This window comes from Paenibacillus piscarius (assembly GCF_022234545.1).
In the GTDB taxonomy this organism is placed as follows: Bacteria; Bacillota; Bacilli; order Paenibacillales; family Paenibacillaceae; genus Paenibacillus_AQ; species Paenibacillus_AQ piscarius.
In genome coordinates, this window is record NZ_JAIEUI010000003.1 from 1 (window position 1) to 57,671 (window position 57,671).

Genomic DNA, 57,671 nt, shown 5'->3' on the forward strand with positions numbered 1-57,671 from the left:
GGCCAAACGCATCAGACTGTAAATCTGCTCACGTACGTGTTCGGTGGTTCGAATCCATCAGCCTCCATTCCTTTTTATGAGCCATTAGCTCAGTTGGTAGAGCACCTGACTTTTAATCAGGGTGTCGAAGGTTCGAGTCCTTCATGGCTCATCTGAAAGCAAACACAAGTCATCACCTTGCGGTGATGGCTTTTTTTGTATGATAAGAATTTAGGGGTTATTTTGTTATCATTGTCACTCAGGGTTCGGATGAGCTGTGCCGCATCTTGCGGCAAAATATGATAAAATAAGCGAAAAAGCAAAAGTGGTGGAGAATGGTGACGATGGATAGTGAGGTTTTGCGTCAAAAGCTGGAGCAACTCACCGGTAAGCGAACCGGAATCAAGCAGCTCGGAAGACAGCACTCAGCTTCACTTTTTAGCATGGGTATAGATCAAGATCAGGAGCAGCCGGTCATTCACGAAGGGTATCTATGGATTCCTTTGTATGATAATGACAGCCGCGTAACGGCAATGTGGGTCGAAACGGAAGGGCTGTCGCCGCTTGAATTGCAGCTGGTGAATTACGCCGGACGGAACTTCGCGGTAGCGCTTAAGGCTACCGGGCTGAAGGAAGAAGGGGAGATGGAGGCGCGCCAGCTAAGCGGGTGGCTGAACTCCCAACTGGAGCAGGAGAAGGATGATGCAGAAATTCCCGACGAGGTCTCTCTGAAGGGCCGTCTCTTCGGCGAGATGATCCCGTTCATGCTGGTCAGTGAGAATGTCCATAATCCGCAGATGACGTATCGTTCATTAATGAAGCTGCTGCGCAGTTATTTCGAGAACGATGTACTGCTGGTTCCTTTGCAGGATAAGGAATGGTTAATTTTAGCCCGTAAGGAACTGCTTACAGGCGGAGATGATAAAGAGGATGAGGAAGAAAGTGCAGAGGATCTGTTGGCCCAGACGGCGATGGGACTGCATGAACTGATTGCCAGCGAGTGGGTTGGGGTCTTCCACCTGGCTGTATCCCCGGCCATTATTCCGGTGAAAGAGCTGACTGGTGCGGTAGCGCTGCTGCGGGAGACGATCGTGCTCGGCCGGATTTTCCAGGTGGGTGATTATATTCATCTGCCGTGGGAGCTGCACATGGAGCGGCTGGTGAACAGTATCCCTGACGAGCGGCGCAGACAGCTTCTGGGCCAGATCGGTGATTATTCGTCGGTGCTGGCGGATAAGGAAATGCTGATGACGCTGGAGACTTTTTTTGAAATGGACTGCAATGTCAGTGAGACGGCCAAGAAGCTGTATATTCACCGCAACACGCTGCTGTACAGGCTGGACAAGATCAAACAGGAGACAGGCGCCGACGTACGGAGCTTCGGAGATGCCGCGATTGTGAAGCTTGCTATGTTATTGTATAAAGTGACGAAAAGAAAATAGGTTTTTTGTGAACCATGCAAATAGCCATCTGTCCGGCTCTGGGGTAAGATAGGTATACAAGAAAGCGTTTGATTTTCTAATCCAATAATAGACTCGAGGGGGAAATACAATGGCAGGCGTACGTTTAGAGCATATTTTCAAAAAATACCCGGGTTCCGATAAAGCAACAGTAATTGATATCAATCTTGATATTAAAGATAAGGAATTCCTCGTATTGGTTGGTCCTTCCGGTTGCGGTAAATCCACAACCCTGCGTATGATCGCTGGTCTGGAAGAAATCTCTGAAGGCAAAATGTACATTGGTGACCGTGTAGTTAATGACGTGGCTCCGAAAGACCGCGATATTGCGATGGTATTCCAATCCTACGCCTTGTACCCGCACATGAGTGTATATCAGAACATGGCCTTCGGTCTGAAGCTGCGCAAAGTGAAGAAAGAAGAAATCGACAAGAAAGTACGCGAAGCAGCGAAAATCCTGGATATCGAGCACTTGCTGGACCGTAAGCCTAAGGCTCTGTCCGGTGGTCAACGTCAACGTGTCGCTCTAGGCCGTGCGATTGTCCGTGACCCACAAGTCTTCCTGATGGATGAGCCGCTCTCCAACTTGGATGCTAAACTCCGTGGTCAGATGCGCGCAGAAATCACTAAGCTGGTAAAACGCCTTGAAACCACTTGTATCTACGTAACGCATGACCAGACAGAAGCTATGACGATGGGTGACCGTATCGTAGTTATGTACGATGGTATCATCCAGCAGGCTGCTTCCCCTGAAGAGCTGTACAATGAGCCAACGAACCTGTTCGTAGCCGGATTTATCGGTTCCCCTACAATGAACTTTATCAACGGTACCCTGTCCGAAGTGAACGGCGCTGTCCGTTTCCGTGCTGAGAACCTTGATGTTGAAGTTCCAGGCGGCAAAGCAACTCTGCTGCGCAACAAAGGATACATTGGCAAGGATGTAATCATGGGCGTTCGTCCGGAAGATATCCATGAAGAGCCGGTATTCCTGGAAGCTTCCCCTAACACAATCTTCACTTCGATGGTTGATGTTACAGAAAACCTTGGTCATGAAATGCTCCTCTACTTGAGCGGCCTTGGCGCTAACACTGTCATTGCCCGTGTAGACGGACGCTCGACTACCCGCGAAGGCAGCAAGCCTAAGCTGGCGATCGATATGAACAAGATCCACATCTTCGACAAAGAATCCGAACTGAACGTACTGCTGGGATAAGATCCTGGCATGGTTAATAGAGTCTATAATGAACAAAGCCGCCTGAGAGGGCGGCTTTTTCATGTAGAGGACGGGAAGAGGGAAGAGAGCGGCCACGGGGTTTAAGATTGCATTCACCGGCATTATCCATTAAGATAGCAGGAGAATTACCTGTTGCTGGAATGGCCGGTTTGTGGACCAGCACGCGGGGAGCGGCGCTTGACCGCAGGTGACGAAAGGACGGAAGATATGGCTAAGAAGGTAAAGGTATCGGAGTTGGTACAGCATTTTCAGTTAGAGGTCGTATCCGGGCATGAGGGACTGAAGAGACCGGTCACGGTGGACGATCTGAACCGTCCGGGTCTGGAAATGGCCGGTTATTTCGAATATTATCCTGAAGAACGTGTGCAGCTGCTGGGCAAAACCGAGCTGGCATTCTTCTCCATGCTCTCTGAAGAAGAGCGTAAGGAGCGGATTCGCGGCATCTGCAATGATAATACGCCATGTATTGTAATTACAAGAGGGCTGGAGGTTCCCCAGGAGCTGGTCGACATCAGCAATGAGAAGGGGCTTCCGGTGCTGCGCAGCTCGATGGCGACGACGATTTTCTCCAGCAGACTCACGAGCTTCCTGGAAGGCAGATTGGCACCGACGGCAACCATTCACGGTGTTCTGTGTGATGTCTATGGCGTAGGGATGCTGATTACAGGCAGCAGCGGTATCGGTAAAAGTGAAACGGCGCTGGAGCTGGTGAAGCGCGGGCACCGTCTGATTGCCGATGATGCGGTGGAGATCCGCCAGACCTCGGACAATCAGCTGCATGGTACGGCCCCGGAGCTGATCCGTCACCTGCTCGAAATCCGCGGTGTCGGGATTATTAATGTCATGACCCTCTTCGGCGCAGGCGCGATCCGTAACCATAAGCGGATTACCCTGGTCGTTAGACTGGAGGCCTGGCAGCAGGACAAGCAGTATGACCGCTTGGGACTGGATGAGGAGACCACACGGATTATCGATACCGATGTGCCGCTGGTCACCATTCCGGTGCGTCCGGGACGTAACCTTGCGGTTATCATCGAAGTGGCTGCAATGAATTACCGTCTGAAGCAAATGGGCTTCAATGCGGCGCTGCAGTTCACGAATAAACTTACAGCCACTATCTCTGAAGACATGGATGATCTGGATTAGGAGGGTGAGAGCATGTTCTATTCATTAGCGATTGATCCGATTGTTTTCTCAATTGGATCCTTGCCTGTTCACTGGTATGGCCTGATCCTGGGTCTTGGCGCACTGGCCGGGCTATTCCTGTGTATTCAAGAAGGCAAACGGTACGGCATTTCGCAGGAGTTCTTCATGGATATGCTGCTGCTGGGCGTGCCCTCGGCTATCATTGCCGCGCGGATTTATTTTGTAGCGTTCAAGTGGGAGGATTATAAGGACAACCTGTGGGACGTCTTCAAGGTCTGGAACGGCGGTATCGCCATCTATGGCGCGTTGATTGGAGCCGTCATCTGCGGAGTGATCTATTTCCGCTATAAAGGCTATTCGGCTTGGCGGCTCATTGATATTTGTGCACCCGGACTGTTGGCTGGTCAAATGATCGGACGCTGGGGGAACTTCGTGAATCAGGAAGCCTACGGCGGTGTGGTGGAGGAATCGTTCCTGCGCGACAAGCTGCATCTGCCGGATTTCATCGTCAATCAAATGTACATAGGGGATGCCTTCCGTCATCCGGCCTTCCTGTATGAATCACTCTGGAGCCTGCTGGGCATTGTGCTGCTGTTCGTACTGCGGCGTCAGAAGTTTGTGCGTGCCGGTGAAATTTTTATGTCCTATCTTATATGGTACTCCATCGGCCGCTTCTTTATTGAAGCGTTGCGGACGGACAGCCTGGCCTTCAACGGCAGCAGCGGGGCGGCTTCATTCATTAATGCGCTGTGGAGCCCGATGAAGTGGATGGGCTTCGAGCAGGGGTATCTGGACCCGGCTTACGGCAATATTCGTGTCTCGCAATTGCTGTCGCTGCTGATCATTGTTGCGGCGATTGTCCTGATCATTATCCGGCGCGTTAGCGTCCGGCCGCTGCCTTATTATTCTGATCCGATTGTCAGCACCAAAGAAGCACCAGCGGATGCTGTAGTTCCAGAGAGTGCAGCGGGTACGCCCCAGAAGGCACCTCAACAGGAAGAGCCGCTTCCCGAGCCACTGGAAGATAAGGAAACTAAGGAGTAATAGACACTAATGATGGAATGCGTATTATTTGATCTGGACGGAACGATTGTGAATACCAATGAGCTGATCATCAACTCATTCATGCATGCACTGAAGGAGAATAATCTGCCATCTCTGACCCGGGAGCAGATTATTCCACTGATGGGAACAACACTCCAGCAGCAGCTAAGCGCGTTCTCCGGTCTGGAAGCGAAGGATATAAGCCTGCTGGAGCGGTCTTACCGTTCGTACAACAATGCACATCATGATGAGCTGGTCCAAGCTTTTCCCCATGTGAGTGAGACGATGGAGGAGCTGCAGCGCCGGGGAATCAAGCTTGGGGTGGTGACCACCAAGATCCGGCCTAACACACTGAAGTCGCTGGAGCAGTTCGGTCTGCTGAAGTATATGGATACGATTGTGACAGTCAATGATGTAACTCATCCGAAGCCGCATCCGGAGCCGGTGCTTATGGCTGTAGCGAATCTGGGCGTTGATCCGGCAAGAACACTGATGGTGGGCGACAGTGCAGTTGATATTCAGTCTGCCCAGGCGGCAGGAGTACGTGTAGCAGGAGTAGCCTGGTCGCTGAAGGGTGAGGATGTGCTGCGCACCTATGAGCCGGATTACATCATCCATGATATGAAGGACTTGTACACTATTGTGGAACAGGAGACCATGCAGCCGTGAGAAAAATAACCCGTTATCCGGTGGAGGGGCCTAATTCGCTCTGGCATATATACCGTACAGTGAGCCCATGGAAGGGTGTGCGCAATTTCATTTTCATCCAGGTTGCCCGCTATTGTCCGATCCTGCCACTGAAGAACTGGATCTACCGCCGGATACTCGGGATGAAGGTTGGCAAGCATACGGCATTTGGGCTGATGGCGATGGTGGATGTCTTTTTCCCGGAGAGAATTACGATTGGAGAGAATTCCATCATCGGGTACAACACCACGATTCTGGCCCATGAGTACCTCATCAAAGAGTACCGGCTGGGGGATGTGGTCATCGGTGATCATGTCTTAATCGGGGCAAATACGACCATCCTGCCGGGGGTCACCATTGGGGATGGGGCGGTGGTCGCGGCGGGTTCGGTGGTGCATAAGAATGTGGCTGCCGGGGCCTTCGTCGGGGGCAATCCGCTGCGTGAGCTGCGCCCGGCTTCAACGGAGTCACCTGTCATCGAATAATATTATGGTATACAGACGGGAATGGAACCCTGCAGTTTCAGATTGCGTGCATCTGCGCAGGAGCTGCGGGGTTTCTTGCATGGAACGGGCAGATCGAAGCAACCTTTGAGGGTAAGACGAGTATATATTGGCGTAATACTATAGTGCACTAGGTGGGCTAATCAGGAGGAATGTTCATGGTTCAAAAGGAAAGAATTCCCCAGCTCGATATCTTTCGGGCTATTGCTATTTTTGCGGTCATCGCTATTCATGCCACTTCACGGACACTCGCAGAGACACTGGATACGTCAATGTTCGCCCCGTTTCTGTTCATTAACAAGTTCAGCCAGTTCGCGGTTCCCTCGTTTATCTTCCTGAGCGGGTTCGTGCTGTTCTACAATTATATCGACCGCCCCCTGGGAGGGAAGGTGCTGGCGAAATTCTACACCCGCAGGCTGATCTATATTATTGTGCCTTATCTGGTCTTCTCGGTGCTGTACTTTGCCCTGAAAATGACCGCCGGACATACCTGGGGCCTGCCTCTGCAGGAGCTTGCAGCGAAATTCGGCAAATACCTGTGGACGGGTACGGCGTATACACATTTGTATTACATCATCATTATAATTCAGTTCTATGTGCTGTTCCCGCTGATGCTGTGGTGTCTGCAGAAGCTGCGGAAGCTCGCGGCATGGGCACCGGCGGCCGGGCTTGCGCTCCAGTGGGGCTTCGTGCTGCTGAACAAGTACATGGTGAACCACGGGTACTGGAAGCTGTCCAAGGGCAGTCTGGCGATTACGTATTTCTCATATTTTCTGCTGGGTGCGGCCATTGCGGTCTATTACAGCTCTCTGAAAAAATGGCTCATCCCTTCCCGCGAAGGCTGGCGCTCCGGTAAAGGGACCGGCTGGATCGTGCTGTGGCTGTTATGGGCAGCGGCAGGGATTGGGCATGTAATGCTGTGGTACAACAATTATACGAAGAAAACGGTCATCAACAGCCTGTGGTATGAAGGCTTCGCGAATGTCCATGCACTGCTCTCCTGTCTGGTGCTGTTCCAGTTGTCCTTCCTGCTGTATGGTGCGGGCCGCAGCCTGCTGACCCGGCTGCTGCTATCGGCGGGTGCGTGTTCCTTCGGTATCTATCTGCTGCATCCGCTGCTTCTGTTCATGTACCGGAAGCTGCCGTTCCACGGCGGATCATTGGCTTATACGGCGGCGATCGCAGGCGGCTGGCTGGTAGCCCTGCTGGGCTCGTGGGTCGTGGTCGCTCTCGCCTTCCGTTACGTGAAGCCGGCCTGGATGGTGTTCGGCTCGGCTCCGCAGAGGCCGGCCTCCGCTGCAAAGGCAACAGGATCGTCCGGGAAGTAATAAAAGCGCCAGCTGGCTGCATACACTATGCGGCTGGCTGGCGCTTTCTTGAGGTATGGTGGCGCTGAGGGCGGTTTAAACCGTCTGTTCTCCGGCTTGTTCGCGCTGGAATTCGGCGATGGCCTGATATTGATCCTCCAGGCTGCGGAAGACGGAGATGAAGATCGGGAGCAGCTGCTTGTAGGCTTTGGCATGGGCGGTGACCGGCTCATGGCGGTGCGTGGAGCCGATCATTGGGAATACAGCATCGAAGGAGCTGATCCGGCCCAAGGCGTATAAGCCAAGCACAACAGCGCCAAGACAGGAGCTCTCGAAGCTCTCAGGGACCACGACCTCCTGGTCGAAGATGTCGGCCATCATCTGCCGCCACAGCTCAGAGCGGGCGAATCCGCCGGTTGCCAGAATGCGGACCGGCTGGCCGATGCATTCCTCCATGGCGAGCAGTACAGTATACATATTGAAGATGACGCCTTCCAGCACAGCGCGGATCATATGCTCCTTGCGGTGGTTCATGCTCAGGCCGAAGAAGGAGCCGCGGGCATCGGGGTTCCACAGCGGAGCGCGCTCTCCGGTCAGGTAAGGATGGAACAATAGCCCATTGCTGCCCGGCGGCACCTGTGCGGCGATCCGGGTCAATACTTCATAAGGATCTATGCCCAGGCGCTTCGCCGTCTCCACCTCGGAGGCGGCGAACTCATCCCGCACCCAGCGGAAGAGCATCCCGCCATTGTTCACCGGGCCGCCGATGACCCAGAGCTTGTCCGTGAGCGCATAGCAGAAGATCCGTCCTTTGGGATCGGTCAGCGGGCGGTCCACTACGGTGCGGAGGGCTCCGCTGGTGCCGATCGTTGCAGCGATGACGCCCGGCTCTATCGCGCCCACCCCCAGGTTGGACAGCACACCGTCACTGGCCCCCACCACGAACGGGGTCGCAGGCAGCAGCCCCAGCTCCGCGGCAAGTCCAGGCAGCAGCCCGCGCAGGATCTCGGTGGTCGGTACAGGCCGGGACAGGTGCTCGCGTGTGACACCGGCAATCTGCAGGGCTTCCTCATCCCAGTCCAGCTGCTCCAGATTGAACATGCCTGTGGCAGAGGCGATGGAATAGTCGATAACATAGTCGCCGAACAGCTTGAAGAAGACATACTCCTTAATGGAGATGAACTTATGAGTCTGCTTGAACAGTTCAGGATGGTCTTCGCCAAGCCACATCAGCTTGGTAATCGGGGACATGGGATGGATCGGGGTCCCTGTGCGCATATACAGCCCGTGCCCGTTCAGTTCGTCCTTCAGCCGCTTGGTACAGCGGCTGCTCCGGTTGTCCGCCCAGGTAATGCAGGCGGTCAGCGGAGCTCCTGAGGCATCGACAGCGATAACACTGTGCATGGCTGAGCTGAAGGAGACCAGCAGGACCTGTTCGGGGGAGACACGGCTGTCCTGCATCACCTGGGTAATGGTATGGATCACGGCCTGCAGAATCTGCTCCGGGTCCTGCTCGGCGACAGAGGGGGAGGGCTGGTGCAGCGGATAGCCCTGGTTACTCTGGGCCAGGATGGTTCCGCGCTCCTCAAAGAGAACAGCCTTGGTGCTGGTGGTGCCGATATCAACGCCTATCATATAGGAGGTACTCAAGCTGTCAGTCCTTCTTTCTGTTATGAAATAGCTCCCGGGGATACTTCATGCCGGAAATCAAGTACAATCAGATTAACTACATTATATGCGCCGGCCCTGCCGGTGGCAAAAGGAACTGCTGCAAAAGAGAGCGCAGGACATGGAAGTCTGGTCTCCGGCGCGGTATGATTGTAGTGTATTGTTGACGCCGCTTAATAGTCCGTGATACGATATTGCCACTACTTTACTTTGCTACCACTTTACCATATTGAAGCGTTTTGGAGAACCCTTCCTAGATAATCTGATGAGGTGAACATTGAAGATGGCCAAACCCAAGGGATTTGAAAAGCCTGCCGGCGTGAGGGATTATCTCCCGCGTGCGGTGACAAAGCTGCGCAAGATCGAGAAGGATGTGCTCTACTGCATGAGCCGCTGGGGCTACCGGCAGATGATCACGCCTACGCTAGAATATTACGATACGGTTGGTGTGGCCAGCTCCACATCGGACCAGAAGCTGTATAAATTGCTTAACAACCGGGGCCAGGCGCTGGTGCTGCGCTCGGAGATGACGGCACCTGTAGCTCGCGTGGTCTCGTCTCTGCTCAAGGATGAGCCCCTGCCGCTGCGCCTGTCCTATCATGCCAATGTCTTCCGGGCGATTGAGGAGGAGGCGGGCCGGGAGGCCGAATTTTTCCAGACCGGCGTGGAGCTGGTCGGGGATGATTCACCGGAGGCTGATGCTGAAGTGGTGGCGCTGGCGATTGCCTCGCTGCAGGCGGCAGGCGTGAAGTCCTTCAAGATTGCCATGGGGCATGTCGGCTTCCTGGACGGACTGTTCCAGGAGGCGGTCGCCGGTCTGCCGGAGGCTCAGGAGGAGCTGAAGAGCCATCTGCTCAGCCGCGATTATGTCGCCTTCCGCGACACGCTGCGGCGCCTGGATCTGTCTGAAGCCCAGAAGCAGGAGCTGGACGGGCTGCTGCGGCTGCGGGGCGGCAAGGAGATCTGCGGCCAGGCGCTGGAGCTGAGCAGCCATCCGCTGGCGCGCGCTTCCATAGAGCATCTATGCAAGGTGTGGGAGGTGCTGGTGGCGTATGGCGTCTCCGAGCATGTGCTGATTGATCTGACGATGATCGGTGATTTCTCTTATTACACCGGCATGACCTTCGAGGGATACGCTGCGGAGCTGGGCTTCCCGGTATGCAGCGGCGGCCGGTATGACAATCTGCTTCAGCAGTTCGGACGTGCGGTTCCCTCAACCGGCTTCTCGCTGAAGACGAACCGGATTCTCGATGGCGTCCCGGGGCTGGCCGAGGAAGAGGAGCTGCCGGTTCTGGTGCAGTATGATGCCCTCCGGCGCCAGGAGGGGCTGGCTGAAGCGGCGCGGCTGCGGAGCGAAGGCCATGCAGTGGTGACCCGGCTGGCTGCAGGGCCGGAGGAGCTGAAGATAGTGAAGCGGGTGGATCAGGACACGGTGGAGGCTGAGGGTGAGCGGTTCGGGGAGATCTACACCTTCGTGTCATTTGTCAGCGAGCATGGGTGAGTGCAGCTGCGGGCTGTGATCTTGATACGGAATGCCTGACAAGGAATGGGATTGAGCTGTAGTGTTACTATAGGAGCGAAACACGAAACGGAGGCGGAATCGTTGGCACAGATTCTTAAGGTGGCCATGCCGAAAGGCCGGATATACAATAAAGCGGCAGAGCTGTTCCGCAAGGCGGGACTGCCGATTCCCCCGGACGGGGAAGAGTCGCGCAAGCTGGTGATTGCCCTGCCGGAGGCGGGTATGGAATTCATTCTGGCCAAGCCTGTGGATGTGCCTACCTATGTGGAGTACGGGGTAGCGGATATCGGCATTGTCGGCAAGGATGTACTATTGGAAGAGAACCGCGACGTCTACGAGCTGCTTGATCTGGGCATCGCCCGCTGCCGGATGTCCATCATCGGACTGCCGAACTGGCAGCCGGGCATTCAGCAGCGGGTCGCCACCAAATACCCGAATGTGGCTTCGCGGTACTTCCGCGAGCAGGGCCAGCAGGTTGAGGTGGTCAAGCTGAACGGCTCGATCGAGCTGGCGCCGCTGATCGGCCTGGCCGACCGGATTGTGGATATGGTGGAGACCGGCCAGACGCTGAAGGATAACGGACTGGTGGAGATGCAGAGCATCTTCGAGATTACCAGCCGGCTGGTGGCGAACCGGGTCAGCTATCGGATGAAGAACGGGGAGATTCAGCAGCTGTGTGACCGCCTGCAGGGCGTGATAACAGGTCCCGGGCTGCAGTTGAAATAGAGCTTGAATAGAGGCAGAAGGGGGAACAGCGGTGAAGATTCAATCCAGCAAGGATTTCAAGCTGCAGCGTGAAGTGGAGTATGGCACGCCGGAGCAGAACCAGGCGGTCCGTGAGATCGTGGCAGGGATTAAGCAGGAAGGCGATGCGGCACTGCTCCGCTATACGGAGCGCTTCGACGGGGTAGCCTTGACGCCCGCACAGCTGCGGGTGACGCCGGAGGAGCTGGAGGATGCCTACAGCCGGGTCGAGGAATCCTTCGTGACGGCCATCCGGGCGGCGGCCGGGAATATCCGGGCCTTCCATGCCCGGCAGAAGCGCAATTCATGGATGGATCTGCAGCCGGACGGCACGATCCTCGGCCAGATTATCCGCCCGCTGAAGCGGGTGGGCGTGTATGTTCCCGGCGGCAAGGCAGCGTACCCGTCCTCGGTGCTGATGAACGTGATTCCGGCCCAGATCGCCGGGGTGCCGGAGATCGTGATGGTGACACCGCCTTCGACGGGCGGCCGGGAAGGCATCGATCCTTATATTCTCGTGGCCGCCGCTGAAGCGGGCGTACACGAGATCTACCGCATCGGCGGCGCGCAGGCGGTCGCCGCCCTGGCCTTCGGCACGGAGTCGATCGTGCCGGTGGACAAGATCTGCGGGCCAGGGAACATCTTCGTGGCCCTGGCCAAGCGCGAGGTCTACGGCGCTGTCGATATCGACAGCATCGCCGGACCGAGCGAAATCGTCGTGCTCGCCGACGATACCGCCGAGGCCGCCTACATCGCGGCCGACCTGCTCTCGCAGGCCGAGCACGACGAGATGGCGTCGGCGATCCTCGTGACGCCGTCGCAGCGTCTCGCGGAGGCGGTGGCTGCCGAGGTGGAGCGGCAGCTGCAGGCATTGCCGCGCGAGCCCATCGCGCGGGCCTCGGTGGAGAACTACGGCGCGATCATCGTCGTAGACTCACTGGCGGAGGGCATCTCCGTGGTGAACCGGCTGGCGCCGGAGCATCTGGAGATTGTGGCCGTGGACCCGATGGGGCTGGCCGGGGCGATTGAGAACGCCGGGGCGATCTTCCTGGGCCCGTACAGCTCGGAGCCGGTCGGCGACTACTTCGCCGGACCGAACCACATTATCCCGACGAACGGAACCGCGCGGTTCTCTTCGCCGGTGGATGTAGATGACTTCATCAAGAAGTCCAGCCTCATCTATTACAGCAAGGAAGCGCTGCTGCGGGACGGGGCGGCTATTATGGAGCTGGCCCGGCGCGAGGGGCTGGAAGGCCATGCGCGGGCGATTGAGCTGCGGCTGATGAACGAAGCGAAAGGTGGAGACGCAAATGGACAACACTAATAACGAACAGGCACTGCGCAAGGCAGGCTTAAGCCGGACAACGAACGAAACGGACATCAAGCTGAGCTTTGCCGTGGACGGCAGCGGGGTATCCGAGCTGGAGACCGATGTGCCGTTCCTGAATCATATGCTGGACCTGTTCACGAAGCATGGACAGTTCGACCTCACCGTGCAGGCGCGCGGTGATATTGATATTGACGACCACCATACGGTAGAGGACATCGGCATTTGTCTCGGGCAGGCGCTGCGGGAAGCGCTGGGCGATAAAAAAGGCATCAAGCGCTACGCCAGCGTCTTCGTCCCGATGGATGAGGCGCTCGCCCAGGTCGTGATTGATATCAGCAACCGCCCGCATTTTGAATACCGGGCAGAGTATCCTTCGCAGCAGGTGGGCAGCTTCTCGACAGAGCTGGTGCATGAATTCCTGTGGAAGTTCGCATTGGAGGCCAGAATAACGCTGCATGTCATCGTGCATTACGGGGCGAATACCCACCATATGATTGAAGCGGTCTTCAAGGCGCTGGGCCGGGCGCTGGATGAAGCAACCCAGGTTGATCCCCGCGTGAAGGGTGTGCCTTCGACGAAGGGAGTGCTGTAGCATGGCCGTAGCAATCGTCGATTACGGCATGGGCAACCTGCACAGCGTCAGCAAGGCGGTGGAGCGGCTGGGCTATACGAGTCTGGTCACCGCCGATGCCGCTGAGATCCTGGCGGCAGACAGCGTCATTCTGCCGGGGGTCGGCGCATTCGGCGATGCGATGGAGCATCTGCGGGCGAGCGGAATGGACACCGTTGTCCGGGCCGCAGCAGCAGCGGGGCAGCCGCTGCTGGGCATCTGCCTCGGCATGCAGCTGCTGTTCGACAGCAGCGAGGAGCATGGCGAGCATCAGGGGCTGGGGCTACTGCCGGGCTCGGTGGTGCGCTTCGCACCCCGGGACGGCTATAAGGTGCCGCATATGGGCTGGAACAGGCTGAGCTTCCGCCAGCCGGAGAGTCCGCTTGTGGCCGGGCTGACCGAAGGCCACGTCTACTTCGTTCACTCCTATCACGCCCTTCCTGCGGCGGACAGCGATCTGATTGCTGTGACGGATTACGGACATCCGGTAACGGCTATTGTAGGGCGGGGCAATGTCTACGGGATGCAGTTCCACCCGGAGAAGAGCGGGGAGCTGGGCATCAGGCTGCTGGATCATTTCCTGCACATCAAGGCACAGCAGGCCTAAGCCTGCCTGGAATTCACTATATTGCAATGAAAGCGGGGAAGCTTCATGTCTTCATTTATTATCTATCCGGCGATTGACATCCGGGACGGTAAGTGTGTCCGTCTGCAGCAGGGCGATTACGCCCAGGAGACCATCTATAACGACAGTCCGGTGCAGGTAGCCAAGGCATGGGAGGAGCAGGGCGGACAATTTATCCACCTGGTCGATCTGGACGGAGCCAAAGCGGGCCAGCCTATCAATGATGAGATCATTGGCACCATTGCCCGGCAGGCGAATGTTCCGGTGCAGGTCGGCGGCGGCCTCCGCACACTGGCTGATGTGGAGAAGCTGCTGGGCCTTGGGGTCAGCCGGGTAATTATCGGCACGGCGGCTATTAATGATCGCGCCTTTACCGAGACAGTGCTGGCCAAATACGGCGACAAGGTTGCCATCGGCATTGATGCACGGAACGGCTATGTAGCGACCCATGGATGGCTGAACACCTCGGAGGTCCGGGCAGAAGACCTGGCGCGTGAGCTGGCTGCCAAGGGTGCAGAGACCTTCATCTATACGGATATCTCCCGTGACGGGATGATGCAGGGTCCCAACGTAGAGGGGATTCTGTCGATGGCCAAGGCCAGCGGCAAGAGCGTCATCGCCTCCGGCGGGGTAACCAGCCTGGATGATCTGCTGCGTCTGAACGTACATAGCGGCAGCGGAATCGGCGGAGCCATTGTCGGCAAGGCGCTGTATACCGGCAACATTGCGCTGCCCGAAGCTTTGCTGGCGCTGCGTACATCCTCTGCCTCGCAGTAATTAACAATACGATAGCCTGGGCAATACAAGGAGGGGTCTTAGGATGTTAGCGAAACGGATTATCCCCTGTCTGGATGTGAAGGACGGGCGGGTGGTGAAGGGCGTTAATTTTGTGAACCTGCGCGATGCCGGAGATCCGGTGGAGCTGGCGGCGCTGTACGACCGTGAAGGAGCGGATGAGCTGGTCTTCCTGGATATCTCCGCATCTGTAGAGGGCAGAGCTACCATGATTGAGGTGGTCCGCCAGACCGCTGGGGAGATCGCTATTCCCTTCACGGTAGGCGGGGGTATCTCAACCCCGGACGATATGAAGCGGATTCTGCGCGCCGGAGCGGACAAAATCGGCATCAACACAGCGGCGGTCAATAACCCCCAGCTGATTCTGGAGGGTGCGCGGCGCTTCGGCTCCCAGTGCATTGTGCTCGCGATGGACGCTAAATATAATGAAGCCTGGGGCGAATGGGAAGTGTATACCCATGGCGGGCGCAAGCCGACCGGTATACGGGCCCTTAACTGGGCCAAGGAGGCTGAGGCGCTGGGGGCGGGCGAGATTCTGCTGACCAGCATGGATGCCGACGGCACCAAGGACGGCTTTGATCTGAAGCTGACAGCGGCGGTTAGTGATCTGCTGAGCATCCCTGTTATTGCGTCCGGCGGGGCCGGAAGAATTGAGCATTTCTATGATGTATTTACCGAGGGCCGGGCGGATGCCGGACTTGCGGCAACGATTTTTCACTATAAAGAGATTGCCATTCATGACCTGAAGGCTGATCTGAAGCAAAGAGGGGTAGAGATCCGATGAGCGAGGACAACAAGGAGATAGCACAGCGCCGGCAGGAAGCCGTGGCGGGCATCCGCTGGAATGAAGCGGGCCTGCTGCCTGCGGTGATTCAGGATGCGCGGACCCTGGAGGTCTTAATGTTCGCCTACATGAATCCTGAGTCGCTGGAGCGCTCGCTGGCAAGCGGCCAGACCTGGTTCTGGAGCCGTTCGCGCGGCGAGCTGTGGCATAAGGGCGGAACGTCGGGCAATACGCAGGCGATTACCTCGATCCACTATGACTGCGACAGCGATACGCTGCTGGTGAAGGTGGTGCCGGAGGGACCGGCCTGCCATACCGGTGAGAACAGCTGCTTCTACCGCGAGATTCCGCTGGATGCACCGGCGGCTGTAACGGAAGCTTCTGGCGTTGACACCGGCCGCTTCGCGGTGCTGGGTGAGCTGGAGCGAGTAATTGCCGAGCGCGAGGTGAACCGCCCTGAGGGGGCGTACACCACTTATCTGTTCGATAAGGGCGTAGACAAGATTCTGAAGAAGGTCGGGGAGGAAGCCTCCGAGACGATTATTGCCGCCAAAAATAAAGATAACGCCGAGCTGCGCCTGGAGGTCAGCGATCTGATCTACCACCTGCTCGTGCTGCTGCAGGAGCGCAAGCTTCCGCTGGATGAGATTCTGGATGAGCTGAGCGCCCGTCATGAACGGCCCCGCCGCGATTAGGAGGGATGAAGCCGGTATGCATATCGATTATCATACCCATCATGAGCGCTGCGGTCATGCCGTAGGGAAGCTTGAAGAGTACGTACAGCGTGGTATAGCCCTGGGGCTTACGCAGCTTGGGCTGTCAGATCATCTGCCGCTGATTCATGTCGATCCCGAGCACTATTATCCCGAGATGGCGATGCCGCTGGCGGAGCTTCCGCGTTATGTCGAGGAATGCCTTACGCTGAAGGAGCGTTACCGGGGGACGATTGAGCTGCGGGTGGGGCTGGAAGCGGATTATATCGAGGGCTATGAGGAGCAGATCCGCGAGCTTTTGGCGCCATATCCCTGGGATTATCTGATTGGATCGGTGCATTTCCTGGGCGAATGGGATATTACGGACCACCGGCAGACCCACGGCTGGGAAGGCCAGGATGTCATGCAGGTCTACCGCCGTTATTATGAGGCTGTGCAGAAGTCGGCGTTATCGGGATTATATGATATTATAGGGCATATGGATGTCATCAAACGGTTCGGCTACGGGCCTAAGACTGCGGAGGAGCAGGCAGAGGCCAGAGCGCTTGAGCTGGAGACGCTGAAGGTGATTGCAGGCAGCGGAATCGCGATGGAGCTGAATGCCTCAGGGCTGTTCAAGCCCTGCGCTGAGATGTTCCCGGCGGACCATGTGCTTGCTGAGGCGTATGCGCTGGGCATCCCGCTTACCCTGGGCTCTGACGCGCATGATCCGCTGAAGCTCGGGGACGGCTTGCCGGAAGCCCGGAAGCTGCTCTGGCAGACCGGCTTCCGTGAGCTGACTGTCTTCGAGGGACGCCGCCGCAGCTTCGTGCCGTTTGAAGTCTAAAATCGAATCCCAGGAGGGTATTATGCATCATCAATTGCGGATTTTTTCCGGTTCGTCGAATCCGAAGCTGGCCGCTGACATCGCGGAGCGCCTTGGCGCACCGCTGGGCCTGGTCAAACTGACACGTTTCAAAAGCGGCGAGATTTATGTGCATTATGAAGAGAGCATCCGGAACTGCGACGTATTTTTGGTGCAATCCCTGGCTCATCCGATTAACGAGCTGTTTGTCGAGCTGCTGGTGATGATTGATGCCGCCAAACGCGCCTCAGCCAGAACAGTGAATATTATCGTTCCTTATTACGGATATGCCCGACAGGAGCGCAAATCAGCACCCCGTGAGCCTATCTCCGCCAAAATGGTAGCCGATGTCCTGACGACAGCAGGTGCGACCCGGGTGATCACTATTGATCTCCATGCTGCCGCGATTCAAGGGTTCTTCAATATTCCGGTGGATCATCTGACGGCGCTTGATCTGATCAGCGGCTACCTGAAGGTGAAGGGGCTGAGCGATCTGGTGGTGGTCTCGCCGGATGCGGGACGCGCCTCCATGGCCGAGAAGCTGGCCAGCCGGCTTGATTCCCCGTTCGCTATTATGATCAAGAAGCGTCCGGCCCACAACGAATCGGTGATTACGCATGTCATCGGCGATGTGGAGGGCAGAACGCCGATCATTATCGAGGATCTGATCGATACCGGCACCACGATTGTGAATGTGGTCGAGGGACTGAAGGAGCGGGGCGCCCGGAACAGCATCGTCTGTGCGACGCACGGGCTGTTCTCCGGGGATGCGCTGACGCGCATGGACCATCCTAATATCGATGAGATTGTCATCACGGATTCCATCGCCCTGCCGGATGAGCATTCCAGCAGATTCGCCGTGCTCTCGGTCGCTCCCATGCTGGCCGAGGCCACGAGAATTATCATCGAGGGCGGTTCCATAGACAAGCTGTTCAGAGACGCGGGGATATAAATCCTGCGTCTCTTTTTTCGCTCACAGACGCTGCCGGACCGCCGGAGAATCCCTGTGTAATTCTGTCCTTGAGAAGCGCAGCTGCGAGGCTGCGGCGTTTCAAGCTTTTACCTCTGCTTAAGCCTTCTCTGAGATTGAGAATCTCCCTGCCACATGTGGTATACTGTGTGAAGACAGACAGCCGGAACCGTAAATGGAAACGAACAGGCAAGGCTGGGAAGCTGATTAAGGGAGGTGTCTTGCTTCCATGATGGAGAGAACTTCAGAGCATACCGCAGAGGACCCTAAGGTCATTCCGGTGACTCTGGATGCGAATTTCTTCTTTGAACGAGCCGTGCGGTCGCTGGACCGCTTTCAATATGACAAGGCATTAAAGAATTTTCGCAAAGCTGTTGAATATGAGCCGGAGAATCCGGTGAATCATTGCAATATGGCGGGTATATTATCGGAGATGGGCAATTACACAGAGTCGAATAAGATTCTGGCCCACGTTCTGGAGGAAATCGACCCGGCCATGACCGAATGCCATTTCTATATGGCTAATAACTTCGCAAATATGGAAAGCTTTGAAGAGGCGGAGCGCGCGCTGGTCACTTATCTGGAGGAGGATGCCAGCGGCGAGTTCATCGCTGAATCGGAGGAGCTGATGGAGCTGCTGCAATATGAGCTGAACCGTCCCGCTCCGCTGGTGCGGATCCGCAGCCGTGAAGGGGTCGTAGAGCATGACAAGGCCCGCAGTCTGCTGGAGGAGGGCAAGTTCCCGCAGGCGGTGGAGCTGCTGGAGGAGATTACGGCGGGTACCCCGGACTTCCTGGCGGCACACAATAACCTGGCCTTGGCCTATTTCTATATGGGCCGGTTCGCCAAGTCGCAGGAATGTCTGAACGAGGTGTTGAAGCAGGACCCGGGCAACCTGCATGCGCTCTGCAACATGGCCATCTTCCTGCAGTATGCGGGCGAGAAGGAGCAGCTTGAGCCGCTGCTGGCGATGCTGGAGGCGACCGTGCCGTTCCATCAGGAGCATGTGTTCAAAATGGCGACAACGATGGGTATCCTGGGACGGCATACCGCTGCCTACAGCCATTTCCGCCGCCTGTTGAAGGATGAGGAGGTCTCCGGGGATGCCGGGCTCTACCATTACTGTGCGGCGGCGGCTAGCAACAGCGGCCGGTACAGTGAGGCGCTGCGCTGCTGGCGGCAGGCTGCCAAGCTGGACCCGGGTTCGGCTGTACCGGCGTTCTTCCTGGCGCAGCTTCAGCAGGCGCAGGAGGAAGGCCGGCCGCTGCCTGCGGTCAGCTACAATTATCAGCTCCCCTTCCAGGAGCAGCTGAAGCAGTGGAAGGGCCAGGACGGCCGGTTCACGGAAGAAGTGCGGAATAATCCGCTGCTGCGCGCCTCGTTCTTCTGGGCGCTGCGTTACGGGGACGTCTCCACGAAGCTTCAGGTGACGGAAGCTCTCCGCTGGATTGAGGACGAGGAACTGTCCGGGGCGCTGCGCGGCGTGCTGGAGGAGGAGCCGCAGCAGGCGGACCGCCTGCAGGAAGCGGCCTTGTTCAGCCTGCAGCGGCTGATCGGAGGGCACCGTGAGGATGCGGGAGTCCCCCATGAGGACCAGGAGCCCGCTGGCGGTAAGCTGCCGGGAACGGGTGGCTTGTCGCCATCCACTACAGGAGTGTAAACTGTGCATGATACTAACCCACTACAAGGAGGCCAATGCAAATGTACAAGACGATTGTAATCGGAACAGGCCCGGCCGGGCTGACGGCCGCGATTTATCTGGCGCGCGCGAACCTGAGCCCGCTGGTCATTGAAGGCTTGCAGCCGGGCGGACAGCTGACAACGACGACAGAAGTGGAGAACTTTCCAGGCTTCCCTGAAGGCATTCTGGGACCGGATCTGATGGACAATATGCGCAAGCAGGCGGAACGCTTCGGCGCTGAATTCAAGAACGGCTGGGTGGAATCGGTTGATTTCTCACAGCGTCCGTTCAAGGTGACGGTTGACGGAATGGGTGTGCTGGAAGCGGAATCGGTGATTATTTCAACCGGTGCATCCGCGAGATACCTGGGCATTCCGGGCGAGCAGGAGAATGTGGGACGCGGGGTCAGCACGTGTGCGACCTGTGACGGCTTCTTTTTCCGCGGCAAAAAGATTGTCGTGGTCGGCGGCGGCGACTCCGCCATGGAGGAAGCCAGCTTCCTGACCCGCTTCGCCTCCAGCGTCACACTGGTTCACCGCCGTCCGGAGCTGCGCGCCTCCAAGATCATGCAGGACCGCGCACGCGACAACAGCAAGGTATCCTGGGCGCTTAACCGTACCCCGGTGGAGATTGCTGTTGGCGATACCGGCGTTAAAGGGATCACGGTGCTGAACAACGAGACCGGCCAGACCGAGCTGCTGGAGGCTGACGGCGTGTTCGTGGCGATCGGGCACACCCCGAATACCGCCTTCCTGGGCGGGCAGATTAACACCGATGCCAATGGGTACATCATTGTGAAGCCGGGTACCACCGAGACGAACATTCCCGGCGTCTTCGCCTGCGGCGATGTGCAGGATACCCGTTACCGCCAGGCGATATCGGCAGCCGGAACCGGCTGTATGGCAGCGATGGATGCCGAGAAGTATCTGGAAGGCAGCATGGTGCATGACTGGAGCGAAACGCTGGACAAATAGCTCTTGAATAATTACAGGTTTACATTATTTACTGTAACATGTAGAATACACTCAATTAGATAAGATATCCGCTAGGGGAGCCTGAATAGGCTGAGACGGGGAAATTGCATTCCCGGACCCTTGAACCTGATCTGGATCATACCAGCGTAGGAAAGTGGAGCCGGACCTGTTTGAGTTACAGTCTTATTAGGCTGTTTCTTTGGATAAGCCGCTCCAGTTGGAGCGGCTTTTTGACGTGCAGGGATCCATGGATTCTTCGGCTCAAGCTGCTGTATGACCTCTTATCTGATGAGCTCATAAGCCAAGAGGAGGAGACTTAATGTCAGCACAAGTGAAGAATGAAGCGGTGGATCTCTCGCAGTTCCCCGCAAGCCGTAAGGTGTATGTAGAGGGCTCGCGTCCGGATATTCAGGTTCCGATGCGGGAGATTAGCCTTAGCCGGACCGAGGGCGTAGCCGGGGATCAGGAGAATGAACCGCTGCGTGTCTACGATACCAGCGGCATCTATACCGATGCGGCGCAAGCGGCTGATATCCGCAAAGGGCTGCCGCCGCACCGTCTGAACTGGATACAGGAACGCGGCGATACCGAGGAATACAAGGGGAGAGAGGTGCGGCCTGAGGATAACGGCATCCGCGTGAGTAAGCCGCGTGCAGAAGCTTATCCGGGGTTGCAGCGAAAATCCCTCCAGGCGCAGGCTGGGCGCAATGTAACCCAACTGCATTATGCACGGCAAGGAATCATAACACCGGAAATGGAATTTATCGCAATCCGCGAGAATACCAGGCCGGAATTCGTCAGGGATGAGGTGGCCGCAGGCCGTGCCATTATTCCGGCCAATATTAATCACCCGGAGAGCGAGCCGATGATTATTGGCCGTAACTTCCTGGTGAAGATCAATGCGAACATCGGCAATTCGGCGGTCTCCTCTTCCATTGAGGAGGAAGTAGAGAAGATGCGGTGGGCCACCCGCTGGGGCGCTGATACGATTATGGATCTCTCTACCGGTGCCAACATCCATACCACCCGGGAATGGATCATCCGTAATTCGCCTGTGCCGGTTGGCACAGTGCCCTTGTACCAGGCGCTGGAGAAGGTGAACGGCATCGCCGAAGATCTAACCTGGGAGCTGTACCGCGATACGCTGATCGAGCAGGCGGAGCAGGGGGTGGATTACTTCACCATCCATGCCGGGGTGCTGCGGCGTTATATCCCGCTGACCTCGCGGAGAATGACCGGTATTGTGTCGCGGGGCGGCTCTATTATGGCCGCCTGGTGTCTGGCCCATCAGCAGGAGAACTTTCTTAACACCCACTTTGAAGATATCTGTGAAATTATGAAGACATATGATGTAGCCTTCTCACTAGGGGATGGACTGCGGCCCGGCTCGATTGCAGATGCCAATGACGAAGCCCAGTTCGCCGAACTGGAGACGCTGGGAGAGCTGACGCTGCAGGCCTGGAAGCATGATATTCAGGTGATGGTAGAAGGCCCCGGGCATGTGCCGATGCACAAGATTAAGGAGAATATGGACAAGCAGCTGGAGATTTGCCGGGAAGCCCCCTTCTATACGCTCGGCCCGCTGACCACAGATATTGCCCCAGGTTATGATCATATCACTTCGGCTATCGGGGCGGCGATGATCGGCTCGCTTGGGACGTCGATGCTGTGTTATGTTACGCCCAAGGAGCATCTGGGCTTGCCGGACAGAAATGATGTGCGTGAAGGCGTCATTACCTATAAAATCGCTGCCCATGCCGCTGATCTGGCCAAGGGTCATCCGGGTGCGCAGGACCGGGACGATGCGCTGTCCAAGGCACGGTTCGAGTTCCGCTGGCGGGATCAGTTCCATCTCTCCCTCGATCCGGAAAGGGCGCTCGCCTATCATGACGAGACCCTTCCCGCAGAGGGGGCGAAGCAGGCGCATTTCTGCTCCATGTGCGGTCCTAAATTTTGCAGTATGCGGATCTCGCATGATCTGCGTAACAGCTATAATCTAAGCAAACCGCTGTCATTCTAATAAAATCGTGGCTGTCTCTTGCTGTTCATAGCGGGGGGCAGCTTTTTTTAAAATATAAGAATGTATATGTTTCACACTGTACATTATCCTTCTATTTCTCGCCGAAACGGTACCGTCCTTTAAAAGGACGGCAAAGCCGTTTCCACTTGATTGAGAATTTGTATGTTTTGGGGTCCCCGCAAAGTATCTGAGTCATCATCGAAGCTACAGCTTCACTTTGTGGGGTTATTTTGTGACTGCAATCACAATGTACCTCCATATCCTATGCTAAGCTGTGATTGAGAAGAATTCTCACTTGTGAGGTGTGCAGAACAATGAGCAAAATGTTAAAGCTGGATGAGCCGGTTTTCGAGCTGGTGAACAAGTACCCCGAGGCCCAAGACATTATGGTGGAGCTGGGCTTCCGTGATATTACCAAGCCCGGGATGCTTCAGACCGCAGGACGGTTCATGACGCTGTCCAAGGGCATGAAGCTGAAGCGTATAGAGCTGGAGACCGTTCGGCTGGCCTTTGAGCGCCACGGCTTCGAGATTATAGAATAGAAGGAGAGAAGAACATGAGCGAGCTGATTAATAACCGCGAGGTCGATGTGCCGGAACAGACACGCCGCCAGGCGATGCTGAGAGAGATCATCAAGGAGCTTCATGCAGGCAAAAGTGTGGAAGAGGTCAAGGCGCGTTTTGAAGAGGCGGTAGGTGATGTGACGGTCGCGGAAATCTCCGCCATGGAACACTCTCTGATGACAGAAGAAGGGATTCCGGTAGAGGAGGTACAGCGCCTCTGCTCCGTGCATACCGCCATCTTCAAAGGCTCGATTGAACAGATTCACCGTTCCGCGAAGCCCGAGGAGCAGCCCGGACATCCCGTGCATACCTTCAAGCTGGAGAACCGGGAGATCGAACGGCTGGTCAACTTCCGGCTCGCGCTGCACAAGGATAAGTTCAAGAAGAACGCCAGCGATGAGATCATCTACAAGCTGCTGGAGGACTTAAGTCTGCTGCTGGATCTCGATAAGCACTACAGCCGTAAGGAGAATCTGCTGTTCCCTTACCTGGAGAAGTACGGTATCTACGGTCCTACCAAGGTGATGTGGGGAGTAGATGACGGCATCCGCAGCATGATTAAGGAAGCGAAGAAGGCGCTTAGCGATTTCACCGGGGAGACGGAGCAGATTGCCGCCTCGCTGGAGGAGATCATCAAGGAAGTCAATGAGATGATCTTCAAGGAAGAGAATATTCTGCTGCCGATGGCGCTGGATAAACTGACTGAGGATGAATGGGTCCGCATTGCCCGCGAAAGTGATGAGATCGGCTTCTGCCTGGCCGCGCCGGAGCAGGAGTGGGTACCGGAACGCGCTGCTGAGCCGGAAGGCGCAGAGGTGCCGGCAGCAGAGGGCGAAGGATTATCTCCGCAGGGCTTCATCCGGTTCGAGACCGGGCTGCTGTCGCTCCATCAACTGGAGACGCTGATGAACCACCTGCCGGTGGATTTGACCTTTATCGATGAGAACGATGTCGTCCGCTACTTCTCGCACGGCAAGGAACGGATCTTCGCCCGGACGAAGGCCGTCATCGGCCGTACGGTGCAGAACTGCCATCCTCCGCAAAGTGTACATGTCGTGGAGAAGCTGCTCGCTGATTTCAAGGCCGGGGTGAAGGATGCCGAGGACTTCTGGATTAACATCAAGGATAAGTTCATCTATATCCGGTATTTCGCCGTGCGTGATGCGGACGGCCGCTATATGGGAACGCTGGAATTCACCCAGAATATTGCACCGATCCGTGCCCTTGAGGGCCAGAAGCGGATTTTGTCGGAATAGCATATTTATTATAGAAGAAACATTTGGACTTTCACGCGTGTAGCAGCGCTGAGAGTCTTTTTGCTGCGCCGGGACCCGGGTGTATCGCCTTTCCTTGACCGCAGGGGAGGGTTCTATTATAGTGGGTACGTAGGATTAACTATTTTAGCATAGAAAAAGGTGGCTTGTTACATGTCTGAAAATATCTACGTTGGCGTGGATTTAGGTGGTACCACGATTAAGGTTGGAATCTGCAATGCCGAGGGAAGCCTGCTGCACACTTACGAGGGTCCGACAGGGACTGCGGACGGCGTGGATGCTGTCATCGACAATATCGAGAAGTATGTGCGTCAGATTGTAGAGGATTCTCCGTACTCCTGGGACCAGCTGGCCGGTGTGGGAGCGGGGCTCGCCGGGTTTACGAATATTCGTGAGGGCATCATCATTCTTGCGCCGAACATAGGATTTCGGGATGTGCCGATCCGCTCCATTCTGGAGGGTCGTCTGAACAAGCCAGTCAAAATAGACAATGATGCCAACGTGGCTGCACTGGGTGAAGCCTGGAGCGGGGCCGGACGCGGCATTGAGAATTGTGTATGCTATACGCTTGGCACCGGTGTCGGCGGCGGTATTATCATTAATGGCAAAGTATATCAGGGCTTCGCCGGTCTGGCCGGAGAGCTTGGTCATATCTCGGTGGTTCCTGACCTGGAAGCGATCCAGTGCGGCTGCGGCAATATGGGCTGTTTGGAAACCGTTTCCTCAGCAACAGGTATTATCCGTATGGCGAATGACGCTGTAGCGCGCGGAGACCGCACTTCTCTGTCCTCTGTGGAGAAGATCGCTGCGAAGGAAGTCTTCGATGCTGCCAAGGCCGGTGATGAAGCCGCGCTGCGGATTGTGAACCGGGCGGCGTTCTATCTGGGCAAATCCATGGCGTCCGTTGCTGCCGTTCTGAACCCGGAAGTGTTCATCGTCGGCGGAGGAGTGTCCAAGGCGGGAGATATCCTGTTCGACGAGGTCCGCCGGGTGTTCGCTAAGCTGGCTCCTGCCCCGCTGCAGACCGGTGTTTCGATTGTGCCTGCAGCCCTTGGCAATGATGCTGGTATTATTGGTGCAGCTGGTCTGGTGCTGCGTTCTTAAGCAGCAGGAATTATTCATATACTATTCTTGGGGAGGGATGCTGTAATGACCGACACCGAGCATACATTACCCGGTCACGCCACCCTGATTATCATTACAGGCATGTCCGGTGCAGGCAAGACGATCGCGGTGCAGAGCCTGGAGGATCTCGGATTCTTCTGCGTCGACAATCTTCCGCCTGTACTTATCCCGAAGTTCGCTGAACTGATTGAGCAGTCGAAGGGCAAAATCGCCAAGGTGGCGCTGGTCATCGACCTCAGGGGACGGGAGTTCTTCACCGCTTTGTCTGAGTCTCTGGCGTACATCAAGGATGAGTCTACGATCGGATTCGAGATTCTTTTTCTGGATGCCACAGATTCGGTGCTTGTCCAGCGCTATAAGGAGAGCCGCCGGCATCACCCGCTCGCTCCCAAAGGAATGCCGCTTGACGGCATCCGCATGGAGCGCCAGATGCTGGAGGAGCTGAAGAATTCAGCCACCCTCTGTCTGGACACCAGCAGCATGAAGCCGGCACAGCTGAAGGCCAAAATTGTGTCACGGTTCTCGCATCTTGGCAAAAGCACGCTCTCGGTTAACATTACCTCGTTTGGATTCAAGTATGGCATTCCGATTGATGCTGACCTGGTATTCGACGTCCGCTTCCTGCCGAATCCGCATTATGTGGATCAGCTGCGGCCCAAGACAGGCCAAGACAACGAAGTGTACGACTATGTAATGAAATGGCCTGAAACGCAAGAGTTCCTGACCAAGCTGCTAGACATGCTTCAATTCCTTATTCCGCAATACCGCAAGGAAGGCAAATCCCAGATTATTATCGGCATCGGATGCACCGGCGGCAAGCACCGCTCAGTAGCTATCGCTGAATATCTGGGCAAAATGCTAGGCGTTAGCGAGACGGAAACAGTAGCTGTCAGCCATCGGGATTCCGAACGCGACCGGCATGGATGAGAGAAGGGATAATAGTGGCGGAAGAACAAGGAGTGCGCCCCAAGATCGTCGTCATGGGCGGGGGGACCGGACTCTCCGTAATGCTGCGGGGACTTAAGGAGAAGCCGCTTGATATTACTGCGATTGTCACTGTGGCGGATGACGGCGGAAGCTCCGGCATTCTGCGCAGTGAGCTGCAGATGCCGCCGCCCGGGGACATCCGCAACGTCCTGACGGCGATGGCGGATGTAGAGCCTCTGATGGCACAGATTATGCGGTACCGCTTCAGCAGCGGGGAAGGGCTTGCCGGGCATAGCCTGGGCAATCTGATCCTGGCCGCGCTGACGGACATCTCCGGCGACTTCGTCACGGCTGTCAGAGAGCTGAGCCGGCTCTTCGCCGTCCGCGGCCGGGTGCTGCCCGCCGCCGGTGAGGCGGTGGTCCTCCACGCGGAGATGGCAGACGGCACCATAGTGTCCGGTGAATCCAAAATTCCCGAGGCCGGGGGCGTTATCAAGCGTGTATTCCTGGAGCCGGTAGATGTGGAGCCGCTGCCGGAGGCGCTTGAGGCGATCCGCAGCGCAGACGCCATTCTGCTGGGGCCGGGCAGCCTGTATACGAGCATTCTGCCGAATCTGCTGGTGCCTAAGCTGGCAGAAGCTGTAGTGGCTTCAGAGGCGATCAAGATTTTTGTGTGCAATGTAATGACCCAGCCGGGAGAGACGGATAATTACACGGTGAATGACCATCTCCAGGCCGTATACGACCATATCGGCCTGCATCTGTTCGACTACGTGATCGTGAATGACGGGGAGATTCCCGAGCAGGTTCAGGTCAAGTATGCCGAGAAGGGCGCCCGCCCGGTGCAGCTGGACCGCGAAGCCGTTGACGGCAACGGGTACAAGGTGATCGCTGACAAGCTTGTATTATTCCGGACCTATTTAAGGCATGATACAGATAAGCTGAGCCATCATATTTTCCAGCTGGTGCAGGATTGGATTAACAGAAAGAGTTAACATGAAAGAGGTGAGCCCCTTGTCTTTTGCGGCCCTTACCAAAAAAGAGCTGACGATGATCGAGAGCCCTCCATGCTGCGAGAAAGCAGAAATGTCAGCGCTTATCCGTATGAACGGTTCGGTGCAGCTTTCGAGCAAAAAGGTCGTTCTTGACATATCGACGGAGAATGCCGCGATTGCAAGGCGGGTATATTCTTTGCTTAAGAAATATTACCAGGTCCATATCGAGCTGCTCGTGCGTAAAAAAATGCGTTTGAAGAAGAATAACGTCTATATCGTAAGAATCCCGAACCAGGTCCAGGAGATCCTGAAGGATCTGCGGATTGTCTCGGAAGGCTTCATCTTCACAGACGGGATTGATGAGGAGATTGTCGGCAAGAACTGCTGCAAGCGTGCCTATCTGCGCGGGGCTTTCATGGCAGGGGGGTCGGTCAATAACCCTGAGGGTTCTTCGTATCACTTGGAGATCGCTTCCATGTATGAGGAGCACTGCAAGGCGCTCGTGGAGCTGGCTGGTGAATTTCACCTGAATGCCCGCTGTATAGAACGCAAAAAAGGCTTCATCCTATACATCAAGGAAGGCGAGAAGATCATTGAGTTCCTCAGTCTGATCGGTGCCCATCAGGCGCTGTTCAAATTCGAGGATGTGCGGATCATGCGTGATATGCGCAACTCGGTGAACCGGATTGTGAACTGTGAAACGGCCAATCTCAACAAGACCATCAGCGCCGCTGTACGCCAGATCGAGAACATCAAGCTGCTGCAGCGCGAGGTGGGACTGGAGAACCTGCCGGATAAGCTGCGCGAGGTTGCCGAGATCAGACTGGCCCACCCGGATATTAACCTTAAGGAAGTCGGGGATATGCTGGGCGGCACGGTCAGTAAATCGGGGGTTAACCACCGTTTGCGCAAAATTGACGAGCTGGCGGATAAGGTGCGGGGCGGCTGATTATTTTTTTTCTAGTGCCGTAGGCGTTATAATGATATAATATTATAAAATTAATGTGAAATTTTTGGGCAGATCTTAAATAGGGGGTAAGCGTTTCATGACAAAGCACCCGGTAGTTGTCCGGTTGAAGACGGGGCTCCATGCCCGGCCGGCAGCCTTGTTTGTGCAAGAAGCTAACAAGTTCTCGTCGGAAATCTTCGTGGAGAAAGACGATAAAAAGGTTAACGCCAAGAGCATCATGGGCATTATGAGCCTGGCGATCAGTTCCGGTACGGAGATTCATATCAGCGCAGACGGCGCCGATGCGGAACAGGCTGTAACCGCTTTGACCAGTCTTGTCAGCAAGGAAGAGCTGGAGAACCAATAATTATTTATGACTATGTCTGACCAAAAGCCCTTAGGGGCTTTTTTTCATACCGCCTGAACGGGAAGGGAGATCGCCGAATGGAGAACCGGCACGCCAGTGCAAAATTAGTAGAACCTACGGAAACGCTTAGGAAGCCGTACATAGCCTTTTATGAAGAGTGGAAAGCCAGCGGGGAGCCGTTTATCCCCTGGGTGATTGAGATGAGCCCTGCTGATTTCGAGGGGATGGTTCAGTCACTGCGCAAGTATGCGGCTGGTGTGAATATCAAGGAGGGATGGGTAAGCAGTTCAACCTTCTGGCTTGTAACAGAGGATCAGCAGGTGATCGGTGCTGTGAACATCAGGCATCAGCTGACGGAAGGCTTGCTTCATTCAGGCGGGCATATCGGTTATGGCGTGGTTCCTTCTGCGCGCCGACAAGGGTACGCCAGTGAGCTTCTAAGGCAGGCCCTGCTGAAGGCCGGTGAACTGGGGATTGAGCGGGCACTCGTAGTCTGTGACGCTGTGAACACCGCATCTGAACGGACGATTCGTAAGAATGGGGGAGTAGCGGATGACGATTATATTGAAGCGGACGGCAATGTCATCCGGCGCTTCTGGCTGGACACCAAATAAAAGTTTAAATATCGTATCTCACGTATGCAACCTTTACCAGGCTGGCCCGTCTAGAGGGTAATAACACTTACAATAAGCGAAAGGGGATGGCAAGCGTGAAAACATGGGTGAGATCGATTGGGGCGGTATTGCTGGCAGGGAGCTTGATGATTGGAGGAATGGGATTGAGCGGAGGATTAAAGGGACCTGAAAGGGCTTACGCGGCAGATGAGGTACAGAAGAACATTGTGAACGTGGTCGGTAAGGGCGAGCTGTCGATCAAACCGGATATCGCTTATCTCTCCATTGGCGTAACCACTACAGCGGATACCGCGCAAGAGGCGCAGAAAGGCACAGCCGCGAAGATCTCCAAGCTGACTGCTTTGTTCAAGACCACTTGGGGCATTGCGGACAAAGACATTCAGAGCAGCCAGTTCTACGTACAGCCTAACTACACTTACAGCGAGAAGGACGGCCAGAAGGTAAAAGGCTATAACGCCCAGCACACGCTGGAGGTATCCTACCGCGATCTGACGAAGGTTGGACAACTGCTGGATGCTGCTTCTGCGGCTGGAGCGAACAACATTGGCAACGTGCGGTTTGCGATTGAAGATCCGTCGGCATTCGAAGCCCAGGCGATCGAGAAGGCCATGCAGAATGCAGATGTCAAAGCGGCAGCTATTGCCAAAGCAGCAAAACGCGGATTGGGCATGGTGGTCAATGTAGTTCAAAGCGATGACGGGAATAATCCGGTAGTCTTCGCAGAAGCAGCGATGATGCAGAAATCCGCAATGGATAGTGCAGCCGGCAGCTCTGTAGAGCCGGGGCAGGTTAAAATCACCACTAAGCTCACCGTGACGTATGAGTTGAAATAAACCGCTGTATAAGGCGCTTGCTCTGCTGATTTGGCAGGGCGGGCGCTTTTTGCGATCCAATGAATTATTGAAATCTCTCAATTTGTTTATATAGTGGTAACAATATCTTTAGATAGACCCTTCAAAATTAAAGAAACTGTAAGGCGGATTGTAACTTCCCCGGCGCTGCTTCTCCCTATAATAGGAAGAGTGGAACTGAGGTACTGCATCAAGACCAGACATAAGCACCGGATGAGAGGAGAACTAATCAATGACTACGAACTCGACTTCTAAACACTATGCCCGCAAATGGGGTGCCGGAATACTTGCCGCAGGGCTGCTCCTTGGGGGAACGGGAATATTCCCTTCCGGAACTGAGGCTGCTTCGGCAGCCGCTAACACGAAGGTATCGAAACCATCGGCCTCACTGGTCGTGCTGAAGGTAAACGGCAAGATTACTTCACAGACAGGATTGTTCAAGGATGGCAAGGTGTGGGTTCCGGTAGCCTTCATGCGTGATTCGCTGGGGATGCCGTTGTCCTATGACAAGGCGGAGAAGGCCTACTCGATTGGAACTGGCACTGCACAGACGAAGCTGACTACTACAGACTATGGCATTACGATCAGCGTCAATAACTACTACATCGGCGAATATGAAGCCAAGCAATGGAACAACAAGCTGTTCGTTCCGGTGGATCTGCTGAATGATTATCTGGGCTATAAAAGCGACTGGAGCGCGGCCTCAGGTCGGCTGAACTTGATGAAGAAAGCGCAGAATGCTGTTGCGATCAAGACGGTCAGCTATGTGAAGGATCATAAGGATGCGCCGATCCGGCTGGATTATCCGCAGGTCAGCGGACTGGCCAGTCCGGAAGCCGAGAAGGCTATCAATGACACGATCAAGCAGACGGTGATGAAGTTCGCAGCCGATGCTGAGGATCAAATTACGAAGCGGGCAAAGGATGACCGGCCCTATGAGTTCGATGGCGGTTATGTAATCACCTATAATCAGGATGGCGTGCTCAGTCTGATTACGAATCAATATGAATACACCGGCGGTGCCCATGGAATGACTTACCGCAATGCGTTCACCTTCTCGCTCAAAGACGGGAAGCGCCTGCTGCTCGGCGATTTGTTCGGGGCTAACCCGAATTACAAAAAGCAGCTGAATGCGAAGGTAGCCAAAGAGCTTAAGGCTAATGGAGGTTATCTGGGCGGGTTCAACGGACTGAATACCGAGAAGTACTTCTATTTGAAGGACGGCAAAGCAGTGCTCTTCTTCCAGCTGTACGACTACACCGCATATGCTGAAGGCTTCCCTGAGTTCACCTTCAGCTTCAAGGAACTGCTGCCGGATGGAAGCAGCCCGTTCGCGGCGCTGAAGTAAATATTGGTACAGTATACCCTTGAGCTCCTATGACAGGAGCTCAAGGGTTGTTTGCGTTAATGGACTAATCGGGCGGCCCTGCCGTTACCACTTCACCCGGCCTGTCATAAGCTAAAGAAGGCAAGCAGCTTATCACGCGGGAGGGAAGGAAATGGTCTATCCATATACGGCGATTGGAGATTCATTGACCACCGGATTTGGAGCGCTGCCCGGGAACGGTTTCGTACCTGTCTACCGCCGGATGGCGGAAGGCAGGCTGCGTTCCCCTGTTGCACCGGTGAATCTTGGGGTCAACGGTTTAACCACGGAGGGGCTGAAGCAGCGGCTGAGGTCTTCTGCCGCCTACCGCTCGGCATTGCAGGACGCGCAGATCATTACGTTGTCCATCGGCGGTAATGATCTCATTAGGGCCGCCAAGTCCGCCGGTCCAAGGCCGGGAGAATTCCAAAGGGCGCTGCAGAACGCCCTGCGGAACTGCAAACGGAATTTCAGCGATATTATGGGCACCTTGTCACACCTGAAGGCAGGCACCCGCAGCCCGTATATTCTGCGGATTGTCGGGCTGTATAATCCGTATCCGCAGGTGGATGAGGCAACGGAATGGGTACGGCAGTTCAACCGTTACGCGGCAGACTACAGCAGTTATAATGTGGGGTTTGCTTCCATCTATCATGAATTTGCCGGCAATGAGCGGGGGCTGCTGTTCCTGGATCATATTCATCCGAACGGCAGGGGATACCGGGTGATCGCGGGCAAGCTGGATGCGCTTGGCTATCGCGGCTTGGGATAGGCCGGTTTACAGCACCCGGCAAGGTTATATCCATAAGAAAGAGGCTGCTTCGGACCGTTAAGGTCTGGAGCAGCCTCTTGTTTATCCCCGGGAGGTATTACACGCCAGCAGGCAGTGTCTTCTCGATCACTTTATCGACGATACCGTATTCGGCAGCATCTGCAGCGCTCATGAAGTAGTCGCGGTCGGTATCCTTCTCGATCTTCTCCAGCGGCTGGCCGGTACGCTCGGACAGGATCCGGTGCAGCTTCTCGCGCAGCTTGATGATGCGGCGGGCGCGGATTTCGATATCCGAAGCCTGGCCCTGGGCACCGCCCAGCGGCTGATGGATCATAATCTCGCTGTTCGGAAGAGCAAAGCGCTTGCCCTTGGCGCCGGCGTTCAGCAGGAAGGCGCCCATAGAGGCAGCCATACCTACACAGATGGTGGATACATCCGGCTTAATATATTGCATTGTATCGAAAATCGCCATTCCCGCTGTGATGGAACCGCCAGGGCTGTTGATGTACAGGTGGATATCCTTCTCCGGGTCCTCGGCAGCCAGGAAGAGCATTTGTGCGATGATGGAATTGGCAACCACGTCATTAACCTCCGTTCCAAGGAAAATGATGCGGTCCTTCAGCAGGCGGGAATAGATGTCATAAGCGCGCTCACCGCGGTTGCTCTGTTCTACGACCATAGGAATATAACTCACGTGGAAAACCTCCTTAAAATGGGTGCTTCGGATGTGTTCATTTTTACTGTTACCGTATTAACCACATGATAAACAAATTCAAACAAAAAGTCAAAGAAAGTCAAACTTAGTTTCAAAAAAAAGAGCCCGCAAGCGGCTCTGTTGGTTAATATATGGTATGGTTTGCTAAAACATGCATAAAAAAGAAAAAAGTGGCGCGCCCGCCAAGAATCGAACTTGGATCTCAGGCTTCGGAGGCCTACGTCATATCCATTGGACCACGGGCGCAACAGAAGTTATTATAATATACTTATCAGATAAAAGCAATGTGTAATCTCTGGTTCAGTAAAAAATAGTTCTGATGCCCCTTAACAGGGCTGCAGGAGATGTTATCCCCGCGTGCTTATGAATGGACAAGCCTGCGGAGAACGATGCATAAGATGAAAGCGCCCGGAGAATTATAGTCTCGGAACACTTGCACTCTGCGTCTGTTTTGGGTAGAATATGGGTGGGACTTAAAAAGTTAACCCGGGACATTTTGAGACCACGAACAAGGGATAAGAGAAAGACGAAGTTGCAGGAGTGAAAGCATGCGTAATTTAATGGAAATCCAAAAGCAGCTTCTGCCTGATCTCATGGACACCCTTAAGAGACGGTACACGATTCTACATCAGATCATGCTGTCCGATATTATCGGGCGCAGGACGTTAGCCGCATCGCTTGATATGACTGAGCGGGTACTGCGAGCCGAGACGGATCTTCTGAAATCGCAAGGGCTCATTGAGATCGAGAGCGTCGGTATGCGCATCAGCGATGCCGGACGCAGACTGCTTGACCTGCTGGAGCCGGTCGCCAAGAGCCTCTTCGGCCTGGATGATCTGGAGGAGAAAATTCGTATCAAGTACGGTCTTACCAAAGTGGTTGTAGTGCCTGGTGATTGTGAGACCTCGCTGTTCACCAAGCGTGAACTGGGGCGTGCAGGCTCTAAGGCTTTGCTGAGTGTGCTGCGCAGCGACGACACGGTCGCCGTTACCGGCGGTTCCACCCTGGCCGAGATGGCTGATCAGCTGACTCCGCCGTTATCCCCTTCCTATAAGAACGTCTGGGTCGTCCCTGCGCGCGGTGGGCTCGGGGAGAGCATGGAGATACAGGCGAATACCATTGCCTCAACGATGGCCAAGCGAATCGGTGCGAATTACCGGCTGCTGCATGTGCCGGATCTGCTAAGTAATGAAGCGTATCAATCGCTTGCCATGGACTCCAACATTGGAGAGATTGTACAGACGATACGCGGATCGCGTATTATTGTACATGGGATTGGCGATGCCATCGAAATGACTCACCGCCGCAAGCTTGACGCAGCTACTGTCTCGGAGATTCAGGGCGAAGGGGCTATTGCCGAATCGTTCGGTTATTATTTTGACGAGAACGGCCAAGTGGTTCACACCATGCTGACCATGGGACTGCGTCTGGAAGATATCATGCGGACAGAGGTTGTTATCGGGATTGCCGGGGGCAAGCGGAAGGCGAAGGCCATTCATGCTATGCTGAAGTTCGGGCAGGAGGATATTCTCGTCACTGACGAAGCGGCTGCTGTCGAAATCGGCAAAGAAATCGACAAAGATTCGCAAAAGGCCCTATAGATTCCATTTAATGGGGAGCGCGAAGCGGTATTATGCATTATACTTAACCTTGTTGTCTTGACTAGCCTTACGGCCTGTCTTGAATAAATAAAACGAAATCTAGGAGGAACTATTCAATGAGTGTAAAAGTGGGAATTAACGGTTTTGGACGTATTGGACGCCTTGCATTCCGCCGTATTCAAAATGTAGAAGGTATCGAAGTGGTAGCGATCAACGACCTGACTGACGCTAAGATGCTTGCTCATTTGCTTAAATATGATACAACTCAAGGTAAATTCCAGGGAGACGTTGAAGTACATGACGGATTCTTCAAAGTAAACGGTAAAGATGTTAAGGTTCTGGCGAACCGCAACCCTGAAGAACTTCCTTGGGGAGAGCTCGGCGTTGACATCGTTCTGGAATGCACAGGCTTCTTCACAACGAAAGAAGCTGCTGAGAAGCACCTGAAAGGCGGAGCTAAGAAAGTAGTAATCTCTGCTCCTGCTACAGGCGACATGAAGACTGTTGTATACAACGTTAACGATGACATCCTGGACGGTTCCGAAACTGTAATCTCCGGTGCATCTTGCACAACGAACTGCCTGGCTCCAATGGCCAAGGTTCTGAACGACAAGTTCGGTATCGTAGAAGGCCTGATGACTACAATCCACGCTTACACTGGCGACCAGAACACACTGGATGCTCCACACGCCAAAGGCGACTTCAGACGCGCCCGCGCTGCTGCTGAGAACATCATCCCTAACACTACCGGTGCTGCCAAAGCGATCGGTCTGGTTATTCCAGAGCTGAAAGGCAAGCTGGACGGCGCAGCACAACGTGTGCCTGTAGCTACTGGCTCCCTGACTGAGCTGGTTACTGTTCTGGACAAGAACGTAACGGTTGAAGAAATCAATGCAGCTATGAAGGAAGCTTCCGATCCTGAAACTTATGGCTACACTGAAGACGAAATCGTATCTTCCGACATCAAGGGTATGACTTTCGGTTCCCTGTTCGATGCTACTCAGACTAAGGTTCTGACTGTTGGCGACAAGCAGCTGGTTAAGACTGTTGCCTGGTACGACAACGAAATGTCCTACACTGCACAGCTCGTCCGCACTTTGGAGAAGTTCGCTAAGCTCGCTAAGTAAGACCGATTTCATATAAGCGGTACAATAGAGCGGAAACAAGGAAAGTCTGTTTCCGCTCTTTCTAAATGAAATGGCTTCGTGAAGCAACCAATTCTGGGTGTGGAGGAAATAATAATCATGAACAAAAAAAGTGTCCGTGATGTAGAAGTGAAAGGCAAGCGCGTATTCGTGCGTGTAGATTTCAACGTGCCTGTGGAAGACGGTAAAATCACTGATGATACCCGTATCCGCGAAACCCTTCCAACAATTAAATACCTGATCGAGAACGGTGCTAAGGTCATTCTGGCCAGCCACATGGGCCGTCCTAAAGGTGAATTCGTCGATTCCATGCGTCTGACCACTGCGGCAGAGCGTCTGTCCGAGCTGCTCGGCAAACCGGTAGCTAAGGCTGATGAAGCTGTTGGCGATGCCGTGAAAGCGAAGATCGCTGAACTGAACGAAGGCGATGTGCTGGTGCTTGAGAATGTCCGTTTCTATAAAGGCGAAGAGAAGAACGACCCTGAACTGGCGAAGCAGTTCGCAGAACTGGCTGACCTGTTCGTGAACGATGCCTTCGGCGCGGCACACCGTGCGCATGCATCAACAGAAGGTATCGCTCACTTCCTGCCGGCTGTATCCGGTCTTCTGATGGAGAAGGAATTGTCCGTTCTGGGTAAAGCTCTGTCGAATCCTGAACGTCCGTTCACGGCTATTATCGGCGGCTCCAAGGTGAAAGACAAAATTGACGTTATCGACAACCTGCTGAACCTGGCGGACAACGTACTGATTGGCGGCGGCCTCTCTTACACGTTCACCAAGGCTCAAGGTTACGAAATCGGCAAATCCCTGGTAGACAACGACAAGATCGATGTAGCGCTTGGCTTCATTGAGAAGGCCAAGAAGCTGGGCAAGAACTTCCTGCTTCCGGTTGACGTTGTAGTCGCTGATAAGTTCGGTGCGGATGCCAACACTAAGATTGTAGACGCCACCGACATTCCTGCTGACTGGGAAGGTCTTGACATCGGGCCTAAGACCCGTGAAATGTATGCCGATATTATCAAAAACTCCAAGCTGGTCGTATGGAACGGACCGATGGGCGTATTTGAAATTGATATCTTCGCTGAAGGTACCAAGGCTGTAGCTCAGGCTTGTGCTACTACCGAAGGCTATACTGTAATCGGCGGCGGGGATTCCGCTGCGGCTGCAGAGAAATTCCACCTCGCAGACCAGATGGATCACATCTCCACCGGCGGCGGCGCATCACTCGAGTTCATGGAAGGCAAGGCGCTTCCAGGTGTAGAAGCACTGAACGACAAGTAAGACCGAAGAGGGAGGCAATACATCACTATGAGTAGAACACCTATTATTGCAGGCAACTGGAAAATGTTCAAAACCGTTCCGGAAGCCGAAGGCTTCATCGCTGAAGTCAAAGGCAAGGCAGAGGTTGCAGGCGTTGAGACAGTAATCTGCGCGCCATTCACCAATCTGCCTGCTCTGGTTGCAGCGGTACAGGGCACCAGCATCAAGATCGGTGCACAGAACCTGCACTTTGAAGATAATGGCGCCTACACTGGCGAGATCAGCGGTGTAATGCTGAAGGATCTCGGAGTAGAGTATGTAATCATCGGCCACTCCGAGCGCCGCGCTTATTTCGGTGAAACGGATGAGATCGTTAATAAGAAGATGCACGCAGCATTCCGTCACGGCATTACTCCAATTGTCTGCGTAGGCGAGAAGCTCGAAGAGCGTGAAGCTGACCAGACTAAGGATGTATGCAAGGTTCAGACAGAAGCGGCATTTGCCGGTCTTAGCGCAGAGCAGGCAGCAAGCGTAGTGATCGCTTACGAGCCGATCTGGGCAATTGGTACAGGTAAATCCTCCACTTCCCAGGATGCCAACGAAGTTATTGCTTATATCCGTACCCTTGTTAAAGGCCTGTACGACGAAGCAACAGCTGATGCGGTACGTATTCAATACGGCGGCAGTGTGAAGCCTGAGAATGTAACGGAATACATGAGTCAAAGCGACATCGACGGCGCTCTCGTCGGCGGTGCCAGCCTGCAGCCAGCTTCCTTCGTGTCACTCGTTGAGGGGGCGAAGTAATGTCAGCACCAAAACCTGTAGCTCTAATCATTATGGACGGGTTCGGACTGCGCAATACGGATGAAGGCAACGCGGTTGCCCAGGCCAACAAGCCGAACTACGACCGTTACCTGAAGCAATATCCGAACACTACACTTACCGCCTGCGGCGAAGCTGTAGGTCTGCCGGAAGGCCAGATGGGTAACTCGGAGGTAGGGCATCTTAACATCGGTGCCGGCCGGATTGTCTATCAGGATCTGACCCGTATCGACAAGTCGATCCGTGACGGTGAATTCTTCGAGAACGAGACGCTGGTAGCTGCGGTAAGAAGCGCGAAGTCAGCAGGCAAGAAGCTTCACCTCTATGCCCTGGTATCGGACGGCGGCGTACACAGCCATATCAACCACTTGTTCGCGATGCTGGATCTGGCTAAGAAGGAAGATCTGCATGAAGTCTATATCCACGCCTTCATGGATGGCCGTGATGTACCACCTGACAGCGGACAGAAGTTCATTCAGGATCTGGTTGCCAAGATTGAAGAGGTTGGCGTAGGAACAATTGCTACGGTATCAGGGCGTTACTTCGCTATGGACCGTGACAAACGCTGGGATCGTGTAGAGAAAGCTTACCGTGCGATGGTATATGGCGAGGGCCCTAAATATACCGACGCGCTGCAGGCGATCACTGCTTCTTACCAGAACTCTGTGTATGATGAATTCGTGGAGCCGAGCGTGATTGTGGACAGCCAGAACAACCCGGTAGCGGCAGTGGAGAGCGGAGACTCTGTAGTGTTCCTTAACTTCCGTCCTGACCGTGCGATTCAGCTGTCCCAAGTATTCACGAACTCCGATTTCCGCGGCTTCGACCGGGGTCCCAAGTTCCCGCAGAATCTGCATTTCGTCTGTCTGACTACCTTCAGCGAGACGGTTCAGGGCTACGTGGCTTATTCCCCGAAGAATCTGGACAATACTCTCGGTGAAGTGCTGGTTCAGCACAACAAGAAGCAGCTGCGCATTGCGGAGACTGAGAAGTACCCGCATGTGACCTTCTTCTTCAGCGGCGGACGCGATGAAGAGCTTCCGGGTGAGACCCGCATTCTGATTAACTCGCCGAAGGTGGCAACCTATGATATGAAGCCGGAGATGAGCGCTTACGAAGTGGCGGCGGCCTGCGTAGCGGAGATCGAGGCGGATAGACAGGATGCCATTATTCTGAACTTTGCCAATCCCGATATGGTGGGACACTCCGGTATGCTGGAGCCTACCATCAAGGCGGTAGAAGTGACTGATGAATGCGTAGGGAAGGTTGTAGATGCTGTAGTGGCTAAGGGCGGCGTTGCGATTATCATTGCCGACCATGGTAATGCCGATATGGTCTTCGATGAAGAAGGCCGTCCGTTCACAGCCCACACCACCAACCCGGTTCCTTTCATTATTACCACTGAAGATGTTGTGTTGCGCGAATCCGGTATTCTTGCCGATGTGGCGCCGACCATTCTGGATCTGATGGGCATTCCGCAGCCAGCGGAAATGACCGGCCAATCCATGATTGCCAGCCGCAAGTAAGCAAGAGACAGGCATGGTTTCACAAGTAATACCAAACCCAATGTTAAAAGGAGATTAACTTACATGACTATTATTTCTGATGTGTATGCACGCGAAGTCCTTGACTCCCGTGGTAACCCTACTGTAGAAGTTGACGTATATCTGGAATCCGGCGCTAAAGGCCGCGCGATCGTTCCTTCCGGCGCTTCCACAGGTGCTCATGAAGCCGTTGAGCTTCGTGACGGCGACAAATCCCGTTACATGGGCAAAGGCGTTCTGAAGGCTGTTGAGAACGTAAACGAGATTATCGCTCCTGAAGTGATCGGTATGGACGCTCTGGACCAAGTGGGCATCGACAAATTGATGATCGCTCTGGACGGAACTCCGAACAAAGGCAAGCTGGGCGCGAACGCAATCCTGGCGGTATCCATGGCCGTAGCCCGCGCTGCTGCAACAGCTCTGGATATTCCTCTGTACGTATACCTGGGCGGATTCAACGCTAAGGCTCTTCCAGTACCAATGATGAACATCATCAACGGTGGTGAGCACGCCGACAACAACATCGACGTACAAGAGTTCATGGTTCTTCCGGTTGGAGCTCCTAGCTTCAAGGAAGCACTGCGTACTGGTGCTGAAATCTTCCACAACCTGAAATCCGTACTGCAATCCAAAGGCCTGAACACTGCAGTTGGCGACGAAGGCGGCTTCGCACCGAACCTGGGTTCGAACGAAGAAGCAATCACTACAATTATCGAAGCGATCGAAAAAGCCGGCTACAAACCAGGTGTTGACGTATTCCTCGGTATGGACGTAGCTTCCACTGAGTTCTACAAAGACGGCAAATACACACTGGCTGGTGAAGGCAAATCCTACACCTCCGCTGAGTATGTTGACCTGCTTGCTTCCTGGGTTGAGAAGTACCCGATCATCACAATCGAAGACGGTATGTCCGAAGACGACTGGGAAGGCTGGAAGCTGCTTACTGAGAAGCTGGGCGACAAGGTTCAGCTGGTTGGTGACGACCTGTTCGTTACGAACACTGAGCGTCTGGCAACTGGTATCGAAAAAGGCATCGGTAACTCCATCCTGGTTAAGGTTAACCAGATTGGTACACTGACTGAAACCTTCGACGCTATCGAAATGGCTAAGCGTGCCGGCTACACTGCTGTAATCTCCCACCGTTCCGGTGAGTCCGAAGACAGCACGATCGCTGACATCGCGGTTGCTACCAACGCTGGACAGATCAAGACTGGTGCTCCTTCCCGTACAGACCGTGTGGCTAAATACAACCAACTCCTTCGCATCGAAGACGAGCTGGGCGAATTGGCTCAATACAACGGCCTGAAATCCTTCTACAACCTCAAAAGATAATTTCTTTTGAAGATAATACTGAGCCTGCCGGTTTCCGGCAGGTTCTTTTTAATTTTCATTGAAGGGATAAGGCTGGAATGCAGTCTGAAAGGTTGTATTCATTCTGTGGCTATGTTAAAATAAAAATGCTGTTTATGATACGTGAATACTAATTTAGCATAGATAGTGATGCTTGGACGTAGGAGGTGGAAGTGAATGGATATCTTTTTGAAAGTGGTGCTTCTGATTTTTGCCGTAGGTCTGATTGCGGTCGTTCTTCTGCAAAAAGGGAAAAGTGCCGGTCTATCTGGTGCCATCTCCGGCGGTGCTGAGCATCTCTTCGGTAAAACGAAAGCGCGCGGTATGGAGCTTGTCCTCCAGCGTGTAACGGTTGGTTTGGCAGCCGGTTTCTTCATCATGTCGATTGTTGTAGCCATCGTGGTTGAATAATAGAACTACAGTTAGCCTTCGCTCTGTTCTGAATAGAATGAGTGGAGGCTTTTTTGCATGCAGAATTAACATTGGGAACATCCTAACAGGGATGCCCGGGATTGATTTCGTGTATACTAGGGTATGAAGTAGTAAAGGTAAATTTTACTTGGATATATGGGATGTGCAGTCGGACAAGACATACATATATGCCAGTGGCTTAAATGCTGCGGAGGGCTGAGGTGACGAACATGATAACACAGGAGATTTTACTCGATTTCATGCGGGAGACCGCTTATAAACCATTAACTTATGATGAACTGGTGAGCCATTTCGCCATAGAGGACACAGAGACGTTTAGAGCCTTTGAGGAGCTGCTGGTTGCGCTTGAGAAGGACGGGCGGATTGTGCTGACCCGCAATAACCGCTACGGTGTGCCGGAACGGATGGATTTGCTGCGTGGAAGGCTGCAGGCCCATGCGAAGGGTTTTGCCTTCCTGATTCCCGATGACCGGGATCACCCGGATGTGTATATCCACGCTAATGATCTGAAGGGTGCAATGAACGGCGATATCGTATTGATTAGGATCACTTCCAGAAGCTCGTCCGGCGGGCGTATGGAAGGCGAAGTCGTACGGATTCTGATCAGAGGCGTGACCCAGACGGTGGGCGTGTTCCAGAGTCTGGAGACGTATGGATTTGTGCTGCCGGATGATAAGCGGATTAACCGGGATATTTTCATCCCCAAGCAGTCTTTCATGGGTGCGGTTGACGGGGAAAAGGTAGTGGTCCGGATTGTGAACTATCCGGAAGGCCGGGCGGCGGCGGAAGGGGAGATCATTGAGATTCTCGGCCACAAGGATGATCCCGGAGTGGACATTCTGTCGGTGATCCGTAAGCACCAGCTGCCGGAGGCCTTTCCCGCAGAAGTGATGAAGGAGGCCGAGCAGGCCCCGGATTCCATCACGGAAGAGGAGATTATTCAGCAAGGGCGCCGCGATCTGCGCGGGTTGAATATCGTCACGATTGACGGCGCGGATGCCAAGGACCTGGATGATGCCGTCAACGTGGAACGGCTTGAGAATGGCCATTATAAGCTGGGCGTCCATATTGCCGATGTCGGCTACTATGTGCGAGAAGGCTCTGAGCTGGACAAGGAAGCCTATGACCGGGGCTGCAGTGTGTATCTGGTGGACCGGGTCATCCCGATGCTGCCCCACAGGCTGTCCAACGGGATCTGCAGCTTGAATCCGAAGGTGGACCGGCTCACAATGTCCTGTGAGATGGAGTTCGACGAGCAGATGAAGGTCGTGAAGCATGATGTGTTCACGAGTGTGATCCGCACCAAAGAGCGGATGACCTACTCGGATGTCCGCAAGATCGTCGAGGATGAAGATCCTGAGCTGCTGGAGCGGTATGCTCCGCTGATCGAAGATTTCCGGCTGATGAAGGAGCTGGCGCTGAAGCTGCGCGGGGCCCGGATGCGGCGGGGGGCGGTTGATTTTGATTTTGAAGAGAGCAAAATCATTGTGGACGAGAACGGCAAAGCGATTGATATTGTGAAGCGTGAACGTACCATCGCCGAGCAGATTATTGAGGAATTCATGCTGGCGGCCAATGAGACGGTTGCCGAGCATTTCCACTGGCTGAAGGTGCCGTTCCTGTACCGGATTCACGAGGACCCGGACCCGGAGAAGCTGCAGAACTTCATGGCCTTCGCCGCGAACTTCGGTTATCACGTGAAGGGACGGGGCAATTCGGTTCACCCGCGCGCGCTGCAGGATCTGCTGGAGCAGATTCAAGGCACCAAGGAGCAGACGGTCATCAGTACGATGATGCTGCGCTCGATGAAGCAGGCGAAATACGATGCCGAGAGCACCGGACACTTCGGGCTGGCGGCGGAATTCTACTCTCACTTCACCTCACCGATCCGCCGTTATCCAGATCTGGTTATTCACCGTGTGATGCGTGAGGTGCTGGAGAATGGCGGAGCGCTGACGGAGAAGCGCCATGAATATCTGGCCTCCCGGATGCCGGATATTGCCCAGCAGTCCTCCGAGCGTGAACGTGTTGCAGTCGAAGCTGAACGCGATACGGAGCAGCTCAAGAAGGCTGAGTACATGCAGGACAAGGTGGGCGAGGAATTCGACGCCATGGTCAGCAGTGTGACCAGCTTCGGGATGTTCATTGAGCTGGAAAATACGGTGGAAGGCCTTATTCGTCTCAGTGCGCTGACGGATGACTACTACCACTTTGACGAAGGCCATATGGCGCTGATCGGGGAGCGCACCTCCAAGGTGTTCCGCATCGGCGATGAAGTGAAAATCCGTGTGGCCAAGGTCAACATGGATGACCACACGATCGACTTCGAGCTGCTTGATATGAAGCCGCGCGCAGCCGGGGAGCACCGCAGCTATGGCGGCCGACCGGGTGCCGGAGGCTTCAGCAAGCCGCTCGCCGGCAAGGGCGGCGGTAAGGGGCGTGGCGGTAAAGGCAAGCCCGGGAGTGCAGCCGCCGCTGGCAAGCACGGCGGGAAGAAGGGCGGCGCGGGTAAAGGCGCCATCTTCGGTGCAGCCGGTAAGGGCAAGGGCGGCTCCGCCGGAGGCTTCGGCGGTGCTGTCACGGAGCCGCGCCCTGAAGGTGCGGCGGCCTGGGATGCGGGCGGCGACGCAGGCAGCGGCCGCCAGCGCGGACGCGGGCCGGAAGCGGCGGCCCGGCGCGGTCTGGCCGCCGCATCTGCCGAAGGTGCGGCGAAGGGTGATCGCCGGGGCGAAGCCGGCGGGGCTGGCGGTTCGCGCGAGCGCGGCAGAGGGCGCGGCGCGGACGGTGGTGGCGGTGCCGGGGGGCGCGGCATCGCGTTTGGTTTTGGCTCCGGCAAAGGCGGCTACGGCGCGCCGGGCGGTGGCGGGTCTGAGCAGGCGGGCAGTGAGCTGCGCGGCGTAGACGCGGGCACACGGTTCCGCAGCCGCGAGGACCTGGGGCCCGATGGGCGCGGCGGTGCAGCGCCGGAGGGCAAGGGCCGCCGCAAGAAGAAAGGCGGCGTGTTCATTAGCCCCGCCGTGACGCCAGGCAGCGGGGAGCCCCCGGGCCAGGCGGGAGCTGAGGCCGGCGAGCAGAGCGGACGCCGGAAGCGCAAGAAGAAACCTAAGGCGTAGGCGGAACGGCGAGGCTGGGAAGTAATCTGAACCTCTAGACGAAAAAAGTGGAATCTAATAGTTCCACTTTTTTTGTATGGTAAGCTATAGGATAAGAGTTCTTTGAATGATTCGAAAGGTGACTTTGTTGCAGAATGTATGTGAAAAACAGCATACGTTGTGCTCACAAGCAGGCATAGGGCTTGAATGTATGTGGAAAACAGCATACATTGTGCTCGCAAGCAGGCATACGGCCTGAATATATGTGAAAAACAGCATACAATGTGTTCGCAAGAAGGCATACGGCCCGGGTATATGTGAAAAACAACATACGTTGTGTTCGCGCAAAGGTAATCTTATTCATCCGTTAGGATGATTTTGTTCAATTTTTGCTTTTTAACACCCAATCGCCTGTATACAACCATAATTCTTCTCCTTCATACGTTAATTTTAGCTCTTGCCAGTCCCCAGGATCATCACTTTCTAACGTCTCCACAATTTTATATTCTGAAAATGCATTTTTTGTTTCTGGTACCTGGGCAAAAATGTAATCCTTAGGAGGATGTAATTGTAATAAATCGATTTGCTCAAGCCACTGAATGGCAGTATCAAGCTCCAGCTTTTTTTCTAGTATTTGAGCATGGTCAGCAGTAGCTTGAACTGTTTTTAATGCCTGAATGAGTTGCTCCCGTTCTGCTTTTAGCCCTTGAATTACACTATCCATATGTACCTCCTTGATAAGTAAAGCCTTCAAATATATTGACATGGCGAACATGAAATTACAATATTGGCGCAGCTATAAATAGCCTTGGCACGGCCGCAGCATAGAGCGTTCCTTCCTTGCGTTGGCCGCTTGCCTTTTGATACAATATAGACCTGGTGTCCGTTAAGGATTGCCGGAATTTAACACAAGGAGTGACGCTCATGGGTAAAAAAGCAGACGGGAAAGTGCTCGCCCAGAATAAAAAAGCTTCCCATGACTATTTTATTGAGGACACCTACGAAGCGGGGATGGTGCTGACCGGTACCGAGATTAAGTCGCTGCGCAATGGACGGGCGAACATCGGCGATGCTTTTGCCACCATTCGTAACGGCGAGATTCAAGTACACAATATGCACATCAGCCCGTTCGAACAGGGGAACCGCAGTAATCCGACCGATCCGACCCGCACACGCAAGCTGCTAATGCATAAAGCGCAGATCCACAAGCTGCTCGGGCAGTCCAAGCAGGAAGGCTATTCGATTGTGCCGCTGAAGGTTTATGTGCGCAATGGTTATGCGAAGCTGCTGATCGGCCTAGGTAAGGGGAAGAAGCAATACGACAAACGCGACTCCGCCGCCAAAAAAGACGCTCAACGCGACATCCAGCGCGCTCTGCGCGAGAAGCAGAAGGTCGCCAGATAACCGGCCCGGCCGGCCGTTCCAGATTCAACCTTCAATTCCTTTAACCCACGTGTTAAAGTGTTGATAAATGTGCTATACTGGGTAAGTAGATTTTAATGCTTCTGAACAGCCGTCTTAAGTCAGATTGCTGTGTACCGGATCAGCATTTGTGCTTGTTATTGATCCGTTAATCCGAAGCGCCCTTTCTAATGAGGGGCCGTTCTTGGATTCGACGGGGGTAGTTCGAGCATGAGTAGCGAGTAGTGGGGACGCGTCCGCTTCATCAACGCTAAAGCCTATTAAACGGCAAACAACAAAACAACTACGCTTTCGCAGCTTAATAACCTGTGTGCGTGCTTCTACTCTGCATCGCCCATGTGACAGGGATAGGGGCTAACAAGTAGTGGGATACGCTGTCTGGTCTCCGCCTGGGGTCAGCAGAAGAAGATAATCAGGCTGACCCGAAGGGGACCCGGTTACGGGGGGCTTCTAGGGTGACATCAAAACTGTAACTACACTCGTAGAAGCTTATGTGCCGTTATCTTCGGACAGGGGTTCGACTCCCCTCGGCTCCATATGGAGTATCAGTGAAAGACACCTTGAAGGGTGTCTTTTTTCGTCTCCCTTTAAGACTCAGTTCACTTGAAAAATGCTATAATAATAACGAATCTGAGGTGCTGAAGATGAATGAACCGGGTTTGAAAAAGGCAATGGATACTTTGCAGTATTTGAGTCAGGATTCAGAAGCCAGACGGTTGTATGAGGCCAGACAGAAATATCTGCATGATGAGGCCTCGATGCTGGGAAGTGCGGAAATGGCAGGTATAAAGAAGGTGGCTAAGAACATGCTTGACCTGAATCTGGACATATCGATTATTATTAAGGCTACTGGATTAACAGAGCAAGAGATCAATGCTTTGAGAAAGTAAAAAATGTGGGAGCATCCTATGTGAGGGTGCTCCCTTTTTTTGTTACTAACGTTGCCTTCCTTAATAATGGTGATGATTATTTCATTCAGGGGATTGCGGGAATTCCAAAAGTGGAATATTATTACCTTATGATTAACGTATTGGCTTACTAATTAATGTTTATATTAATTTAATTGGAGTGAATGTATTATGTATCCCCATCATCAAGCTGCTATTGATACCATCACCAACAAGCTTAAAGCCAGACCCGACGTACAAGGTATCATTATCGGAGGTTCCGTGGCGCATGGCTTTGCTGGCGAAACCTCTGATATCGACATTATGATTGTCCTTTCTGAAGAGGATTACAAGAATGCTTGTTCCATCCATAATCTTGGGTATTTCGAAACGGAATCCTGTTCTTATGAAGGCGGTTACGTGGACGGGAAGGTTGTATCCGCTTCCTACATCAAGCAAGTGGCCGAATCCGGCAGCGAGCCTGCTAAGTTCGCATTCCAGGATGCGTTCGTCACCTATTCCAACATCGAGGGGCTGGAACAGCTGGTCCAAGACGCTCCCCGATATCCGGTGGAGAAAAAGGCAGAGCACATGCAGAAGTTCTATGCACAATTCGAAACCTGGAAATGGTATTATTACGAAGGACTGAAACGCAACAATCGTTTATTAATCGACCACTGTTTGACCCAATATGCCTTTTTCGCAGGCAGGTTAATTTTGGCACACAACGAAACGCTGTTCCCTTCGTATAAGTGGTTCTTAAAGGTTCTGGAAGAGGTCCAAAAGAAGCCGGAGAATTTGTTGGCGGACATCCATCGGGTACTGGAAGAACGAACGCCGGAAGCCGTCGAGAATCTGTACGAGAGTATTGTTGAATTTAATAACTGGTATCAGGCGGAGCATCATTGGACGGTTCAGTTCATGATCGATAGCCAGCTGAACTGGATGGACGGGCCTGTTCCGGTTCTCGATTTATAAACTGTTGCGCTAATACATAACAAGCCGTCTCCCCTGGATGGCTAATCGGAAAATGATGACCATACGGAACAATATCAACCTCACCATGCTGTACTGGAGCAGAATAGCGCCGGTCTTGATCTCCCCAAATAACATGTAGATTAGACCTCGGTACCTTGGTGAAATCACCTTGATAGTCTCTCGATAGAAAACGGTTCAGCAGAAGAGTGGTGTTTAAAATTCTAGGCGAAGTGAAGCTGCTGCGTACTTTGGCAATGTAATGCTTTGGAATGCTCTCCGTATTTGCAAACAGACCGTTACCAATTAAATAACGTTCTAATGAATTAGCAGTAGCTAATTTCAATGCCCATTTGTTCATGAATTGAGGAGCCTGAAACGTCTTAGGATTTTTTTTCGTAACAGGCGGCTGAAGTAAAGTAATAGAATTATTCGTACCTAGGTACTCTCGCGCTAACGCTTCCAGCAGAATAACCGCTCCGAAGGAATGGCCAATCCAATGTGCGTCATGAGCAGCTTGTGCTGATAACTCCTTCACTACATTCAAATAGAGATCCAGCAGATTCTTCTCCCGCTTAAAAGGTGAACGTCCTAAACCCGGAAGGTCCGGAATCCATACCGGTTGACCTGTTTTTTCATGAAGCTCTAGTCCTAAAGGAAATAAATCGGCTCCATCACTGAGCAAACCGTGGAATAAAATAAAGGGCCTACCCTCGCCTGGTATTTGATGAATCACAGTGTTTCCGGTTATGGTTCGTTCAAATGCATGATTATGCGGGTCATTGGGGTACATCAGGCGATAATCCAAATCTGCTACGACAGCCGGGAAAAAATTCATAACACTCGTCTTCGTAAACCAATCGGCTCCCATGACTTTTTTCGGTAAATCATTTGAGAATGTTCTATTCGTAATAAAGTTCAGGCCATCCGATGGAATTCCCGTGATTGTACTGAGCCCGCTGTTCATAAGTGCCTTCATGAAGCGAAGCGGCACAGAGATTGTAGGTGCGGCCATATTCATACTTTCTGACATCGCGCCTAATAATTCAGATATATCCGGGTCCAGCGGTTGGTCTGGAACAAGGGTATAGGTTTGAATAGACGATGGCTCCCGCTTAACAACCTGAACCATAAACTTCGCCAGCGCATCATTTGCAATAAGCGGTAATTTATACCCCTTGCCTCCAGGGATAACCGGCATCAGACCTCTACGCATACTCTCCACAAGCAAGCCTATGCCTGCTACCTGCTCTGTACTCCCTGTTGTACTGCTGCCGACTATGGTTGGCGGATTAATAACAGACAGCGGATAGCCTACCCCGGATGCCTGCTGGCGAATATACAGATCTGCTAGAAATTTTGTTCTTTCGTACGGGTTTTTTATATTCAAATAGTCGTGCCCTTCCCGGAACACATCAATCGTAACCTTGCTATTCTCATCATCAAAGGGGCTCATATATCCAACGACATGAATAAAATGCTGCAACCCCTTCAATTGATGAATACGTTTAGCGAATTCACTGATATGCTTGGCACCGTTTAAAAATACATTGGTTGCCTCTTGCGTTGTCGCTTGAATATCCATTTGTCCGCCTGCGTGAATAATAATATCCGTGCTGAGTACCTTGTCCTTATCTTCATCACTTAGACCTAAATCTGTTTTCGTCAAATCACCTTCAATAAAGTGCATGGCTGCCTCGTTAAAAATACCTTTTTCCTGAAAAATACGTGTTGCTTTACTCTTCGACCGCACTAAAAGAAAAATCTTAACCTCCTCTTTAAGAAGCTCCTCCACGAGTTGCCTCCCGATAAAGCCTGTTCCACCTGTTAAAAATATAGTTCTCATATCATCTGGTCTCCTTTTTTAGTACTGAATGGTACTAATTTTGTGCAAAAAAAATGCTTCGCTTATCGAAGCAAGTTAAAAAAGTGGCTGGCTGTTGTCGTGATCACCGTTGCATCCTTCAATGTCTCTGCAAGAAACAGCGCACCTTCAAGATTCGTTATAAAAAGTGCCGCTACCTCGTCAATATGAATCGTATCTCTAAACTCGCCTTTTTCTGCTCCTTGCTTAAGCAATAGAGAGATCTTCGTTTGTAATCCTGTGAAAAAGAGACCTATTTTTTCTTTGATGTGCGCAGCTTGTGCCGGAGTTTGAATATACAGCGTAATAAACGGACAGCTCCCCTTATACTCTCTGGACTGAACTCCCTGTGATAAATGCTTTAGAAACATCTGGACACGCTCTTCCACAGATAATTGGTTCTGGGAAAGGATTTCATCCATTGCCCGCTCATACGTCTCAATCCAATAATCCACGACCCCTGCTAACAATTCCTCCTTATCCGCGAAGTGATAATACATATTCGATTTGGATACTTTGCTTACACGTACTAATTCATCCATGCTGGTATAAGCAAATCCCTTTTCTAAAAATAAGGCTGCCGCGACTTCAATCACACGTTTTTGGTTCATTATTTTTGCCTTTGTCATGATTAGTACTATACAGTACTAATTTGTGCGTTGCAAGTAGGAGGATAAATGTATCTTCATCTGCGGGCCGATCATAGCTTGCTGTATATGTATGCATTCTCTTCATCATAATCCATACGGTCCACATAAACTTTTTCTTTATTTGACCGTAACCTTCCGAAACATTTCTCTTCTATTGATCTTCTTTTGTCAAAATAGATCATAAGATCTTCCCGGTCAGATACCTTATGTATCCTTCCGTATTCTGAATTTTTTAAATACTCCACCATCCAGTCAATCCAGTCAGGATATAATTCATAATTATCGGACACTCGCTCTAATGCTACTTTGTTGATTTGTCCTATTAGATCATCAGGATATAAGTAGAAAATTAATGGATTAAGGGGACTCAATATCTGTTCAACCTCTAATATATAATCCGTCATTTGTTGTTCATCGCAATCCATTGTGCGCATAAGTTCATTTAAGATTTGCTGAAAAATAACGTTCTCAAACACATATACCAGATCAGAATTAAGGGCCTGTTCAACAAATGCGGTTATTCTGCCTTTTAATGCCTGCATAAAACGTTCCGTCTTTAAATTTCCATTATCGGCTATATACGGTCTCAATAAATCATTAATTATTGGATACTCTTTGAAATCAGGAACGAAAACACAATACCATCCATTATGGATTTTTACTTTATCTCTAAGTAATTCTCCGTTAACAGAATGATTCTGTATAACAGCTTCGAATTCTTTCTCTGTCATTACTGCGGTCATTCTTATATCGCACGGGTTCTCAATAGTGGAGTTCATATGATATTCGAAAAAAACCACTGCTTTTATATTATTTGTATTCAAGTTGTTATATAAATTCCATGCACATGCTGATTTTCCGCTACCATGAATTCCTTCAAAGTTGATAAATCTTGTATTCAAGTTAACACCCCATTCGGATTCTTTATTTTCAAAGAGAGATACATATAATTCTATAATTTGGAATATTATTGTTCAAGGGCAAGAAAAAATGATAGTTATTTATTCCTTGGGCGAAACCACCTTCTTAGGGTGGTCTTTTATTTTTGCATAACCCCTAATTATCCTCTATAATTGTAGGCTACTATACACCTGTCAGGAGGAAATGATGAATTTTATTAAAGAGAACCTTGCAGGATATGGCGTAAGCGAACAGATGAATGTGTATCTCTCGAACATCATTATGGTTTTATGTATTGCTGTACTCTCTGTAGTGGCTAATCTTGTAGCCAAAAAAATCGTCCTCAAGATTATTATTCGTATGATTAATAACAACCGGTATACGTGGGATAATATCTTTTTGGAGAAAAAGGTGTTTCACAAGCTGTCGCATCTCGCACCAGCCTTTATTATCTATTACGCCGCACCTGTGTTCCCGCTGTATCAGTCTCTCATAACAAAGCTTGCCTTAGCGTATATGATTATCGTAATGATCACGGTGCTCAATGCCCTGCTTGATGCCATCGATGCTATTTACCGTACGTATGAGGTGTCCAAGATTAGGCCGATCAAGGGCTACATTCAGGTTGCGAAAATCATTATGTATATTATTGGTGCGATTGTAGTGATTTCTAACCTTATGGGCCAGAATCCGCTGATTCTGCTTAGTGGCCTGGGCGCTTTATCGGCTGTTCTGATGCTGGTGTTCAAGGATTCGATTTTGGGCCTCGTGGCAGGGGTGCAATTATCCTCTAACGATATGGTCCGGGTAGGTGACTGGATTGAAATGCCTAAGTATAATGCCGACGGCAATGTAATTGATATTACGCTGAATACGGTAAAAGTGATGAATTTCGATAAAACCATCACGATGATTCCGAGCTATGCTTTGATATCAGACTCTTTTAAAAATTGGCGGGGCATGGAAGCTTCCGGAGGCAGAAGGATGAAACGAAGTGTCTGTATCGATACCAGCAGCATTTGTTTCTGTACCAAAGAAATGATTGAGGAATTCCGGAAGGTCCACTACCTTAGCGATTACATCACTACAAGACTAGATGAAATTAACGCCTATAATATCGAGCATCAGATCAATATGGAGAGTAAAGTGAATGGGAGACAGCTAACGAATATCGGGGTATTCAGAGAATATGTCCAAGCATATCTGCGCAATCATCCCAAAATTCATAAGGATATGACGCTCATCGTCAGACAGTTGGAAGCAGGAGACAGCGGACTGCCTTTAGAAATTTATGCATTCAGCAATGAGACGGCCTGGGGCGTGTATGAGTCGGTGCAGTCGGATATTTTTGATCACATTTTTGCGATTATCCCTCTGTTCGGACTTCGCGTCTTCCAGAACCCGACGGGTCAGGATATTGTTCATTTAAAAGAAAGGGTAATTACTTCGCATTATTTGGCATGATATAATATAGGGGAATGGAGTTGATGCTGATGCAGGATTTACTTGACCCTCGCGTGGATTTGATCTTCAAACGTATCTTTGGAAGTGAACATAACAAGGATGTATTGTTGGCTTTTTTAAATAGTACATTCCGGGAAGCCGGAGAGCCTGCACTGACTGAGATTGTTCTGTTGAATCCTTACACGGAGGCTGACAGTCCTGATGATAAACAGTCCATCATGGATATTAAAGCGAAGACAGCAGACGGTCAACTCATTAATATTGAAATGCAATTGTTTAACCCTTACCACATGGAGAAGCGTACGTTGTTCTATTGGAGTGAGATGTATTACCATCAGATTCCTAAGGGCAGCAACTATAATACACTGAAGAAATGTGTGACCATCAATATTCTGAACTACTCTTGTCTCAAAAATGACCGCTACCACAGCGTCTTTCACCTAAGGGAAGATCATACCGGAATTTCTTTGTTGGATGATATTGAGATACATGTTATTGAGTTGACGAAACTAGATGAACATTCCGTGTCGCTTGAGGAAGGCGGGCTGGTTAATTGGCTGCTGTTTCTAAAAGGTGTGGACAAATCAAACTGGGAGGTGTTGGCGATGAATGAACCCATGTTAAAGAAAGCAATGGATACTTTGGAATTCTTGAGTCAAGATACCGTAGCCAGAATGGAGTATCAAGCTCGTATGAAAGCCCTGAGCGATGAGAAGACGCGTATTGAGGGGGCTAGAGCGGAGGGGGAGCGTAAGAAAGCCGAGGAAATTGCCGGGAGATTACTGGCGATGGGGTTAGAGGTTGAAACTATTGCCAAAGCCTCGGGTCTCTCCGTACAGGAAGTAAAGGCATTAAGCCCACTGCAATAGTACAGATTTCAGCTAAGAGTAAAGCCAGCCTGATTGAGTGGGCTGGCTTTTTCTCTCCTCTCCTACAACTCCGCCCCCCTATACCCCATCTTCCGATAGCCCTTCACCCGTTTCTTGAACATCCCCATCAGCATAGGGACTTGGAGATCAATATAATCGTATATGCGTACTTCTTCTTTGTTGACATGACTCCGGTGCAGGCGGCCTGCATACTGCTGTAAGGTGCCTGACCAGGAGATGGGATGGACGAGGAAGAGGGTGTCCAGTCTGGCGTCGTCGAAGCCTTCACCGATCAGCTTGCCGGTAGCGATAACAACTCGTTCCTGATCGTCAGGAATAGCGGCGATTTGGGTGCGGAGCGCCTCGCGCTGTTTTTTGCCCATCCGGCCTTTCAGTACAATAACGTTCTTGGCAAAAGCCTGCAGCCTCTCTGCAAAATACTCCGCATGAGCGGTTCGTTCAACAAGCAGCAGAGGAGAGCGGCCTTCGTCCAGGCAGGTGAGCAAATCGTCGAAAATAAGGGTGTTTCGCTCCTCATCATCGACTAGTTGCTGATAGATCTCTTGAATCCCGGCAGTCTTGTCTCCTGACATGAGCTGAAATGTAGTATACCGGGGAACCACCCTAAGGGAGAATCCTCTGGCGCTGTTAAGGGTTTTGGCGTCGATCTTCATGATCACCGGGCCAAGCTGGAAGCGGACAATGGCCTCCTGGCCGTCCTGCCGTTTAAGGGTGGCCGTTAAGCCGAATACATACTTGGCCCGGACTTTTTGCAGAACCTGCTCGAAGCTGTAGGCAGATACGTGATGGCACTCATCCACGATGACTTGTCCGTATTCACTTACCAAAGGTTTAACGACTCCTTTGTGGTTGAGGCTTTGAATGACGGCGATGTCGATTATGCCGGTTGGTTTGTTTTTGCCTCCGCCTATGAGTCCGATGGCTTGCTTCGGTACATCCAGAAAAGTGCGCAAGCGCTCCTGCCATTGCTCCATCAGCTCCCGGCGGTGCACCAGAATAAGGGTGTTCGTTTTTCTGGAAGCGATCACGCTGGCTGCAACGACTGTTTTGCCGAATGCGGTGGCTGCGGAGAGAACGCCGATCTCCCGGTTCAGAATCGCTTTGGCCGCTGCATCCTGAAGCGTAGTCAGAGTACCGGTGAACTCTGCCTCAATGGCTGTACCTGATGATCGTTGATCCTCCAGGGACACCTTGACTGCATGTTGTTCGAATAAAGATAACACCTCCTGTAAGCATCCCCTTGGCAGCACTACTGCATGGCCCAGATCTTCTGCGCAGGAGATGACCCGGGGCTTGCCGTAGGTGGAGAGCCTCATGGCTTGTGCCTTGTGGAACTCAGGGTTTGCGAAGGAGGCTATTCGCATTAAAGCATGAATGGCACTTGAAGGCAGCCCAGACTTGGATATATACAGGCGATCCGACTGTAGAATCTGTATTTCCGCAGGCAGGGTTTCTGGCAGAATCGCTTGCTCATTACCTTGATTCTTTTTAAACAGGTTCAATTCATCGGCTTCATCATCAGACCCGGCTAAAATATTGTCATTGCCAAACAGCCCCCGCTCCCCGTGCTTGTGTATAAAGCTCCAGACCTCGTCCTCGCTCATTTTGCCGATTCCCGATAGGGCACTCCATTGGTCTGCATAGGGTTCAAAGTGTTCGTCCACAAAAACGCTGTTCCCCTGTTTCCGGGGGCCGCCCTGAAGCGGGAGCGCAATAAGGTTGCCGAAGCCGCCTTTGGGCAGCGTATCCTGATTGGGGAAAAGCCGGTCATACGATTCCATACCAATCTGGTATCTGTGGTTCATGGTCAGACTCAGCAGGGTCATTCCAAATCTTCTGGCTGTTGCCGCCTCAATCCTCTGATTGAAGAAAATCCAAATATGCCCGCCGTTACCGGAACGCGAACGCTCTAAGAGGGCAGGGATTCCATGTTGAGTGCATAGCTCCATCACGGCACTAACATCCTGCTTCCAGTCACGCTTGTCGAAATCCATGGCGAGCAGCCAGCAGGTCTCATCCGGCAGCATAGGATAGATCCCAATAGTCCGGTCTTGCCTTGCATCCAGATGGGCGGACAGAACTTCGGCGGTGAGAGGCATGAAGCTCTGATGTTGGCAGACGGAGCATTTCACGCGGGGCTTCTCACAGACAGCAGTCCACTCATTGGCGCATACTGGCGAATATCCGGATTTACCCTGCTTGTTGCTCCAGCGGATCGGATAGACATCTTCTCTGCCGCGGAAATAGCTTTGATATAGAGCGAGCTTGTCATCTACAGTGGAGTACTGATGAACATTCGATTCGGCAACCGTTATCTCAGCGCTGGATTTTTCGGGAAAAGGGGTTGTTTCGCGTTCCTCCTCCTCTGCATGTCCCAGAAGAACTCTTAGCCGGCTGATCTCCAGCTCGAGTTCCTTGATATATGCCAGCGCCGCCTTATATTTGTCCTCGATATTGTCCATTGATAGGTCCTCGTGTTTTCTTTATAGTATACCTTGAAAGCTATAGAGAGGAGTGTTATAGTGCCGAAACTAAGAAAAACTACACTCAAAAAGCATCTGAACCAATTTACGAAGGAAGAGCTTGTTGAACAAATTATGAATCTGGTGCAGCAGCAACCGATGCTTGAGGAATATTACACATCATTGTTAACTCCGAATGAGGAAGAGATTCTGAATAAATACAAGAAAATCATTGAGAAGCAATTTGGCGACAGAGGAGAGGTCCTGCGCTACCCAGTTATCAAGAAGGCGATTAAGGATTTCAGTAAGGTATCCGCCAACAAGGAGCAGATCGCTGATATTATGGTGTTCACGGTGGAGTGCGGGGTGGACTTCACGCTGGCTTACGGAGACATCGATGAGCGGTTCTATTTGACGGTATCCAGTATTTATAGACAAGCATTGGAATACATTGTGAAGAATGATTTGGAGGAAAAATTCGTAGACCGATGCAGAAGGTTGGTGGAACCTAGTCAGGGCATTGGCTGGGGCTTTGGAGATGCCATGGTCGAATTCTATTATGACTATTTAGGACACATGGAGGAAGAAGAGGATTAGCCCTCGGATCATAGAAAAAGAAGGGGCTGTCCCAAAAGTGACAACCCCTATCAATGTGGGAATTATGTATGTGGAAAACAGCATACATTTGCTGACGTGCGTTGGCATGTAGTCCGAATGTATGCGAAAAACAACATACATTGTGCTGATGTGCAGGCGTGTGGCCCGAATGTATGCGGAAAACAGCATACATTTGCTGACACGCAGGCATGTAGCCCGAATGTATGTGGAAAACAGCATACATTTGCTGACGCGCAGGACCCAAGCGGCCGTTTCTTGGCTTCCGGGATAGTTCCTTCACGCCCCTCACACCTTCCCCCCGCCATCCCCCGCCCGGAACTTCTTCCGGTACTGGGCCGGCGTCATGCCATACACCTTCTTGAAGCTGGAATAGAAGGTGTTCAGGGACGAGAAGCCAAAGTGCTGCACGATAGGCTCGATCGGCGAGTCAGAGGCGATGAGCTCCTGGCAGATGAAGGTCAGGCGTTTCTCGGATATTTTGTCGGTGATGGACTGGTTGGTCTCGGCTTTGTACAGGCTGCGGAAATAATTGACCGACAAGCCCAGGTGATCGGCCAGCATGGTGGCCGACAGATTCGGGTCGGTGAGATGACTCTCAATGAACTGGTCCACCTGTCCGATCAGGGCGATATTCTTGGATTGGCTGCGGGCCGTGGCGATGTCTTCGAGCGTCTTGGTAATCAAGGCTTCCATCCAGGGCATGACATTATCTATCGTCTCCTGCTGAATGATCTGCTTCTCGATGGACGTCAGTCCCCATGAGCTGGGCAGCGGCTGGGCGGCATGCTCCTGGATGAGCCGGCGGATGTCCATGAACAAGGTGATCAGCGACATTTTGCATTCAAAATAAGACAGCTCCCGCAGCTTCACTACCGCCGAGCGTAAGACCTCCAGAATGACGGCGGCATCCCCCTTGAGAATGGCCTGAGCGATCTGCCGCTCCTGGCTCACCGGCAAATGATACAATTCCCCGGGTGCGTCCGGCAGCCATTCCTTCACAATGAGCGAACGGTGTCCGAACCGGAACCGTTCCTGCGTCAGCTCATAGGTCTCCAGATACACCTCATGCATGTCGGTTAAGCCAGGCAGCGTCCGGCCCCAGGCAATGGTGGTT

Annotated in this window: 52 protein-coding genes, 2 tRNA genes, 1 other RNA gene, 1 pseudogene and 1 riboswitch (1 of these 57 running past the window's edge); of the genes and pseudogenes, 47 read left to right on the forward strand and 9 right to left on the reverse strand. The window is 52.9% G+C overall.

The annotated features are described in order from the left end of the window. The first annotated feature begins 78 nt into the window (after positions 1 to 78). From K1558_RS06035 to K1558_RS06070, 8 genes are all read left to right on the forward strand, one after another. Positions 79 to 151 (forward strand) — tRNA-Lys (locus K1558_RS06035). Positions 152 to 323: 172 nt separating this feature from the next. Next, the gene (locus K1558_RS06040) at positions 324 to 1,421 is read left to right on the forward strand and encodes a PucR family transcriptional regulator (protein WP_238650506.1); all 1,098 of its coding nucleotides are present in this window, start codon (positions 324 to 326) and stop codon (positions 1,419 to 1,421) included. Between the two features lie 109 nt (positions 1,422 to 1,530). Then, a complete protein-coding gene (locus K1558_RS06045; RefSeq protein WP_238650507.1) occupies positions 1,531 to 2,652 on the forward strand; it encodes an ABC transporter ATP-binding protein in 1,122 nt (373 codons plus the stop codon). 228 nt (positions 2,653 to 2,880) lie between these two features. Continuing rightward, positions 2,881 to 3,819 (forward strand): HPr(Ser) kinase/phosphatase, encoded by a 939-nt coding sequence (gene hprK / locus K1558_RS06050; RefSeq protein ID WP_238650508.1) that lies wholly within the window; start codon positions 2,881 to 2,883, stop codon positions 3,817 to 3,819. A gap of 12 nt (positions 3,820 to 3,831) precedes the next feature. After that, complete coding sequence (lgt, locus tag K1558_RS06055) at positions 3,832 to 4,863, forward strand: prolipoprotein diacylglyceryl transferase (protein WP_238650509.1); 1,032 nt, start codon at positions 3,832 to 3,834, stop codon at positions 4,861 to 4,863. A gap of 9 nt (positions 4,864 to 4,872) precedes the next feature. Continuing rightward, the gene (ppaX, locus tag K1558_RS06060; RefSeq protein WP_238650510.1) at positions 4,873 to 5,532 is read left to right on the forward strand and encodes a pyrophosphatase PpaX; all 660 of its coding nucleotides are present in this window, start codon (positions 4,873 to 4,875) and stop codon (positions 5,530 to 5,532) included. Next, positions 5,529 to 6,035, forward strand: a complete 507-nt coding sequence (locus K1558_RS06065; RefSeq protein ID WP_238650511.1) for an acyltransferase — start codon at positions 5,529 to 5,531, stop codon at positions 6,033 to 6,035. Before ppaX ends, K1558_RS06065 begins: the two co-directional genes overlap by 4 nt. Positions 6,036 to 6,211: 176 nt before the next feature. Continuing rightward, on the forward strand, positions 6,212 to 7,381 hold the full coding sequence (locus tag K1558_RS06070) for an acyltransferase (protein ID WP_238650512.1): 1,170 nt from the start codon (positions 6,212 to 6,214) through the stop codon (positions 7,379 to 7,381). A gap of 75 nt (positions 7,382 to 7,456) precedes the next feature. Here K1558_RS06070 and gntK read toward each other — a convergent pair whose 3' ends face one another. Next, positions 7,457 to 8,995, reverse strand: a complete 1,539-nt coding sequence (gntK, locus tag K1558_RS06075; protein ID WP_238650958.1) for a gluconokinase — start codon at positions 8,993 to 8,995, stop codon at positions 7,457 to 7,459. Positions 8,996 to 9,311: 316 nt separating this feature from the next. Between gntK and K1558_RS06080 the strand changes: the two genes are divergently transcribed. The 24 genes from K1558_RS06080 to K1558_RS06195 all read left to right on the forward strand — a co-directional run bounded on the left by K1558_RS06080 (position 9,312) and on the right by K1558_RS06195 (position 32,464). After that, positions 9,312 to 10,529: an ATP phosphoribosyltransferase regulatory subunit gene (locus tag K1558_RS06080; RefSeq protein ID WP_238650513.1), complete on the forward strand. Its 1,218-nt coding sequence runs from the start codon at positions 9,312 to 9,314 to the stop codon at positions 10,527 to 10,529. Between the two features lie 102 nt (positions 10,530 to 10,631). After that, entirely contained in the window at positions 10,632 to 11,276 is a 645-nt protein-coding gene (gene hisG / locus K1558_RS06085) for an ATP phosphoribosyltransferase (protein ID WP_238650514.1), read from the forward strand. Between the two features lie 31 nt (positions 11,277 to 11,307). Then, positions 11,308 to 12,618 (forward strand): histidinol dehydrogenase, encoded by a 1,311-nt coding sequence (hisD, locus tag K1558_RS06090; RefSeq protein ID WP_238650515.1) that lies wholly within the window; start codon positions 11,308 to 11,310, stop codon positions 12,616 to 12,618. Further along, positions 12,605 to 13,216, forward strand: a complete 612-nt coding sequence (gene hisB, locus K1558_RS06095) for an imidazoleglycerol-phosphate dehydratase HisB (protein ID WP_238650516.1) — start codon at positions 12,605 to 12,607, stop codon at positions 13,214 to 13,216. The genes hisD and hisB overlap by 14 nt, the downstream gene beginning before the upstream one ends. 1 nt (position 13,217) lies before the next feature. Further along, complete coding sequence (hisH, locus tag K1558_RS06100) at positions 13,218 to 13,841, forward strand: imidazole glycerol phosphate synthase subunit HisH (RefSeq protein WP_238650517.1); 624 nt, start codon at positions 13,218 to 13,220, stop codon at positions 13,839 to 13,841. Positions 13,842 to 13,886: 45 nt separating this feature from the next. Next, positions 13,887 to 14,636 (forward strand): 1-(5-phosphoribosyl)-5-[(5-phosphoribosylamino)methylideneamino]imidazole-4-carboxamide isomerase, encoded by a 750-nt coding sequence (gene hisA / locus K1558_RS06105; protein ID WP_238650518.1) that lies wholly within the window; start codon positions 13,887 to 13,889, stop codon positions 14,634 to 14,636. A 43-nt stretch (positions 14,637 to 14,679) separates the two neighbouring features. Beyond that, on the forward strand, positions 14,680 to 15,438 hold the full coding sequence (gene hisF / locus K1558_RS06110) for an imidazole glycerol phosphate synthase subunit HisF (protein WP_238650519.1): 759 nt from the start codon (positions 14,680 to 14,682) through the stop codon (positions 15,436 to 15,438). Further along, the gene (hisIE, locus tag K1558_RS06115; protein WP_238650520.1) at positions 15,435 to 16,133 is read left to right on the forward strand and encodes a bifunctional phosphoribosyl-AMP cyclohydrolase/phosphoribosyl-ATP diphosphatase HisIE; all 699 of its coding nucleotides are present in this window, start codon (positions 15,435 to 15,437) and stop codon (positions 16,131 to 16,133) included. The genes hisF and hisIE overlap by 4 nt, the downstream gene beginning before the upstream one ends. A gap of 16 nt (positions 16,134 to 16,149) precedes the next feature. Further along, complete coding sequence (gene hisJ, locus K1558_RS06120; RefSeq protein WP_238650521.1) at positions 16,150 to 16,977, forward strand: histidinol-phosphatase HisJ; 828 nt, start codon at positions 16,150 to 16,152, stop codon at positions 16,975 to 16,977. Positions 16,978 to 16,999: 22 nt separating this feature from the next. Continuing rightward, positions 17,000 to 17,947 carry a ribose-phosphate diphosphokinase gene (locus K1558_RS06125; protein ID WP_238650522.1) on the forward strand — a complete coding sequence of 316 codons (948 nt, stop codon included), beginning with the start codon at positions 17,000 to 17,002 and terminating at the stop codon, positions 17,945 to 17,947. A 247-nt stretch (positions 17,948 to 18,194) separates the two neighbouring features. Then, positions 18,195 to 19,625 (forward strand): tetratricopeptide repeat protein, encoded by a 1,431-nt coding sequence (locus tag K1558_RS06130; RefSeq protein WP_338019671.1) that lies wholly within the window; start codon positions 18,195 to 18,197, stop codon positions 19,623 to 19,625. Positions 19,626 to 19,666: 41 nt separating this feature from the next. Then, positions 19,667 to 20,620 (forward strand): thioredoxin-disulfide reductase, encoded by a 954-nt coding sequence (trxB, locus tag K1558_RS06135; protein ID WP_238650523.1) that lies wholly within the window; start codon positions 19,667 to 19,669, stop codon positions 20,618 to 20,620. A 63-nt stretch (positions 20,621 to 20,683) separates the two neighbouring features. Then, positions 20,684 to 20,790: riboswitch (TPP riboswitch) on the forward strand. A 149-nt stretch (positions 20,791 to 20,939) separates the two neighbouring features. After that, positions 20,940 to 22,640 (forward strand): phosphomethylpyrimidine synthase ThiC, encoded by a 1,701-nt coding sequence (thiC, locus tag K1558_RS06140; protein WP_274528439.1) that lies wholly within the window; start codon positions 20,940 to 20,942, stop codon positions 22,638 to 22,640. 314 nt (positions 22,641 to 22,954) lie between these two features. Beyond that, positions 22,955 to 23,182, forward strand: coding sequence for a DUF1858 domain-containing protein (locus K1558_RS06145; protein ID WP_238650524.1), 228 nt, complete (start codon positions 22,955 to 22,957; stop codon positions 23,180 to 23,182). Between the two features lie 14 nt (positions 23,183 to 23,196). Next, complete coding sequence (locus K1558_RS06150) at positions 23,197 to 24,459, forward strand: DUF438 domain-containing protein (protein WP_238650525.1); 1,263 nt, start codon at positions 23,197 to 23,199, stop codon at positions 24,457 to 24,459. Between the two features lie 171 nt (positions 24,460 to 24,630). Beyond that, a complete protein-coding gene (locus tag K1558_RS06155) occupies positions 24,631 to 25,581 on the forward strand; it encodes an ROK family glucokinase (RefSeq protein WP_238650526.1) in 951 nt (316 codons plus the stop codon). Positions 25,582 to 25,626: 45 nt separating this feature from the next. After that, positions 25,627 to 26,529, forward strand: a complete 903-nt coding sequence (gene rapZ, locus K1558_RS06160; protein ID WP_238650527.1) for an RNase adapter RapZ — start codon at positions 25,627 to 25,629, stop codon at positions 26,527 to 26,529. Between the two features lie 53 nt (positions 26,530 to 26,582). Next, a complete protein-coding gene (locus tag K1558_RS06165) occupies positions 26,583 to 27,524 on the forward strand; it encodes a gluconeogenesis factor YvcK family protein (protein ID WP_238650960.1) in 942 nt (313 codons plus the stop codon). 19 nt (positions 27,525 to 27,543) lie between these two features. Beyond that, a complete protein-coding gene (gene whiA, locus K1558_RS06170; RefSeq protein WP_238650961.1) occupies positions 27,544 to 28,473 on the forward strand; it encodes a DNA-binding protein WhiA in 930 nt (309 codons plus the stop codon). Between the two features lie 97 nt (positions 28,474 to 28,570). After that, positions 28,571 to 28,840: an HPr family phosphocarrier protein gene (locus K1558_RS06175; RefSeq protein WP_036690075.1), complete on the forward strand. Its 270-nt coding sequence runs from the start codon at positions 28,571 to 28,573 to the stop codon at positions 28,838 to 28,840. Between the two features lie 77 nt (positions 28,841 to 28,917). Beyond that, a complete protein-coding gene (locus K1558_RS06180; RefSeq protein ID WP_238650528.1) occupies positions 28,918 to 29,454 on the forward strand; it encodes a GNAT family N-acetyltransferase in 537 nt (178 codons plus the stop codon). Positions 29,455 to 29,612: 158 nt separating this feature from the next. Then, a complete protein-coding gene (locus K1558_RS06185; protein ID WP_338019675.1) occupies positions 29,613 to 30,308 on the forward strand; it encodes an SIMPL domain-containing protein in 696 nt (231 codons plus the stop codon). 250 nt (positions 30,309 to 30,558) lie between these two features. After that, positions 30,559 to 31,674 (forward strand): PdaC/SigV domain-containing protein, encoded by a 1,116-nt coding sequence (locus K1558_RS06190; RefSeq protein WP_238650530.1) that lies wholly within the window; start codon positions 30,559 to 30,561, stop codon positions 31,672 to 31,674. Between the two features lie 151 nt (positions 31,675 to 31,825). Further along, positions 31,826 to 32,464: a GDSL-type esterase/lipase family protein gene (locus tag K1558_RS06195; RefSeq protein WP_238650531.1), complete on the forward strand. Its 639-nt coding sequence runs from the start codon at positions 31,826 to 31,828 to the stop codon at positions 32,462 to 32,464. Between the two features lie 97 nt (positions 32,465 to 32,561). On the opposite strand, the gene clpP is transcribed toward K1558_RS06195, so the two are convergent. Beyond that, on the reverse strand, positions 32,562 to 33,158 hold the full coding sequence (gene clpP, locus K1558_RS06200) for an ATP-dependent Clp endopeptidase proteolytic subunit ClpP (RefSeq protein WP_338019672.1): 597 nt from the start codon (positions 33,156 to 33,158) through the stop codon (positions 32,562 to 32,564). 192 nt (positions 33,159 to 33,350) lie between these two features. Beyond that, positions 33,351 to 33,425 (reverse strand) — tRNA-Arg (locus K1558_RS06205). Between the two features lie 302 nt (positions 33,426 to 33,727). Here K1558_RS06205 and K1558_RS06210 point away from each other — a divergent pair. The 8 genes from K1558_RS06210 to rnr all read left to right on the forward strand — a co-directional run bounded on the left by K1558_RS06210 (position 33,728) and on the right by rnr (position 44,446). After that, positions 33,728 to 34,780: a sugar-binding transcriptional regulator gene (locus K1558_RS06210; RefSeq protein ID WP_238650532.1), complete on the forward strand. Its 1,053-nt coding sequence runs from the start codon at positions 33,728 to 33,730 to the stop codon at positions 34,778 to 34,780. Positions 34,781 to 34,896: 116 nt separating this feature from the next. Further along, positions 34,897 to 35,907 (forward strand): type I glyceraldehyde-3-phosphate dehydrogenase, encoded by a 1,011-nt coding sequence (gene gap, locus K1558_RS06215; RefSeq protein WP_238650533.1) that lies wholly within the window; start codon positions 34,897 to 34,899, stop codon positions 35,905 to 35,907. Between the two features lie 117 nt (positions 35,908 to 36,024). Next, a complete protein-coding gene (locus K1558_RS06220; RefSeq protein ID WP_238650534.1) occupies positions 36,025 to 37,206 on the forward strand; it encodes a phosphoglycerate kinase in 1,182 nt (393 codons plus the stop codon). Positions 37,207 to 37,233: 27 nt separating this feature from the next. Further along, positions 37,234 to 37,989, forward strand: coding sequence for a triose-phosphate isomerase (gene tpiA, locus K1558_RS06225; RefSeq protein ID WP_238650535.1), 756 nt, complete (start codon positions 37,234 to 37,236; stop codon positions 37,987 to 37,989). Next, a complete protein-coding gene (gene gpmI / locus K1558_RS06230; RefSeq protein WP_238650536.1) occupies positions 37,989 to 39,533 on the forward strand; it encodes a 2,3-bisphosphoglycerate-independent phosphoglycerate mutase in 1,545 nt (514 codons plus the stop codon). The genes tpiA and gpmI overlap by 1 nt, the downstream gene beginning before the upstream one ends. A gap of 63 nt (positions 39,534 to 39,596) precedes the next feature. Further along, the gene (gene eno / locus K1558_RS06235) at positions 39,597 to 40,883 is read left to right on the forward strand and encodes a phosphopyruvate hydratase (protein ID WP_238650537.1); all 1,287 of its coding nucleotides are present in this window, start codon (positions 39,597 to 39,599) and stop codon (positions 40,881 to 40,883) included. Positions 40,884 to 41,078: 195 nt separating this feature from the next. Beyond that, positions 41,079 to 41,312: a preprotein translocase subunit SecG gene (secG, locus tag K1558_RS06240; RefSeq protein WP_036690096.1), complete on the forward strand. Its 234-nt coding sequence runs from the start codon at positions 41,079 to 41,081 to the stop codon at positions 41,310 to 41,312. Positions 41,313 to 41,542: 230 nt separating this feature from the next. Beyond that, positions 41,543 to 44,446 (forward strand): ribonuclease R, encoded by a 2,904-nt coding sequence (gene rnr / locus K1558_RS06245; protein WP_238650964.1) that lies wholly within the window; start codon positions 41,543 to 41,545, stop codon positions 44,444 to 44,446. A 361-nt stretch (positions 44,447 to 44,807) separates the two neighbouring features. Here the strand turns inward: rnr and K1558_RS06250 are convergent, their stop codons facing one another. Further along, on the reverse strand, positions 44,808 to 45,149 hold the full coding sequence (locus tag K1558_RS06250; protein ID WP_238650538.1) for a hypothetical protein: 342 nt from the start codon (positions 45,147 to 45,149) through the stop codon (positions 44,808 to 44,810). A 200-nt stretch (positions 45,150 to 45,349) separates the two neighbouring features. Here K1558_RS06250 and smpB point away from each other — a divergent pair, with 200 nt between their 5' ends. The 4 genes and pseudogenes from smpB to K1558_RS06270 all read left to right on the forward strand — a co-directional run bounded on the left by smpB (position 45,350) and on the right by K1558_RS06270 (position 47,712). After that, the gene (smpB, locus tag K1558_RS06255) at positions 45,350 to 45,829 is read left to right on the forward strand and encodes an SsrA-binding protein SmpB (RefSeq protein WP_238650539.1); all 480 of its coding nucleotides are present in this window, start codon (positions 45,350 to 45,352) and stop codon (positions 45,827 to 45,829) included. Between the two features lie 192 nt (positions 45,830 to 46,021). After that, positions 46,022 to 46,386: a transfer-messenger RNA gene (gene ssrA / locus K1558_RS06260) on the forward strand. Between the two features lie 78 nt (positions 46,387 to 46,464). Next, positions 46,465 to 46,737 (forward strand): annotated as a pseudogene (locus tag K1558_RS06265) (PD-(D/E)XK nuclease family transposase); the annotation flags it as partial. 189 nt (positions 46,738 to 46,926) lie between these two features. Then, positions 46,927 to 47,712: a nucleotidyltransferase domain-containing protein gene (locus tag K1558_RS06270; RefSeq protein ID WP_238650541.1), complete on the forward strand. Its 786-nt coding sequence runs from the start codon at positions 46,927 to 46,929 to the stop codon at positions 47,710 to 47,712. On the opposite strand, the gene K1558_RS06275 is transcribed toward K1558_RS06270, so the two are convergent. From K1558_RS06275 to K1558_RS06285, 3 genes are all read right to left on the reverse strand, one after another. Continuing rightward, positions 47,654 to 49,555 carry an alpha/beta fold hydrolase gene (locus K1558_RS06275; RefSeq protein ID WP_238650542.1) on the reverse strand — a complete coding sequence of 634 codons (1,902 nt, stop codon included), beginning with the start codon at positions 49,553 to 49,555 and terminating at the stop codon, positions 47,654 to 47,656. The genes K1558_RS06270 and K1558_RS06275 overlap by 59 nt on opposite strands. Positions 49,556 to 49,617: 62 nt before the next feature. After that, on the reverse strand, positions 49,618 to 50,184 hold the full coding sequence (locus K1558_RS06280; protein WP_238650543.1) for a TetR/AcrR family transcriptional regulator: 567 nt from the start codon (positions 50,182 to 50,184) through the stop codon (positions 49,618 to 49,620). 89 nt (positions 50,185 to 50,273) lie between these two features. Further along, positions 50,274 to 51,125: a P-loop NTPase family protein gene (locus tag K1558_RS06285; RefSeq protein ID WP_238650544.1), complete on the reverse strand. Its 852-nt coding sequence runs from the start codon at positions 51,123 to 51,125 to the stop codon at positions 50,274 to 50,276. A 205-nt stretch (positions 51,126 to 51,330) separates the two neighbouring features. On the opposite strand from K1558_RS06285, the gene K1558_RS06290 reads away from it, so the two are divergent. Both K1558_RS06290 and K1558_RS06295 read left to right on the forward strand, forming a co-directional pair. Next, complete coding sequence (locus K1558_RS06290; RefSeq protein WP_238650545.1) at positions 51,331 to 52,587, forward strand: mechanosensitive ion channel family protein; 1,257 nt, start codon at positions 51,331 to 51,333, stop codon at positions 52,585 to 52,587. 29 nt (positions 52,588 to 52,616) lie between these two features. Then, entirely contained in the window at positions 52,617 to 53,456 is an 840-nt protein-coding gene (locus tag K1558_RS06295) for an Rpn family recombination-promoting nuclease/putative transposase (protein WP_238650965.1), read from the forward strand. A gap of 62 nt (positions 53,457 to 53,518) precedes the next feature. Here K1558_RS06295 and K1558_RS06300 read toward each other — a convergent pair whose 3' ends face one another. Further along, the gene (locus K1558_RS06300) at positions 53,519 to 55,939 is read right to left on the reverse strand and encodes a TOTE conflict system archaeo-eukaryotic primase domain-containing protein (RefSeq protein WP_238650546.1); all 2,421 of its coding nucleotides are present in this window, start codon (positions 55,937 to 55,939) and stop codon (positions 53,519 to 53,521) included. Between the two features lie 60 nt (positions 55,940 to 55,999). On the opposite strand from K1558_RS06300, the gene K1558_RS06305 reads away from it, so the two are divergent. Beyond that, entirely contained in the window at positions 56,000 to 56,536 is a 537-nt protein-coding gene (locus tag K1558_RS06305) for a DUF6155 family protein (RefSeq protein WP_238650547.1), read from the forward strand. A 306-nt stretch (positions 56,537 to 56,842) separates the two neighbouring features. On the opposite strand, the gene K1558_RS06310 is transcribed toward K1558_RS06305, so the two are convergent. Continuing rightward, positions 56,843 to 57,671, reverse strand: partial view of an AraC family transcriptional regulator gene (locus K1558_RS06310; protein ID WP_238650548.1) — the final stretch only. It continues 1,502 nt past the right edge of the window; 829 of the gene's 2,331 nt are visible here — the last part of the coding sequence; the start codon falls outside the window, past its right edge; its stop codon occupies positions 56,843 to 56,845.

Bases quoted from the DNA above. Each gene is read 5' to 3' on its own strand.
- K1558_RS06040 (WP_238650506.1), top strand. From the start codon at position 324: ATGGATAGTGAGGTTTTGCGTCAAAAGCTGGAGCAACTCACCGGTAAG.
- K1558_RS06045 (WP_238650507.1), top strand. From the start codon at position 1,531: ATGGCAGGCGTACGTTTAGAGCATATTTTCAAAAAATACCCGGGTTCC.
- hprK (WP_238650508.1), top strand. From the start codon at position 2,881: ATGGCTAAGAAGGTAAAGGTATCGGAGTTGGTACAGCATTTTCAGTTA.
- lgt (WP_238650509.1), top strand. From the start codon at position 3,832: ATGTTCTATTCATTAGCGATTGATCCGATTGTTTTCTCAATTGGATCC.
- ppaX (WP_238650510.1), top strand. From the start codon at position 4,873: ATGATGGAATGCGTATTATTTGATCTGGACGGAACGATTGTGAATACC.
- K1558_RS06070 (WP_238650512.1), top strand. From the start codon at position 6,212: ATGGTTCAAAAGGAAAGAATTCCCCAGCTCGATATCTTTCGGGCTATT.
- gntK (WP_238650958.1), bottom strand. From the start codon at position 8,995: ATGATAGGCGTTGATATCGGCACCACCAGCACCAAGGCTGTTCTCTTT.
- K1558_RS06080 (WP_238650513.1), top strand. From the start codon at position 9,312: ATGGCCAAACCCAAGGGATTTGAAAAGCCTGCCGGCGTGAGGGATTAT.
- hisB (WP_238650516.1), top strand. From the start codon at position 12,605: ATGGACAACACTAATAACGAACAGGCACTGCGCAAGGCAGGCTTAAGC.
- hisH (WP_238650517.1), top strand. From the start codon at position 13,218: ATGGCCGTAGCAATCGTCGATTACGGCATGGGCAACCTGCACAGCGTC.
- hisA (WP_238650518.1), top strand. From the start codon at position 13,887: ATGTCTTCATTTATTATCTATCCGGCGATTGACATCCGGGACGGTAAG.
- hisF (WP_238650519.1), top strand. From the start codon at position 14,680: ATGTTAGCGAAACGGATTATCCCCTGTCTGGATGTGAAGGACGGGCGG.
- hisIE (WP_238650520.1), top strand. From the start codon at position 15,435: ATGAGCGAGGACAACAAGGAGATAGCACAGCGCCGGCAGGAAGCCGTG.
- hisJ (WP_238650521.1), top strand. From the start codon at position 16,150: ATGCATATCGATTATCATACCCATCATGAGCGCTGCGGTCATGCCGTA.
- K1558_RS06125 (WP_238650522.1), top strand. From the start codon at position 17,000: ATGCATCATCAATTGCGGATTTTTTCCGGTTCGTCGAATCCGAAGCTG.
- K1558_RS06130 (WP_338019671.1), top strand. From the start codon at position 18,195: ATGATGGAGAGAACTTCAGAGCATACCGCAGAGGACCCTAAGGTCATT.
- trxB (WP_238650523.1), top strand. From the start codon at position 19,667: ATGTACAAGACGATTGTAATCGGAACAGGCCCGGCCGGGCTGACGGCC.
- thiC (WP_274528439.1), top strand. From the start codon at position 20,940: ATGTCAGCACAAGTGAAGAATGAAGCGGTGGATCTCTCGCAGTTCCCC.
- K1558_RS06145 (WP_238650524.1), top strand. From the start codon at position 22,955: ATGAGCAAAATGTTAAAGCTGGATGAGCCGGTTTTCGAGCTGGTGAAC.
- K1558_RS06150 (WP_238650525.1), top strand. From the start codon at position 23,197: ATGAGCGAGCTGATTAATAACCGCGAGGTCGATGTGCCGGAACAGACA.
- K1558_RS06155 (WP_238650526.1), top strand. From the start codon at position 24,631: ATGTCTGAAAATATCTACGTTGGCGTGGATTTAGGTGGTACCACGATT.
- rapZ (WP_238650527.1), top strand. From the start codon at position 25,627: ATGACCGACACCGAGCATACATTACCCGGTCACGCCACCCTGATTATC.
- K1558_RS06165 (WP_238650960.1), top strand. From the start codon at position 26,583: ATGGGCGGGGGGACCGGACTCTCCGTAATGCTGCGGGGACTTAAGGAG.
- K1558_RS06175 (WP_036690075.1), top strand. From the start codon at position 28,571: ATGACAAAGCACCCGGTAGTTGTCCGGTTGAAGACGGGGCTCCATGCC.
- K1558_RS06180 (WP_238650528.1), top strand. From the start codon at position 28,918: ATGGAGAACCGGCACGCCAGTGCAAAATTAGTAGAACCTACGGAAACG.
- K1558_RS06185 (WP_338019675.1), top strand. From the start codon at position 29,613: ATGGGATTGAGCGGAGGATTAAAGGGACCTGAAAGGGCTTACGCGGCA.
- K1558_RS06190 (WP_238650530.1), top strand. From the start codon at position 30,559: ATGACTACGAACTCGACTTCTAAACACTATGCCCGCAAATGGGGTGCC.
- K1558_RS06195 (WP_238650531.1), top strand. From the start codon at position 31,826: ATGGTCTATCCATATACGGCGATTGGAGATTCATTGACCACCGGATTT.
- K1558_RS06210 (WP_238650532.1), top strand. From the start codon at position 33,728: ATGCGTAATTTAATGGAAATCCAAAAGCAGCTTCTGCCTGATCTCATG.
- gap (WP_238650533.1), top strand. From the start codon at position 34,897: ATGAGTGTAAAAGTGGGAATTAACGGTTTTGGACGTATTGGACGCCTT.
- K1558_RS06220 (WP_238650534.1), top strand. From the start codon at position 36,025: ATGAACAAAAAAAGTGTCCGTGATGTAGAAGTGAAAGGCAAGCGCGTA.
- tpiA (WP_238650535.1), top strand. From the start codon at position 37,234: ATGAGTAGAACACCTATTATTGCAGGCAACTGGAAAATGTTCAAAACC.
- gpmI (WP_238650536.1), top strand. From the start codon at position 37,989: ATGTCAGCACCAAAACCTGTAGCTCTAATCATTATGGACGGGTTCGGA.
- eno (WP_238650537.1), top strand. From the start codon at position 39,597: ATGACTATTATTTCTGATGTGTATGCACGCGAAGTCCTTGACTCCCGT.
- secG (WP_036690096.1), top strand. From the start codon at position 41,079: ATGGATATCTTTTTGAAAGTGGTGCTTCTGATTTTTGCCGTAGGTCTG.
- rnr (WP_238650964.1), top strand. From the start codon at position 41,543: ATGATAACACAGGAGATTTTACTCGATTTCATGCGGGAGACCGCTTAT.
- K1558_RS06250 (WP_238650538.1), bottom strand. From the start codon at position 45,149: ATGGATAGTGTAATTCAAGGGCTAAAAGCAGAACGGGAGCAACTCATT.
- smpB (WP_238650539.1), top strand. From the start codon at position 45,350: ATGGGTAAAAAAGCAGACGGGAAAGTGCTCGCCCAGAATAAAAAAGCT.
- K1558_RS06270 (WP_238650541.1), top strand. From the start codon at position 46,927: ATGTATCCCCATCATCAAGCTGCTATTGATACCATCACCAACAAGCTT.
- K1558_RS06275 (WP_238650542.1), bottom strand. From the start codon at position 49,555: ATGAGAACTATATTTTTAACAGGTGGAACAGGCTTTATCGGGAGGCAA.
- K1558_RS06280 (WP_238650543.1), bottom strand. From the start codon at position 50,184: ATGAACCAAAAACGTGTGATTGAAGTCGCGGCAGCCTTATTTTTAGAA.
- K1558_RS06290 (WP_238650545.1), top strand. From the start codon at position 51,331: ATGAATTTTATTAAAGAGAACCTTGCAGGATATGGCGTAAGCGAACAG.
- K1558_RS06295 (WP_238650965.1), top strand. From the start codon at position 52,617: ATGCAGGATTTACTTGACCCTCGCGTGGATTTGATCTTCAAACGTATC.
- K1558_RS06300 (WP_238650546.1), bottom strand. From the start codon at position 55,939: ATGGACAATATCGAGGACAAATATAAGGCGGCGCTGGCATATATCAAG.